Source organism: Pseudoflavonifractor sp. MSJ-37, from assembly GCF_018917965.1.
Lineage (GTDB): Bacteria > Bacillota > Clostridia > Oscillospirales > Oscillospiraceae > Pseudoflavonifractor_A.
Map to the genome: position 1 here is coordinate 1 of NZ_JAHLPP010000001.1, position 56248 is coordinate 56248.

General features: G+C 63.1%; 54 protein-coding genes, 1 rRNA gene, 1 pseudogene, 1 CRISPR repeat array, 3 riboswitches and 1 other annotated feature (1 of these 61 cut by a window edge). Of the genes and pseudogenes, 32 read left to right on the plus strand and 24 right to left on the minus strand.

The window, feature by feature from the left end:
- Window positions 1-26: 26 nt before the first annotated feature.
- A 5S ribosomal RNA gene (rrf, locus tag KQI12_RS00005) occupies window positions 27-142 on the plus strand.
- Between the two features lie 63 nt (window positions 143-205).
- The gene (gene sfsA, locus KQI12_RS00010; protein WP_216569705.1) at window positions 206-889 is read left to right on the plus strand and encodes a DNA/RNA nuclease SfsA; all 684 of its coding nucleotides are present in this window, start codon (window positions 206-208) and stop codon (window positions 887-889) included.
- Window positions 890-951: 62 nt separating this feature from the next.
- Here the strand turns inward: sfsA and KQI12_RS00015 are convergent, their stop codons facing one another.
- From KQI12_RS00015 to KQI12_RS00025, 3 genes are all read right to left on the minus strand, one after another.
- Window positions 952-1245, minus strand: coding sequence for a hypothetical protein (locus tag KQI12_RS00015; protein WP_216569707.1), 294 nt, complete (start codon window positions 1243-1245; stop codon window positions 952-954).
- 71 nt (window positions 1246-1316) lie between these two features.
- Entirely contained in the window at window positions 1317-1997 is a 681-nt protein-coding gene (locus KQI12_RS00020; RefSeq protein WP_216569709.1) for a response regulator, read from the minus strand.
- Entirely contained in the window at window positions 1969-3621 is a 1653-nt protein-coding gene (locus KQI12_RS00025; RefSeq protein WP_216569712.1) for a sensor histidine kinase, read from the minus strand. The genes KQI12_RS00020 and KQI12_RS00025 overlap by 29 nt, the downstream gene beginning before the upstream one ends.
- A gap of 225 nt (window positions 3622-3846) precedes the next feature.
- Between KQI12_RS00025 and KQI12_RS00030 the strand changes: the two genes are divergently transcribed.
- From KQI12_RS00030 to atpC, 9 genes are all read left to right on the plus strand, one after another.
- The gene (locus KQI12_RS00030; protein WP_216569714.1) at window positions 3847-4329 is read left to right on the plus strand and encodes a DUF2798 domain-containing protein; all 483 of its coding nucleotides are present in this window, start codon (window positions 3847-3849) and stop codon (window positions 4327-4329) included.
- Window positions 4330-4487: 158 nt separating this feature from the next.
- Entirely contained in the window at window positions 4488-5189 is a 702-nt protein-coding gene (locus KQI12_RS00035; RefSeq protein ID WP_216571295.1) for a F0F1 ATP synthase subunit A, read from the plus strand.
- Window positions 5190-5218: 29 nt separating this feature from the next.
- On the plus strand, window positions 5219-5437 hold the full coding sequence (gene atpE / locus KQI12_RS00040) for an ATP synthase F0 subunit C (RefSeq protein ID WP_216569717.1): 219 nt from the start codon (window positions 5219-5221) through the stop codon (window positions 5435-5437).
- A gap of 13 nt (window positions 5438-5450) precedes the next feature.
- Complete coding sequence (atpF, locus tag KQI12_RS00045; RefSeq protein WP_216569720.1) at window positions 5451-5939, plus strand: F0F1 ATP synthase subunit B; 489 nt, start codon at window positions 5451-5453, stop codon at window positions 5937-5939.
- Entirely contained in the window at window positions 5936-6460 is a 525-nt protein-coding gene (gene atpH, locus KQI12_RS00050; RefSeq protein ID WP_216569722.1) for an ATP synthase F1 subunit delta, read from the plus strand. The genes atpF and atpH overlap by 4 nt, the downstream gene beginning before the upstream one ends.
- Entirely contained in the window at window positions 6457-7980 is a 1524-nt protein-coding gene (gene atpA, locus KQI12_RS00055; protein WP_216569725.1) for a F0F1 ATP synthase subunit alpha, read from the plus strand. Before atpH ends, atpA begins: the two co-directional genes overlap by 4 nt.
- Window positions 7968-8849 (plus strand): ATP synthase F1 subunit gamma, encoded by an 882-nt coding sequence (gene atpG, locus KQI12_RS00060; protein ID WP_216569727.1) that lies wholly within the window; start codon window positions 7968-7970, stop codon window positions 8847-8849. The genes atpA and atpG overlap by 13 nt, the downstream gene beginning before the upstream one ends.
- A 35-nt stretch (window positions 8850-8884) precedes the next feature.
- Window positions 8885-10282 (plus strand): F0F1 ATP synthase subunit beta, encoded by a 1398-nt coding sequence (gene atpD / locus KQI12_RS00065; protein ID WP_216569729.1) that lies wholly within the window; start codon window positions 8885-8887, stop codon window positions 10280-10282.
- A gap of 1 nt (window position 10283) precedes the next feature.
- Complete coding sequence (gene atpC, locus KQI12_RS00070; protein ID WP_216569732.1) at window positions 10284-10688, plus strand: ATP synthase F1 subunit epsilon; 405 nt, start codon at window positions 10284-10286, stop codon at window positions 10686-10688.
- A 110-nt stretch (window positions 10689-10798) separates the two neighbouring features.
- On the opposite strand, the gene KQI12_RS00075 is transcribed toward atpC, so the two are convergent.
- Window positions 10799-12589: a PrpR N-terminal domain-containing protein gene (locus KQI12_RS00075; RefSeq protein ID WP_216569735.1), complete on the minus strand. Its 1791-nt coding sequence runs from the start codon at window positions 12587-12589 to the stop codon at window positions 10799-10801.
- Window positions 12590-13190: 601 nt separating this feature from the next.
- Between KQI12_RS00075 and KQI12_RS00080 the strand changes: the two genes are divergently transcribed.
- Both KQI12_RS00080 and KQI12_RS00085 read left to right on the plus strand, forming a co-directional pair.
- Window positions 13191-14558 (plus strand): GntP family permease, encoded by a 1368-nt coding sequence (locus tag KQI12_RS00080; protein WP_216569738.1) that lies wholly within the window; start codon window positions 13191-13193, stop codon window positions 14556-14558.
- A 121-nt stretch (window positions 14559-14679) separates the two neighbouring features.
- Window positions 14680-15990 (plus strand): lactate racemase domain-containing protein, encoded by a 1311-nt coding sequence (locus tag KQI12_RS00085; protein WP_216569741.1) that lies wholly within the window; start codon window positions 14680-14682, stop codon window positions 15988-15990.
- 220 nt (window positions 15991-16210) lie between these two features.
- On the opposite strand, the gene KQI12_RS00090 is transcribed toward KQI12_RS00085, so the two are convergent.
- Window positions 16211-16483 carry a translation initiation factor 2 gene (locus tag KQI12_RS00090; RefSeq protein WP_216569743.1) on the minus strand — a complete coding sequence of 91 codons (273 nt, stop codon included), beginning with the start codon at window positions 16481-16483 and terminating at the stop codon, window positions 16211-16213.
- A 171-nt stretch (window positions 16484-16654) separates the two neighbouring features.
- Between KQI12_RS00090 and sleB the strand changes: the two genes are divergently transcribed.
- A complete protein-coding gene (gene sleB / locus KQI12_RS00095; protein ID WP_216569744.1) occupies window positions 16655-17347 on the plus strand; it encodes a spore cortex-lytic enzyme in 693 nt (230 codons plus the stop codon).
- Window positions 17348-17353: 6 nt separating this feature from the next.
- Here sleB and KQI12_RS00100 read toward each other — a convergent pair whose 3' ends face one another.
- From KQI12_RS00100 to KQI12_RS00120, 5 genes are all read right to left on the minus strand, one after another.
- Complete coding sequence (locus KQI12_RS00100; protein WP_216569745.1) at window positions 17354-17998, minus strand: hypothetical protein; 645 nt, start codon at window positions 17996-17998, stop codon at window positions 17354-17356.
- Complete coding sequence (locus KQI12_RS00105; RefSeq protein WP_253290741.1) at window positions 17991-18617, minus strand: RNA polymerase sigma factor; 627 nt, start codon at window positions 18615-18617, stop codon at window positions 17991-17993. The genes KQI12_RS00100 and KQI12_RS00105 overlap by 8 nt, the downstream gene beginning before the upstream one ends.
- A gap of 59 nt (window positions 18618-18676) precedes the next feature.
- Entirely contained in the window at window positions 18677-19621 is a 945-nt protein-coding gene (locus KQI12_RS00110; RefSeq protein ID WP_216569746.1) for a stalk domain-containing protein, read from the minus strand.
- 166 nt (window positions 19622-19787) lie between these two features.
- Window positions 19788-20333 (minus strand): RNA 2',3'-cyclic phosphodiesterase, encoded by a 546-nt coding sequence (gene thpR / locus KQI12_RS00115; protein WP_216569747.1) that lies wholly within the window; start codon window positions 20331-20333, stop codon window positions 19788-19790.
- Between the two features lie 137 nt (window positions 20334-20470).
- Window positions 20471-21013, minus strand: a complete 543-nt coding sequence (locus KQI12_RS00120) for a stage V sporulation T C-terminal domain-containing protein (RefSeq protein WP_216571301.1) — start codon at window positions 21011-21013, stop codon at window positions 20471-20473.
- A 182-nt stretch (window positions 21014-21195) separates the two neighbouring features.
- On the opposite strand from KQI12_RS00120, the gene KQI12_RS00125 reads away from it, so the two are divergent.
- A complete protein-coding gene (locus KQI12_RS00125) occupies window positions 21196-22752 on the plus strand; it encodes a transposase (RefSeq protein ID WP_216569748.1) in 1557 nt (518 codons plus the stop codon).
- Between the two features lie 188 nt (window positions 22753-22940).
- A CRISPR array of direct repeats spans window positions 22941-23175; the repeat unit is 33 nt; unit sequence GACGCGATCTGCGTGGAGCGTACTGAGGCGAAG.
- Between the two features lie 66 nt (window positions 23176-23241).
- On the opposite strand, the gene KQI12_RS00130 is transcribed toward KQI12_RS00125, so the two are convergent.
- Entirely contained in the window at window positions 23242-24219 is a 978-nt protein-coding gene (locus KQI12_RS00130; protein ID WP_216569749.1) for a bifunctional oligoribonuclease/PAP phosphatase NrnA, read from the minus strand.
- A 508-nt stretch (window positions 24220-24727) separates the two neighbouring features.
- Window positions 24728-24973 (plus strand) — a binding site (T-box leader).
- Between the two features lie 128 nt (window positions 24974-25101).
- Here KQI12_RS00130 and KQI12_RS00135 point away from each other — a divergent pair.
- The 6 genes from KQI12_RS00135 to KQI12_RS12360 all read left to right on the plus strand — a co-directional run bounded on the left by KQI12_RS00135 (window position 25102) and on the right by KQI12_RS12360 (window position 29854).
- Window positions 25102-26127, plus strand: a complete 1026-nt coding sequence (locus KQI12_RS00135; protein WP_216569750.1) for an ABC transporter substrate-binding protein — start codon at window positions 25102-25104, stop codon at window positions 26125-26127.
- Window positions 26128-26206: 79 nt separating this feature from the next.
- Window positions 26207-27112 carry an ABC transporter permease gene (locus tag KQI12_RS00140; protein WP_216569751.1) on the plus strand — a complete coding sequence of 302 codons (906 nt, stop codon included), beginning with the start codon at window positions 26207-26209 and terminating at the stop codon, window positions 27110-27112.
- A 1-nt stretch (window position 27113) separates the two neighbouring features.
- A complete protein-coding gene (locus tag KQI12_RS00145; RefSeq protein ID WP_216569752.1) occupies window positions 27114-27920 on the plus strand; it encodes an ABC transporter ATP-binding protein in 807 nt (268 codons plus the stop codon).
- 120 nt (window positions 27921-28040) lie between these two features.
- Window positions 28041-29000: a glycosyltransferase family 2 protein gene (locus KQI12_RS00150; RefSeq protein WP_216569753.1), complete on the plus strand. Its 960-nt coding sequence runs from the start codon at window positions 28041-28043 to the stop codon at window positions 28998-29000.
- Complete coding sequence (locus KQI12_RS00155; RefSeq protein ID WP_216569754.1) at window positions 28981-29397, plus strand: GtrA family protein; 417 nt, start codon at window positions 28981-28983, stop codon at window positions 29395-29397. Before KQI12_RS00150 ends, KQI12_RS00155 begins: the two co-directional genes overlap by 20 nt.
- A 19-nt stretch (window positions 29398-29416) precedes the next feature.
- Window positions 29417-29854, plus strand: a complete 438-nt coding sequence (locus KQI12_RS12360; protein ID WP_253290742.1) for a hypothetical protein — start codon at window positions 29417-29419, stop codon at window positions 29852-29854.
- A gap of 114 nt (window positions 29855-29968) precedes the next feature.
- On the opposite strand, the gene KQI12_RS00165 is transcribed toward KQI12_RS12360, so the two are convergent.
- The 9 genes and pseudogenes from KQI12_RS00165 to KQI12_RS00200 form a co-directional block, all read right to left on the minus strand.
- Complete coding sequence (locus tag KQI12_RS00165; protein ID WP_216569755.1) at window positions 29969-31036, minus strand: sulfate/molybdate ABC transporter ATP-binding protein; 1068 nt, start codon at window positions 31034-31036, stop codon at window positions 29969-29971.
- Window positions 31036-31734 carry a molybdate ABC transporter permease subunit gene (gene modB, locus KQI12_RS00170; RefSeq protein ID WP_216569757.1) on the minus strand — a complete coding sequence of 233 codons (699 nt, stop codon included), beginning with the start codon at window positions 31732-31734 and terminating at the stop codon, window positions 31036-31038. The genes KQI12_RS00165 and modB overlap by 1 nt, the downstream gene beginning before the upstream one ends.
- 110 nt (window positions 31735-31844) lie before the next feature.
- Window positions 31845-32729: a molybdate ABC transporter substrate-binding protein gene (gene modA, locus KQI12_RS00175; RefSeq protein ID WP_216569759.1), complete on the minus strand. Its 885-nt coding sequence runs from the start codon at window positions 32727-32729 to the stop codon at window positions 31845-31847.
- Window positions 32724-32840: riboswitch (molybdenum cofactor riboswitch) on the minus strand. (Overlaps the previous gene by 6 nt.)
- Before the next feature lie 117 nt (window positions 32841-32957).
- Window positions 32958-33875 carry an MOSC domain-containing protein gene (locus KQI12_RS00180; RefSeq protein ID WP_216569761.1) on the minus strand — a complete coding sequence of 306 codons (918 nt, stop codon included), beginning with the start codon at window positions 33873-33875 and terminating at the stop codon, window positions 32958-32960.
- A gap of 36 nt (window positions 33876-33911) precedes the next feature.
- Window positions 33912-34889, minus strand: a complete 978-nt coding sequence (moaA, locus tag KQI12_RS00185; protein ID WP_216569762.1) for a GTP 3',8-cyclase MoaA — start codon at window positions 34887-34889, stop codon at window positions 33912-33914.
- Window positions 34886-35368, minus strand: coding sequence for a molybdopterin-guanine dinucleotide biosynthesis protein B (gene mobB, locus KQI12_RS12365; RefSeq protein WP_371817970.1), 483 nt, complete (start codon window positions 35366-35368; stop codon window positions 34886-34888). The genes moaA and mobB overlap by 4 nt, the downstream gene beginning before the upstream one ends.
- 21 nt (window positions 35369-35389) lie before the next feature.
- A pseudogene (gene moaC, locus KQI12_RS12370) lies at window positions 35390-35869 on the minus strand (cyclic pyranopterin monophosphate synthase MoaC); the annotation flags it as partial.
- A 36-nt stretch (window positions 35870-35905) separates the two neighbouring features.
- Window positions 35906-37114: a gephyrin-like molybdotransferase Glp gene (gene glp, locus KQI12_RS00195; RefSeq protein ID WP_216569764.1), complete on the minus strand. Its 1209-nt coding sequence runs from the start codon at window positions 37112-37114 to the stop codon at window positions 35906-35908.
- 2 nt (window positions 37115-37116) lie between these two features.
- The gene (locus KQI12_RS00200; RefSeq protein ID WP_216569765.1) at window positions 37117-38142 is read right to left on the minus strand and encodes a molybdopterin-binding protein; all 1026 of its coding nucleotides are present in this window, start codon (window positions 38140-38142) and stop codon (window positions 37117-37119) included.
- A 101-nt stretch (window positions 38143-38243) separates the two neighbouring features.
- Window positions 38244-38362, minus strand: a riboswitch (molybdenum cofactor riboswitch).
- A 222-nt stretch (window positions 38363-38584) separates the two neighbouring features.
- Here KQI12_RS00200 and gluQRS point away from each other — a divergent pair.
- The 6 genes from gluQRS (at window position 38585) to KQI12_RS00230 (ending at window position 45184) form a co-directional block, all read left to right on the plus strand.
- Window positions 38585-39535: a tRNA glutamyl-Q(34) synthetase GluQRS gene (gluQRS, locus tag KQI12_RS00205; RefSeq protein ID WP_216569767.1), complete on the plus strand. Its 951-nt coding sequence runs from the start codon at window positions 38585-38587 to the stop codon at window positions 39533-39535.
- A 135-nt stretch (window positions 39536-39670) separates the two neighbouring features.
- Window positions 39671-39788, plus strand: a riboswitch (glycine riboswitch).
- A gap of 161 nt (window positions 39789-39949) precedes the next feature.
- Window positions 39950-40321 carry a GrdX family protein gene (locus KQI12_RS00210; protein WP_371817971.1) on the plus strand — a complete coding sequence of 124 codons (372 nt, stop codon included), beginning with the start codon at window positions 39950-39952 and terminating at the stop codon, window positions 40319-40321.
- Between the two features lie 35 nt (window positions 40322-40356).
- Window positions 40357-41637, plus strand: coding sequence for a glycine/sarcosine/betaine reductase component B subunit (locus tag KQI12_RS00215; protein ID WP_216569770.1), 1281 nt, complete (start codon window positions 40357-40359; stop codon window positions 41635-41637).
- Between the two features lie 18 nt (window positions 41638-41655).
- On the plus strand, window positions 41656-42960 hold the full coding sequence (gene grdB / locus KQI12_RS00220) for a glycine reductase complex selenoprotein B (protein WP_216569772.1): 1305 nt from the start codon (window positions 41656-41658) through the stop codon (window positions 42958-42960).
- Between the two features lie 234 nt (window positions 42961-43194).
- The gene (locus tag KQI12_RS00225) at window positions 43195-43872 is read left to right on the plus strand and encodes a response regulator transcription factor (protein WP_216569773.1); all 678 of its coding nucleotides are present in this window, start codon (window positions 43195-43197) and stop codon (window positions 43870-43872) included.
- A 10-nt stretch (window positions 43873-43882) separates the two neighbouring features.
- Window positions 43883-45184, plus strand: a complete 1302-nt coding sequence (locus KQI12_RS00230) for a cell wall metabolism sensor histidine kinase WalK (protein ID WP_216569775.1) — start codon at window positions 43883-43885, stop codon at window positions 45182-45184.
- A gap of 80 nt (window positions 45185-45264) precedes the next feature.
- Here KQI12_RS00230 and KQI12_RS00235 read toward each other — a convergent pair whose 3' ends face one another.
- The 4 genes from KQI12_RS00235 to KQI12_RS00250 all read right to left on the minus strand — a co-directional run bounded on the left by KQI12_RS00235 (window position 45265) and on the right by KQI12_RS00250 (window position 49946).
- On the minus strand, window positions 45265-46191 hold the full coding sequence (locus KQI12_RS00235) for a LysR family transcriptional regulator (protein WP_216569777.1): 927 nt from the start codon (window positions 46189-46191) through the stop codon (window positions 45265-45267).
- Window positions 46188-47165 carry a LysR family transcriptional regulator gene (locus tag KQI12_RS00240; protein WP_216569778.1) on the minus strand — a complete coding sequence of 326 codons (978 nt, stop codon included), beginning with the start codon at window positions 47163-47165 and terminating at the stop codon, window positions 46188-46190. The genes KQI12_RS00235 and KQI12_RS00240 overlap by 4 nt, the downstream gene beginning before the upstream one ends.
- A gap of 131 nt (window positions 47166-47296) precedes the next feature.
- On the minus strand, window positions 47297-48364 hold the full coding sequence (locus KQI12_RS00245; RefSeq protein ID WP_216569779.1) for an NAD/NADP-dependent octopine/nopaline dehydrogenase family protein: 1068 nt from the start codon (window positions 48362-48364) through the stop codon (window positions 47297-47299).
- 142 nt (window positions 48365-48506) lie between these two features.
- Complete coding sequence (locus KQI12_RS00250; protein ID WP_253290743.1) at window positions 48507-49946, minus strand: SLC13 family permease; 1440 nt, start codon at window positions 49944-49946, stop codon at window positions 48507-48509.
- 337 nt (window positions 49947-50283) lie between these two features.
- Between KQI12_RS00250 and KQI12_RS00255 the strand changes: the two genes are divergently transcribed.
- The 5 genes from KQI12_RS00255 to KQI12_RS00275 form a co-directional block, all read left to right on the plus strand.
- Complete coding sequence (locus KQI12_RS00255) at window positions 50284-51003, plus strand: aspartate/glutamate racemase family protein (RefSeq protein WP_216569781.1); 720 nt, start codon at window positions 50284-50286, stop codon at window positions 51001-51003.
- Between the two features lie 20 nt (window positions 51004-51023).
- Entirely contained in the window at window positions 51024-51746 is a 723-nt protein-coding gene (locus tag KQI12_RS00260) for an arylmalonate decarboxylase (protein ID WP_253290744.1), read from the plus strand.
- A gap of 304 nt (window positions 51747-52050) precedes the next feature.
- Entirely contained in the window at window positions 52051-53409 is a 1359-nt protein-coding gene (locus KQI12_RS00265) for an MmgE/PrpD family protein (protein ID WP_253290745.1), read from the plus strand.
- 54 nt (window positions 53410-53463) lie between these two features.
- Window positions 53464-54924 carry an MmgE/PrpD family protein gene (locus KQI12_RS00270; protein WP_253290746.1) on the plus strand — a complete coding sequence of 487 codons (1461 nt, stop codon included), beginning with the start codon at window positions 53464-53466 and terminating at the stop codon, window positions 54922-54924.
- A 149-nt stretch (window positions 54925-55073) separates the two neighbouring features.
- Window positions 55074-56248 carry the 5' portion of an NAD(P)/FAD-dependent oxidoreductase gene (locus KQI12_RS00275; RefSeq protein ID WP_216569785.1) on the plus strand. The gene runs 103 nt beyond the window's last position, so only the first 1175 of its 1278 coding nucleotides appear in the window; the start codon lies at window positions 55074-55076; the stop codon falls past the right edge of the window.

A 56248-nucleotide genomic window follows, 5' to 3' on the forward strand; every position in this document is an offset into this window, starting at 1 on the left:
AGCGAGAAAAGAGTAGAATAGAGACAGTCGGTGTTGATTGCGGTGAGGGTCCACCTGTACCCATCCCGAACACAGAAGTTAAGCTCACCTGCGCCGAAAATACTTGCCTGGAGACGGGCTGGGAAGATAGGTAATGCCGACACAAAGGACGGACAGTTTCGACTGTCCGTTTTTTTCTGTCCAAATCAAAAGGATGGTGGAGCAGATGCGGTATCAGCATATCCGGAGAGGCATCTTTCAAGACCGCCCTAACCGATTCATCGCCCATGTGGAGTTGGATGGGGCCGTGGAGACCGTCCATGTGAAGAACACCGGACGCTGCCGGGAACTGCTTGTGCCGGGTTGCCCGGTCTACTTGGAGCGGTCAGACAAACCGGAGCGCAAGACGAAGTTCGACCTGATAGCGGTGGAGAAGGAAGGCCTTCTCATCAATATGGACGCTCAGGCGCCCAATCGGGTGTTCCAGGAGTGGGCGGAGTCCGGACGCTGGAGGACAGATTTGACGTGTCTGCGGCCGGAGAGCCGGTTTGGCCGGTCACGGTTCGACTTTTATTGGGAAGCTGCTGGCGGAGCGAAGGGCTTTGTAGAGGTGAAAGGCGTCACGCTGGAGGCGGATGGCCTCGTCCTTTTCCCGGACGCGCCTACGGAGCGCGGCCTCAAGCACGTGGAAGAACTCATCGCATGCCACGCCGAGGGCTATGAGGCGGCGCTCTGTCTCGTGGTCCAGATGGAACGGGCCTGTGCGTTTCGTCCTAATGACCGGACCCAACCCGCTTTTGGCGAGGCTCTCCGACGGGCGCGAGAGGCTGGGGTGGACATCTTTGCCCGGACCTGTCATGTGGCTCCGGACCGTATCACGATGGCAGATCCGATCCCAGTCGAGCTTTGAACGATGAGAGAACGCCCCGCAGTCTTTGAAAAAGGGCTGCGGGGCGTTTTTTGGTGAAGATATCACTCTGCTCCGGCCACTGGCTGGAAGCCTTCTGGAGCAGATGCTGGGGTCTCATCGGGAATAGGGCCGCTGGCTAGTCCTGTCTCGGATGGGAACAGGATCAGAGACAGGGCGTAGAGGATGGCCGCCCCGACGGCGATGGCCTGAAGCTTGTTCTGCTCCAGCCAGGGGCGATATCGCTCATAGGGGAGTTTGAGGGTGGTGCAGAGGGGTTCGGCCCCGGCATAAAGGGCCAGGGCGGCGGTCACGCAGATGGCCAGGCGGCTGATATCGCTCTGCTTTCGTGGCTCCATGAGAGCATCCACCTCCCGATATACGGCCTGTTTTCCACAGGATATGCCGGGAGAGTGGAAAACAGAAGCGTTTAGGAGAGACCGGGCAGATGGTAGAGCCGGCAGGGGCGGCCGCCGGTGTCATAATTCACGGCAGAGATGGCCTCGCCCTGCTCCACCAAATAATTCATATAGCGACGGACGGTCACCACAGAGAGGGCGGTGGCTTGTGAGAGGGCTTCGCTGGACAGACCGGCGGCGGGGGCGTTCCGGAGACAGTCCCGGAGGAGATCCAAGGTGCTCTGCTGGAAGCCTTTGGGTGGGGCGCTCCGCTCTTGAGCGGGATGGCTCCGGGAGAGGAGCTTGTCCAAAGCCTCCTGACTTACGGCACGGCCTGCCATGGTCTCACGATGGCGGCAGAAGCGGTCCAGTGCCTGTTGGAAGCGCTGCTGAGTGAAGGGCTTGAAGAGATAGTCCACCACGCCAAGATGGAGCATGGCGTCTACCGTCTCCACATCATTGGCGGCAGTGACCATGATGGCGTCAGTATGGACGTCCCGGGCGCGCAGCTCGTGGAGAAGCTCCGCACCGGTGATACCGGGCATATAGACGTCCAGGATCAGCAGGTCTGCCGGATGGACCGAGATCCACTCCAGCGCGGCGCGGCCGTCTCGGAAGGACTGGGCCACCTGGAACCGGGCGTCCCGTTCGGTGAAGGTCTTGTTCAAAAGGGAGACCATGGGGTCATCCTCTACGATCACGACTTGATACAAAGGGGATCCACTCCTTTTCGGTTTTGGCGTCATCCTCTCGGTGGAAGGTGAGGAAGAACGAGGTGCCGACCCCGGACTCGGACTCCACCCGGATCTCGCCCCGGTAGGCATCCACGATTTCCCGCACCAGAGCGAGACCGGTGCCACGGCCCGAGCCCTTGCTGGAGATCCCACGCTGGAAGAGCTTGCCGCGCAGGTCCACCGGGATGCCTGGGCCAGTGTCCTCTACACAGAGGAGGAGGGCATCATCGCTCTCCCGGATGCTGACGGCGATCTCCTTGTTCTCCCGGGCGGAGCGGTCAAGGCTCTCGATGGCGTTCTCAATCAGGTTGCCCAGCAGGGTCACATAGGCGTCTGGGGAGAGCCAGGGGCTGTCCTCCCGCAGGGCGCTCTCCCGGTCCAGCGTCAGGCGGATGCCCAGCTCGTTGGCCCGGCTGGTCTTGCCTACCAGGAGAGCCGCCACAGAGGGTTCTCGGATCTGGACCATGATGCGGCGTACGGCCTGCTGCTGGGTGCGGGAGATGTCCATGATGTACTCTTGGGCCTTCTCGGGCTCGCCGATTTGGAGCAGGCCCAGGATCACATGGAGCTTGTTCATGAATTCGTGGGTATAAGCACGCATAGCCTCTACCATGTGGCGCACACCGGTCAGGTCGTCGGCCAGCTGAGTGACCTCCGTGCGGTTGCGGAAGATGCCCACAGCCCCGGCCAGTTTGCCGTTCTCGTACAGAGGGAGCCGGTCCGCAAGGACCCGCACGTCCTTCAGTGAACTCATGCTCACATTGTACTCGGCCCGGCCGGTGCGGAGGATCCGGTCCAGGGTGGAACGGGGATAGACCGTGTGGAGCGGCTGACCTACGGCAGTCTTTTGGTCCAAAGAGAGCATCTGGGCCGCAGAGGCATTGAGAAAGATGATGTTCTTCTCCTTGTCGATGGCCATGACGCCTTCTTCCAACGCCTCCAGGATGTCCTCCCGCTGGAGGAATCGACGGGTGAGGACCTCAGGCTCATAGCCCATGAGGGACTCTTTGATGCTCTTGGAGAGCCGCAGGGCCAGCAGAGAGGCCAGCACCGCCGCGATGAGGCCCATGCCAACGAAGCGGATCACGGTGGAGAGCGTGAGGGCCGTCATGCTTCGGGTATAGATGCCGACCAGCACATAGCCGATGAGTTCCCCATCCGTGCCGTGGACAGGGGCATAGGCCGAGTGGTCGGAGCCCATGGGGCCGGTCTCATTGGAGGTATAGGGGCCGGCTCCGGCCAGGATATCCGCCTGAGCAGTCCCGGTATAGGCGGTACCGATGTCTTTGGCATCGGGGGCATAATAGATCGTGTCGTCCTTGCCGCAGATCAGGATGAGGTCGATGTCAGACACATGGGAGGTGGTCTGGTCCAGGAAATCCGTCAGATCTTCTGCTGGAGCGCCCTCCTCCAGAGTCTCCCGGACCAGCGGGACCTGGGAGAGGATCGAAGCGGAGTTCAGAAGGCTGTTGTCCATGGCATGGCGCTCGCTGCGCAGAGTCAGATACAACGTGCCGGTGAGCGCGATCACCAGAGAGGACAGCACGATGATCAGGCTCAGCCGCATGAGCTGGGCCCGGATGGAGGGACGGGATAGGGACATAGGACGGCCTCCTTTGAAAACAGCGGGACGGATCGGAAAGAAGGAACGATATCAGTATAAGACGTTTTCCCTGCCCTGTCAAAGCGGAGCGAAATATGGACCAGACAGGAGGCAGATCTTGGAGAGATCCACAATTACGAGCGGAGCGCATATCTGGTATCATGATCCCTTGTGCAGAGCCGGATCCGCCGGCTCGAAATACCAAAACATCGAGGAGGACCCCCAATGCCCCAGAACAAACGAGAGAGCCTCATCTACACCGTACTCATGTGCTTCACCATGGTGCTGTGGATGAGTATGTATAACGTGGCCATCCAGCACGGCGGCCTGAGCCTGGAGACGATCCGTGCCGGCTGGCTGGGCTTCCCTGTCGCCTATGTATTCGCCATGTGCTGTGACTGGTTCCTGGTGTCCGGTCTGGCGAAGGGCTTCGCCTTCCGCTTCCTGGTGAGACCGGAGGACGGCGTGCTGAAAAAGGTGATCTGCGTGTCCTGCTGTATGGTGGTGCCCATGGTGCTCATCATGTCCCTGTACGGGGCCTGCGAGGGCGCGTTCCACACCGGCGCCTGGGGGAACGTGCCCCTGATGTGGCTGGGCAATATCCCACGGAACTTCATCATGGCCCTGCCCTTCCAGCTTCTGATCGCGGGGCCGCTGGTCCGGAAGGTGTTCCGGACCGCCTTCCCGGAGGGGAAGGTCCTGGCCTGACAGAAGCGAAGGAAGGACAGCAGAACGCCGGCGGCGTCCCCGTTTCGGGACGCCGCCGGCCTTTTCATGCGGCACGCGCTTTCGATACTTTTTTTACTTTCCAAAGGGTTACGCTGGAGGAAGATCTGGAGTAAGATAGGGCCCGCACAAGAGAGGTGATGTATTTGGACGCATTCAAGGAAACGCTGGTCGGTGAGTTGGGCAACAGGGTGGCCTTCACGATCCCACTGTTCGGGGGCATCCCGGTGGCGGACTCGGTGGTGGTGACCTGGATCATCATGGCGGCGCTGATGCTGCTGACCCTGTTCCTGACGAGGGACCTGAGAGTCCGGGACCCCGGTAAGGTCCAGGCGGCGCTGGAGAGCGCGGTGGAGTTCCTGAACGGCTTCATGAAGGACAACCTGGGCAGTCACTGGAAGCCCTTCGCCCCCTGGCTGGGGACGGTGGCGCTGTACATCGCCTTGTCCAATATGATCGGCATCTTCGGCCTGACGCCGCCGACCAAGGACATCAGCGTGACGGCGGCTCTAGCACTGATGAGCATGCTGCTCATCTACGGGGCCCAGTTCCGGTACAACGGCCTGCTGGGCGGCATGAAGAGGTTCGCCGAACCCATGCCTCTGCTGATCCCCATCAACCTGATGGAGGTGGCAGTGCGGCCGCTGGCCCTGTGCATGCGGCTCTTCGGCAACATCCTGGGCGCCTTCATCATCATGGAGATGCTCAAATACGTGGCGCCGGTGATCCTACCGGCGGTGTTCAGCCTGTATTTCGACCTGTTCGACGGGCTGATCCAGACGACCGTGTTCGTGTTCCTCACCACTCTGTTCACCGGTGAGGGCATCAAGGAAGAAGATTGAAACAGACGAAAAAATAGGAGGAATCTATCATGTCTATCGGGATCATCGCAGCAGCTCTGGCTGTCTTCACCGGCGTCGGCGCCGGCATCGGCATCGGCCTCGCCACCGCCAAGGCCAGCGAGGCCATCGCCCGTCAGCCTGAGGCGGCCGGCAAGATCAACAGTGCGCTCCTGCTGGGCTGTGCTCTGGCAGAAGGTACCGCCATCTTCGGCTTCATCACCGCGCTGCTGATCATCTTCATGGGTTAAGGGGGCGTCCCCGATGCTGGAATTCCAGGGATCCACGATCATTTTCACCATCATCGATCTGGTGGTGCTCTACCTGTTCCTGCGCAAGTTCCTCTTCGGCCGGGTGAACGAGATCCTGGAGAAGCGGGCCTCGCTCATCAAGGAGCAGATGGACTCCGCCCAGGAGAACGACCGCCGGGCACAGGAGCTGAAAGAGGAATACGAAGGAAAGCTGACCCGGGCCCATCAGGATGCAGCCAAGATCGTGGCGGAGGCTCAGGACCGGGGCCAGCGCGCCTATGAGGCCAAGCTGGCCGAGGCCGAGGACGATGTCCGCCGGGTCCATGCGGAGGCGCGGGCTCAGATCGACGAGGAGCGGCAGGTCATGCTCCGGGGCGCCAAGAACGAGGTGGCCTCTCTGGCCCTGCTGGCCGCCGCCAAGGTGGCCCAGAAGTCCATGGATGCCGCCGATGACAAGGCACTGGTGGATTCCTTCCTGACGGAAGTAGGTGAGGGCGCATGAGCGAACTGGCCGCCCGTTACGCGAAGGCCCTGTACAGCGTAGGCCCTGATGAGGGCACGCTCCAGGAGACCGCCAGGGCCATGATGGAGGACGCGGAGCTCTGGGAGGCTCTGTGTTCTCCCGCCGTCCAGCCGGGGGAGAAGAAGCGGGTCCTGCTCCGCCTGCCTCTGCTGGACGGCCACATCATCCTCCAGCGGTTCTACGGCCTGCTGGCGGAGAAAGGGCGGATGGAGCTCCTGCCGGAGATCATCACCGCCTTCGAGGACCAGGACCTGGCCGCCCACGGCAAGGCCCGCTGTGTCATGATCTGCGCCCATGAACCGGAGCAGGCCGAGCTGGACAAGCTCAGGGAAGCGCTGTGCAAGCTCCATCAGAAGTCCGACATCCTCTTCGAGATCCGGGTGGACCCCGCTCTGGTGGGCGGCTTCACGCTGGAGATCGAGGGCATGACTTATGACAAGAGCGTCCGCGGCGCGCTCGCCGGTCTGAGCCGGCAGTTGGAAGAGAGGCGAATGGCATGACGAAGACAAGACCCGAGGAGATCGTCTCCATCCTGCGGGAGGAGATCGCGGGGTACGATACCAAGGTCCGCCGGGACGAGACCGGCACCGTCTTGGAGATCGGCGACGGCATCGCCACCGTCTACGGCCTGGAGAAGGCCGTCTACGGTGAGCTGGTAGAGCTGGACACCGGAGTGAAGGGCATGGTCATGGACCTGTCCCGGGACAGCGTGGGCGTGGTCCTGCTGGGCAGCGACGCGGGCGTCCGGGAGGGCACCGTGGTCAAGCGCACCGGCCATCCCGCCGATGTGCCCGTGGGCGACGGCCTGCTGGGCCGCGTGGTGGACGTGCTGGGCAGGCCCATCGACGGCCTGGGCCCCATCGAGACCCGCGAGACCCGCCCCATCGAGCATGAGGCCAGCGGCGTAGTCACCCGTGAGCCGGTGAACGTGCCCCTCCAGACCGGCATCCTGGCCATCGACGCCATGGTGCCCATCGGCCGGGGCCAGCGTGAGCTGATCATCGGCGACCGGCAGACCGGCAAGACCGCCATCGCGGTGGACACCATCTTGAACCAGAAGGGGCAGGATGTGGTCTGCATCTATGTGGCTATCGGCCAGAAGGCCTCTACTGTGGCCCGGGTGCAGGACACCCTCAAGAAGCACGGCGCCATGGACTACTCCATCATCGTCTCCGCCACCGCCAGCGACTCCGCCCCCTTGCAGTACATCGCGCCCTATGCCGGCGCGGCCATGGGCGAGTACTTCATGAGCCAGGGCAGGGACGTGCTGATCGTCTATGACGACCTGTCCAAGCACGCGGTAGCCTACCGGACCCTGTCCCTGCTGCTGAAGCGGTCTCCCGGCCGTGAGGCCTATCCCGGCGACGTGTTCTATCTGCACTCCCGTCTGCTGGAGCGGGCCTGCCGCCTGACGAAGGAATACGGCGGCGGCTCTATGACCGCTCTGCCCATCATCGAGACCCAGGCCGGTGACGTATCGGCCTACATCCCCACCAACGTGATCTCCATCACCGACGGCCAGATCTATCTGGAGAGCGACCTGTTCTTCTCCGGCCAGCGGCCCGCCGTCAACGTGGGCCTGTCCGTTTCCCGTGTGGGCGGCGCGGCCCAGACCCGCGCTATCAAAAAGACGGCTGGCACCCTGCGCATCGACCTGGCCCGCTTCCGGGAGCTGGAGGTGTTCACCCAGTTCGCCTCCGATCTGGATGCCGCCACCCAGCATTCTCTGGACCACGGACGGCGGCTGCTGGAGCTGCTCAAGCAGCCCCTGTACCACCCCATGCCCGTGAGCCGTCAGGCCGTCATCCTCTATGCGGCCACCAACGGTCTGCTGGACGATGTGCCTCTGGACAAGGCCCGGGACTTCGCTCTGGCCTTCGCCAAGGAGATGGAGGACGAGCACCACGATGTGATGGATGAGATCCAGTCCACCGGCAACCTGAGCGCTCCCGCCGTGGAGACCATCCGCTCCGTGCTGGAGGACGCTAAGAAGCGGGTGAGCGCCACATGGCAAGCATAAAAGAGATCCGCACCCACATCAAGAGCGTGGAGCAGACCCTGAAGATCACCAACGCCATGTATCTGATCTCCTCCTCCAACCTGCGCAAAGCCCGCAGACAGCTCAATGAGGTGGAGCCTTATTTCAAGAAGATCGAGGCCACGATCTCCGATATCCTGCACCACTCCCCGGAGATCCAGCACCGCTTCTTCGACAAACGGCCGGACATCCGGCCGGAGGACCGGAGGATGGGCTTCCTGGTCATCACCGGCGACAAGGGCCTGGCCGGAGCCTATAACCACAACATCCTGAAGCTGGCCGAGGAGCGGATGGCCCGATACCCCAATACCTCCCTCTTCGTGGTGGGTCAGGTGGGCCGGAGCTATTTCACCGAACGGGGCATCCCCATCGACGGCGAGTTCCTCTACACCGCTCAGGACCCCACGGTGCCGCGGGCCCGGGATATGTCGGAGACCATGATACAGCTCTATCTGGAGGGCGATCTGGACGAGATCTATGTGATCTTCACCAACATGGTCAGCTCCTTCAAGCTGGAGCCCACCGTCCACAAGCTCCTGCCGCTGGACCCGGACGAGTTTCCGGTCTACGAGCGGGACCGGGACTGCTACCACCGGGACGTGGTCTACATCCCCTCCACGGAGGCAGTCATGGACCGGCTGGTCCCCGGCTATTTGAAGGGCCTGCTCTTCAGCGCCATGGTGGAATCCTACTGTTCGGAGCAGAATGCTCGGATGACCGCCATGAAGTCCTCCACCGACAACGCCAGGGCCATGCTCCAGGAGCTGGACCTGTCCTATGACCGGGCCCGCCAGTCCGCCATCACGCAGGAGATCACCGAGGTGGTGGGCGGCGCGCAGGCAGCCCAATGAACCTATGTCAGGAACGCCCGAAAGGGGATAACGATATGAGTGAGAACAAAGGCACGATCGTACAGGTCATGGGACCTGTCGTAGACGTGAGCTTCTCCGGAGGTCTGCCGGAGATCAAAGAGGCCCTGGAGGTGGAGCTGGACGGCAAGCGCCAGGTCATGGAGGTCGCCCAGCACGTGGGCGGCGACACCGTGCGGTGCATCATGCTCTCCACCAGCGAGGGCCTGGGCCGCGGCATGAGCGTCACGGCCACCGGAGCGCCCATCTCCGTCCCCGTGGGGGAGGAGACTCTGGGCCGGATGTTCAACGTCCTGGGCGACGCCATCGACGGCAAGGGCCAGGTGGAGACCAAAGAGAAATGGTCGATCCACCGCCAGCCCCCGGCCTTCGAGGACCAGCGCCCCGTGGTGGACCTCTTCGAGACCGGCATCAAGGTCATCGACCTGCTGGCCCCTTATGCCAAGGGCGGCAAGATCGGACTGTTCGGCGGCGCCGGTGTGGGCAAGACCGTGCTGATCCAGGAGCTGATCCACAACATCGCCACCGAGCACGGCGGCTACTCCATCTTCACCGGCGTGGGCGAGCGCACCCGTGAGGGCAACGACCTGTGGCGGGAGATGGGCGAGTCCGGCGTCATCGACAAGACCGCCCTGGTCTTCGGCCAGATGAACGAGCCGCCGGGAGCCCGTATGCGTGTGGCCCTCACGGGCCTGACCATGGCCGAGTACTTCCGCGATAAAGAGAAGCAGAACGTCCTGCTCTTCATCGACAACATCTTCCGCTATGTCCAGGCCGGCAGCGAGGTCTCCGCCCTCATGGGCCGGATGCCCTCTGCCGTGGGTTATCAGCCCACCCTGGCGAATGAGATGGGCGCCCTTCAGGAGCGCATCACCTCCACCAAGAACGGCGCCATCACCTCCGTCCAGGCCGTCTATGTCCCCGCCGACGACCTGACCGACCCCGCCCCCGCCACCACCTTCGCCCATCTGGACGCCACGACGGTCCTGTCCCGCAAGATCGTGGAGCAGGGCATCTATCCCGCTGTGGATCCTCTGGAGTCCACCTCCCGGATCCTGGAGCCCGACGTGGTGGGCGAACGGCACTACAAGATCGCCCGGGGCGTGCAGGAGCTGCTCCAGCGCTACCGGGAGCTCCAGGACATCATCGCGATTCTGGGCATGGAGGAGCTGTCCGAGGGGGACAAGCGCATCGTGGAGCGTGCCCGCCGGATCCAGCAGTTCTTCTCCCAGCCCTTCTCCGTGGCCGAGCAGTTCACCGGCCTGGAGGGCCGCTATGTGAAGCTGGACGACACCCTCCGGTCCTTCGAGACCATCCTGGGCGGTGAGCTGGACAGGTATCCCGAGGCCGCCTTCAGCAATGTGGGCAACGTGGACGAGGTCGTGGAGAAAGCCCGCAAGATGGGGGCGGTGTGAGATGGCGGATACCCGCACCTTCACTCTGGAGATCATCACCCCGGAGCGGCAGTTCTACATCGGCCCCGCGGAGGCGCTGGTGATCCCCGCCGTGGACGGCGAGATGGGGATCTACGCCGACCATGAGCCGGCCGTCACCGCCATCGAGCCGGGCGAGCTGCGCTACAAGGTGGACGGCAAGTGGGAGCCCGCCGCCGTGGGCTCCGGCTTCGCCGAGGTCAAGCCCGACTATGTGATCCTGCTGGTGGGCTTTGCCGAGCACCCGGAGGAGATCGACCGCAAGCGGGCCGAGGCCGCCAGGCAGCGGGCCGAGGAACGCCTCCGCCAGAAGGAGAGCATCCAGGAGTACTACCACTCCAAGGCCGCTCTGGCCCGGGCCATGGCCCGCCTCAAGACCCGCCGCTGAACGACATCGTCACCCTGCTTTGGAGAAAAGAGCCCGATAGATGGAAACGCCCTCACGGTCCAGCCACAGACCGTGAGGGCGTTTTTGACGCTGTTTTTGAATACGTATCGTTATTTCTCCCTGAGAAATCTCCAGAGCGTAGTGCGGCTGATGCCCAGACGCTTGGCGGCGGCGGTCTGGTTGCCGCCCATCTCTTCGACGACCCGGCGGATGATCTCCCGGTCGATGTCGTGGAGCGGCTGGCTCAGGTCCAGCGGGGCCATGACCTTGGCGCCGGGCTGGCTGGAGATGCACTCGTAGCGCTCTCCCTTGAGGACCTGGCGCACATCGTCCTCGGTGATGGTCTGGCCGGTGGCCACCACAGTGAGCTCCTTCACGATGCGGCGGAACTGGTAATAGTTGTGGGGCCAGCGGTACTCCTGGAGGAGACGGATGGCCCCCTCGCTGGCGCCCAGCACCGGATGGGTGGCGTCGGTGCTCAGATGGCTCAGGGTGAGCCGGAGCAGGGTGGGGATCGTGTCCTTCATCTCCCGCAGGGGCGGCATGATGAGGGAGAGGCCGTTGAGCCGGTCCAGGAGCCAGCGGCCGTTGGCAGAGAGCTGGTGGTCCTCGGTATAGCCGCAGGAGAAGATCAGGCGGCGGCTCCGGCTGCCGTCGATCTCCTCCAGCAGGGCGACCAGCTGCTGGAGCCGGTCGGAGGAGAGGGTGTCCACGCTGGAGAAGTAGAGCACGTTTCCGGGATCCATCAGGGGGGAGTCGTGGTGCTCCAGCAGGAACTTCCAGCCCTTGTCGTTGACCAGAGCGCAGTTGATGCTGCCCAGGGCGCTGCCCCGCAGACGGCCCTGGGCATAGAGGCGGCTGACCAGCTGGTCCCGCTCCGTGCCGTACTCTCCGCCGATGACCAGGGGCTGGGTGCTGGCGGTGAGGCGGATGATGTGCTTTTGCAGGTCATCGTTCAGCGAGGTGTAGTTGAACGCGTCGTCGGCGGTGGCCTCCACGGCCTCCTGGCGGCTGATGGACCGGAGGCCGAGCTGGGCGGGAGCGATCGGGAAGCGGCGCATCTTCACATAGAACACCACCCGCTCCTGGTCCTCCAGACGGAGCCGGCGGCGGCGGATCAGATAGAGCGTGCCACGGATGTGGCGGGAGTACTGGCGCTCCTCCGGGTCGCTCTCATCCCCGGCGGCCAGTTCCTTCAGTTCGTCCAGCAGGGCCGGAGGCGGGGCCTCCAGAGTGGAGAAGATGAACTCCCGGTCGGCGGGGTCCAGGACAGCGATGCCCTCCTGGCCGTCCAGCACCTGCCGCAGGAAGCGGTTCTCCCGCCGGAGATACTGATGGCTGCAACACAGGGCCAGGGCGCTCTTGAGGGCGCGCTCGATGCTCTCCGGGCCGGAGGTGATGAGGATGGAGTTGAGCCCGATCCGCTTGGCGGTCAGGTTGGCCACCGTGTCGGACAGGACCGTGGTGTACTCCTGCTTCTGGAGCTGGCGGAGGAGGGGCTCCAGCTCGTCGATGGAGTGGGCCTGCACGATGTCGATGTTGAAGCCCAGCAGGTCGCAGAGGGTCTGGGCATCGGTGCCGATGTCGGCGTAGACCACCATGGCCACCTTGCCCTCCAGCCCGTTGGAGAGCCGCAGGGCCCGGAGGATGTCGTAGAGGGAGATGTCCACCTCGACCACCGGCAGATCGTACTGTCGCAGGAGGCGGGCCGTGCCGCCCCGGGAGAGGATCAGGTCATAGCCGGAGTGGAAGCGCTGGCGGGCGATCTCGGCGGCCTGCTCCATGTTGCCGATCGCCACGTCCATCTCGATCTGGGGATACTCCGCGGCCACATTGAGCATCAGAGTCTTCATCCCGTCATAGGGGACGATGCCGAGGATACGGATCTTATCCTCTGCCATAGCATCACTACCTTTACCATTTCTATTTGAAACATATTCTATCATAGTGTGTTGCAAAACGCAAGGGATCGGCAGCCGTTCCAGAAGAAAACATGGAACGTCACCAAAAGAACGCGGAGGCGGGACCATGGAGACAGATCGCACAGACGAGGCGTGGAGGAAACGGAAAATAGATACAGAAGGAGCGGATAGAAGGCCCTCAGATTTGCGGCAAAAAATGGATCAGAATTGAACGGAACTGCGAACGCGGAGCGGGAGCGACGCGGATGACCGTATCGAAATGGAAACGCGACGCACGAAATCGACAAAAAACAGAGAATATTTTTGGAATGCGTTTCAAAATAAGACAAAAGGACCCGACGCAAGTCATTGCATACGATCGAGCGTCCTGATAGAATGAGTAGCACCGGATCGCAGGTCCGCCGTCGTCCCGATCGTTTGGACGGGGGAGGTCGCCTGCGGTCGGGACTGTGGAACAGAACGGATGGGCAGTGGGAAGGCTGGACCGCCGTCGGCTGAAGCAGTCTTAAAATGGAACATCGGCGGGGGAGAGAGAACTCCGTCCATGTTCCACATCCTAATTCCGAGAGGAGAATGTAGTATGAGCAGTACTATGCTCGTGGTGAACTTGGCGATCTCCATCGCCCTGATCATCGGCCTGATCCTGATCCCGAAACTGAACCCCATGGTGAGCCTGGTCATCGCCAGCGCCTACATGGGCATCTCCTGCGGCCTGGGTGTCATCGACACTCTGTCCACCATCGCTTCCGGCTTCGGCAGCATGATGACCAGCATCGGTCTTCCCATCGGTCTGGGCGTCCTGCTGGGCCAGCTGATGAGCGACACCGGCATGGCCCAGAAGATCGCCACCACCCTGGTCCACGCCGTGCCCTCTAAGTACGTCATGTGGGCCCTGGCGGGCGCCGGCTTCCTGCTGGCCATCCCCGTGTTCTTCGACATCACCTTCATCATCCTGATCCCCATCGGCATCGCGGTCGCCAAGGAGATCAACCGTCCCATGAGCTATGTGGCCACCGCCCTGATCATCGGCGACGTCATCGCTCAGACCTACATCCCCCCCACGCCCAACCCTCTGGCCGCTCCTGACCTGCTGGGCTACTCTCTGGGCACTCAGATGGTCGTCGGCCTGGTGGTGGGCGCCATCGTGCTGATCCCCGCCATGCTGATCACCACCAAGGTCCTGGACAAGGGCTTCTTCAACGACAAGATGGACGTCAACCATGAGGTGGACGTGCTCAAGAACCTGTCCGAGCATGAGGCCAACCGCAAGGATCTGCCCCAGCCCTCCTTCGGCCTGTCCATGATCCCCCTGCTGCTGCCCGTGGTGCTGATCCTGATCAGCTCCGCCCTGCAGGCTTCCGGCACTCCCTCCGACTCTCTGGTGGTGTCCCTGCTGAGCAACAAGATCTTCACCCTGCTCATGGCCGTCCTGGTGGCCTATGTCATCGCGTGGAAGTTCATCGGCTTCAAGGCCGCTGAGGCTTCCGCCAACAACGCCCTGGGCAATGCCGGCGTGGCTCTGGCCATCACCGGCGCCGGCGGTTCCTTCGGCACCATCATCAGCACCACCAACATCGGCGATGCTCTGATCAGCACCCTGAACATCGGCACCGGCTCCGTCATCAGCGTGATCCTGTTTGCCTACTTCATCGGCTTCATCTTCCGTGTGGCCCAGGGCTCCGGCACCGTGGCCGGCATCACCTCCATGACCATCATGTCCACCATCGTGCCCAACATCGCGGTCCATCCCGTGTGGGTCGCCATGGCCTGCCTGGCGGGCGGCATCTCCATCGGCCACGTGAACGACTCCGGCTTCTGGGTCTGCACCAACCTGTCCGGCTTCACCGTCACCGGCGGTCTGAAGACCTACACCTGGCCTATCTTCGTCGTGTCCTTCCTCACTCTGATCGCCGCCCTGATCGGCGCGACCATCCTTCCCATGGCCTGATAACGTCTCTCTTTGACTCTGCTCCGCACGTCAGCCCTCGGGCGGGCGTGCGGAGCGTCTTATCCGGCTTGCTTGAGTTAAACTTTTCCATTTTCTCTTTATCAGAAAGGAAGTTGTTTCCATGGCTTTTGAGAGCGACAAGAACAGTGTGCCCATGCAGCTCTGTCAGACTGTGACCCTCCCCAAGATGGTCAAGGTCCACCAGAAGTTCGACACCACCCATATCGACCCCAAGGATCTGCCCGGCGTGGTCCACGCTCAGCTGGAGCGGGAGAACGTCCGCAAGAACATCAAGCCCGGCATGAGCATCGCCGTCACCTGCGGCAGCCGCGGCATCGCCAACATCGCCATCATCGTCCGCGCCATCGTGGACTTCGTGAAGGAGTGCGGCGCGGAGCCCTTCGTGTTCCCCGCCATGGGCAGCCACGGCGGCGCCACCCCCGAGGGCCAGCTGGAGGTCCTGGAGAGCTATGGCGTCACCGAAGAGACCATGGGATGCCCGCTCCGTGCCACCATGGAGACCGTGCAGCTGGGCACCACCGTGGAGGGCAGCCCTGTGTTCATCGACAAGTACGCCCATGAGGCCGACGGCGTGATCCTGTGCGGCCGCATCAAGGCGCACACCTCCTTCCGCGGCCCCTACGAGAGCGGCCTGCTGAAGATGTCCGTCATCGGCATGGGCAAGCAGCACGGCGCCGAGTCCGTCCATGAGTCCGGCTTCCAGAACATGGGCCGCGTCATGCCGCAGTTCGCCCGTGTGATCTTCGACCATACCAACATCGTGGCCGGCGTGGGCATCATCGAGAACGCCTACGACCAGACCTATAAGATCGCGGCTCTGGACGCCAAGGAGATTTGGGAGCAGGAGCCTGAGCTCCTGAAGGAGGCCAACAGCAAGATGGGCCGCCTGTGGATCGAGAAGGCCGACGTGCTGGTGGTGGACAAGCTGGGCAAGAACATCTCCGGCGACGGCATGGATCCCAACGTCTCCGGCACCTTCGGCAGCCCCGGCCGCCAGCGCAACGAGGTCCCCGGCCCCATCGACGCCCAGCGCTGTGTGGTGCTGGACCTGACCGATGAGAGCCACGGCAACTTCAACGGCATCGGCGTGGCCGATGTGACCACCAAGCGCCTGATCGACAAGGCCGTCCCTGACGTGACCTACCCCAACGCCATGACCTCCACTCTGGTGAACATGGTCAAGATGCCCATCTTCGGCCACAGCGACGAGCGGGCCATCCAGCTGGCCGTCCGTGTCTGCAACGGCATCGACAAGGATCACGCCAAGATCGTCCGCATCAAGAACACCATGGAGATCCGGGACATCTGGGTCTCTGAGGCCCTGATCGACGAGGTGAAGGCCAACCCCAACCTGGAGCTGATGGGCGAGCCTGAGCCCTGGGGCTTCGACGAGAACGGCAACCTCTGGTAAGAGGGACTTTGACAACGCTTTCCCTTCCCTTTATATATGCTCCCGAAAACCTTCCCAATTTTCGACTTTAGTGGAGTAGAAACAGAGCATCCCCAGCCGGTGACGGCTGGGGATGCTCTGTTTTTGGGGCAGCTTCGAGTCGGACATTGGCGAATGCCACGACTCCGATCAGTGATAAAAAGATGAAATAATACGAAATGGGATCGCTTGCCGCGGACGGTCACACGGCCCAGAGCGCCGCCGCCCAGCAGAGGGTGGCGATCAGCGCCCCCAAGGCCAGGCTCACCGGCATCGGGATCCGCCGGAGCCGGCGGAGGGGGACGTTGCGCTCCATGTAGCCGCGGGCGGCGCTCCGGGCCTCCTGGAGCACCTGTTCCGCCGAGACGCCCTGCGCGCTGAACGCCTCCTCCCGAACGATGAAGATCGCCTCTTCGAACAGCCGGGGGTCCGGTGTTCGTACTACGATCGCCCGCTTGGATACCCCTTTCACCATATCGCCACTTCCTTCCTGTTTGGATGCTGTCCCCAACAGTATGGACCGGATGTGGAAGGATCATACAGGACGGGCAGGATCTGCTGGAGACGGCCCCGCATAGTCCCGGCCCGTCCGCCGTACACTAGGAGCATTCAGGCCCGGACCCGCCGGGCAAGGAGGTTCGATCCCATGCGCAAGGAGAGGAAAACGGTCGTCCGGGGACTGTGTCTGATATTCCTGGTGAATATCCTGCTCATCGGCCTGCTCCAGATCGCGGCCCAGGCCGCCGCCTATCGGCAGGGCTCCAGCGGGGCCCCGGTGCGGACCATCCAGACCAAGCTGAAGAACTGGGGCTACTACGACGGCGCGGTGGACGGGGTGTACGGGAGCGGAACGGCCCGGGCGGTACGGTATTTCCAACAGCGCAACGGCCTCACCGCCGACGGCGTGGCCGGTCCCGCCACGCTGGACGCGCTTGGCATGATGGGCGGGGAAGAGGAGGACGACGGAAGCTCCGCCTCCGGCTTCCAAAGCACGGAGGTGGAACTCCTGGCGCGGGTGATCTCCGCCGAGGCCCGGGGCGAGCCATACAGCGGTCAGGTGGCGGTGGGGGCGGTGATCCTCAACCGGGTGGAGCATCCGTCCTTCCCCAATACGATCGCGGGGGTGGTATACCAGCCCGGAGCATTCACCTGTATGGTGGACGGCCAGTTCGACGAGCCGGTGGCCGATTCCTCGGTCCGGGCCGCCCGGGACGCCATCAACGGGGCGGATCCCAGCGGCGGCGCGATCTACTACTTCAATCCCGCCACCGCCACCAGCGCCTGGATCTGGAGCCGCCCCCTGATCAAGACGATCGGGAAGCACCGGTTCTGCTCCTGAGCCCGGTCACTGGGCGGACTGGATCAGGGCGGTCCAGACGGCCTGATCCGCCGGGACGCTGAGGGACAGGGAACAGGCATAGCCGTCTTTGGTCCAGAGGGCCAGGCTCCAGCCCGCCTCGTTTCCCTTCAGGAGCACGGAGGTCCCGCCGATGTCCACCGTCTGAGAGACGGCATAGATATTGTAGTCCCCGGAGATGTCCCCATCGCCGGGGGACCTGCGGAAGAGGGCCATCTGGCCCTCGCCCTGATACTGGAGCTCTGCCAGGTCGTCCCCGATGAGCAGGTAGGTCTCCTCCTCCACGGAGAAGGGGAGGCCGGACAGCTCGGTCAGGGGCACGCCGGACCGCTCGGACAGCTCCGTCAGGGAGGCGCACTCCACCGGACTGCCGGGATACAGGGCGATGGGCTCGCTGGGCGAGGGCTGGGGCTGGAGGGGCGGCAGTCCCAGCGTGGCGGCCCCGGCCAGCAGGACCGCGAAGCAGGCGGCGGCCGCCGCCCACTGCTTCCAGCGGGGGAAGCGGAGGAGCATTTTGCCGGGAGCCGCCGGAGCATCCAGCTCCGCCTCGGCCTCCCGGAGGCGCTGGAGGACCCGGGCCCGCATCGCGTCATCGACCTTGATATGTTCCATGATCTCCTTATACTCATCCATCGAAGCCATAGCCCTCCTGTAAGATCTCACGGAGCCGGATCCGGCCCCGCCGCAGGTCCGACCGGACCGTGGACTCGTTCCGCCCCAGGATCCGGCCGATCTCCGCCGTAGTATAGCCCTCCTGATAGAACAGGTGGACCGCCTCCCGGCAGGCCAGCGGCAGAGCCTTCACGGCCTCCCATACATAGGACAGATCCTCCCGGGGCTCCGCCGCCAGCGCCTCGCTGAGCTCATCGGTCTGGCGGAGCTTCTGCGCCTGGATCTTGTTCTTGCTGAGATTGGCCGCCACGGTCAGGAGCCAGGCCTTCTCATGGCGGGCGTTCTCCAGCGCCGGGGCCGTCCGGAGGAATTGGATCAGAGTGTCCTGGAGGATATCCTCCGCGTCGCTCTTGTTGTGGAGATAGGAGTAGGCCAGACGGAGGATGCTGTCGCCATAGTCGGTGAGCATCCGCTCCGCCTGCCTGGACAGGGCGGCATGGTCCGGGACGGCGGCAGAGGCCTCCGCCGGGGGCTCTGCGGAAAAGAAGCCGCGGATGGCCGCCAGCAGGCGGGCCAAGGGACCGCCCTGCCGCCGGACCGGCGGGAAGAGGACGGAGGGATCGTAGAGACAGACTTCCAATGGAACACACCTCGACTTTGACTTTAGGTCAGTGGATGGTCACAGTGCGGGAGCGTCCATCACCGGACCGCGGACACGAGCGCGGTCATCTGGGCTTCCGTGACGCCGGGACGGGCCATGACGGAGCAGAAATGACCGTCCTGGACCCAGGCGGCCAGAGAGACCGTGCCGTCGTTCCCCTTCAGCGTCACCGAGCGGCCGCCCACATCCACAGTCCTGGACTGGGCATAGTCGTTGTAGTCGCCGCTGATGTCCTGCTCGTCCGCGCCCTTGCGGATGCAGATCTGGTCCTCGCCGTTGAGGCAGACCACCTGGATCAGATCGCCGGGGATGGTGCTGTAAGACACGTCAGGATAGCCGGCGGGCAGGGAGCGGAGGCTCAGGTCGATCCCGGCGGCCTTCACGGCCTCCGCCAGCGTCGTATAGTCCTGGAAGGGATCGGGGATCTGGGCGTTGTCGCCGGGGTCCGTCCCGGCTCCGGTGGTGATGGAGAGGGTATCGCCCTTCAGGACCACAGCGGCGGGATCGTTGCCCAGCAGAGGCACGAAGAGGGACAGGGGCACATAGGTGACAGAGTGGTCCACATAGGGGGCGCTCTCCAGCGAGAAGGGAGCGCTCATGCCCACCATGCCCGCGATGCTGGTGGTCACCTGGAAGGAGTCCTCGCCGGGGACGATGGAGGTGTGCATGGAACCGCTGTCCAGCACGGCGGCGCCGTCCTTCCACTCCACCGTGAAGCCCAGCTTCTCGGCGATGGCCCGCAGGGGGAGCATGACGGTCTGCCCGCCGTCGGTGCCGGGGATGGTCTGAGCGGTGATGACGCCCAGGTCCTTCCCGTCCGCCAGGAGGCGGTACCGGGCGGAGCCCTTCTCCATCTGCTGGGCAATGAGCAGGGGCTCAGCGGCGGTATCGGCCGACCGGGCGGGAGAAGCGGCGAAGGCGGGGAGGGCGGCGGCGCCCATCATGGTGAGGGAGAGGGCGATGGCGGTCATAGACTTTTTCATAGCGGGTGCTTCCTTTCTGTATCGAACGCGTATGTTTGTTTGGGATGTGCCAGCGTTCCTCGCTGTCTGCTTATGATACAGATGGGAGGCGGGAGAAGTTGCAGGTCCGGAGAAAAAATTTTGAAAAAAAGCCGGAGGACCGTTCGACGGGTCCCCCGGCGGGCATTCACTTCTCGGTGGAGATCTGGAGCATATGGCGGTGGAGCGGGGTATAGAACAGATTCCCCCGGTCCCAGTCCGAGCGGAACAGGGTCAGATAGTTCACCTGGAAGCTCATGGGCGGGAGCAGGCGCTGGAGCTCCTCCACGTCCAGGTCGGGCGTGGGGACCACCTGCCGGGCCAGACTGGCGTGGGGCACATAGGGCTTGCCGCCGATATCGAAGCCGGCCTCCTGGAGTGAGGCATCCAGCCGGGACTGGATGTCCAGCAGGGCGGGCGTAGGCTCCATGCCCATCCACCAGAGGTCGCCCTCCTTCACATGGAACTGGCCGATCTTGGAGCTGGTCAGCGTGAAGGGCGCGGCATCGACCCGGTCCATGGCATCGATCACGTCCCGGAGACGGTCGGTCTCACCGATGAAGGAGAGGGTGAGGTGATAGGTCCCCCGGGGCGTGGGGATACAGTGTTCCGTATGGGTGCGCAGATAATAGGTAGCCATGTCCATCCGATCCTTCCAGATGGGAGGCAGGGTCACGGCGACGAACAGACGCATGAAAAAAACCCCCTTTGCTTTCCACACCAGTATAGCAAAAGAGGGGCCGCAACGCAAGGAGATCTGTAAAGGGGGAACGTCAAGTTCCCGTAAAGTCCGGAGGCAGGGGACAGGCATGGGCCTGTCCCCCCTGCGGTTCAGCTCTCCATGTGCCGGCCCAGGAAGCCCGCGATGGTGCGGACCAGCTTATCGTCGGTGTCGCTGGTGTCGGTCGGACCGTCACCGCTGGCGAAGAGGACGCAGCCCAGCACGTCCCCCTCGGAGAGGATCGGGGCGGCACAGGCGACGACGAAGCGACCGTCCCCCTCGATGACGGGGAGCGAGGGCTGGCCTGCCTGATAGCGGTAGACGCCCCGGCCCTCCATGATCTGCTCCACCTCGGTGGAGATCCGCTTGTCGGAGAGCTCCCGCCGGGCCCCTCCGGCCACGGCCAGACAGGTGTCCCGGTCGGTGATCACGGAGATCCGTCCGGTGGTCTTGCTGAGAGTCTCGCAGATCTGGGCGGCCAGGTCGCCCAGCCCGCCCATGAGAGAATACTTCTTGAAGATGACCCCGCCGTCGCTGTTCGTGTAGATCTCCAGCGGGTCTCCCTCCCGGATACGCATGGTCCGACGGATCTCCTTGGGGATGACGATGCGCCCGAGATCGTCGATCCGGCGGACTATCCCAGTTGCTTTCATAACTGTGGTCTCCTCTCGTTCCATGGTCATGCCTCTGATATAGGTCCATTATGTGGGATCGGAAGGAAGATCATGCATGAGAGGAGCATGGGACATTTTGAGAACCGTATCGCAAAAAAGAACAGAGCTGGTTGCGTTCGGAGAAAAATTCGAGTATGATAGATAAAAAGGAGGTGGTCCTTATGGCGAAACGGAGCACGACACCGACATGCTGCTTGACATTGCCGCTGAAGCTGGAAAAATGGCAGGAGGACCGCCTTGCCAAACGGTTTGAGATCGCGCGGCAGATCTACAACACATTGGTCCATGCGGAATGGAAGAAACTGCGTCAGGTGGAACGGTCTGCGAGATATCGGGAACTTCAAGCACAGATCCGTGCAGCGGATCCGAAGAACGATCAGGAAAAGAAAGCGCGCACTCGCCTATACAAAGAGCAAGCGAAGCTGTTGAAGGATGCGGGCTTTACAGACTATGCGTTCAAATCGGACATCAAGTATTATTATAAGCATTTCAATGAAAATATCGGTTCCAATGTCGCCATGCATGGGATCGCGCCTCAGGTCTGGGCGGCATTTGAGAAAAAACTGTTCAAAAAAGATGGGAAAAAGGTACATTATAAGCGATTCGGAGAGCTCCGGTCTCTGAGAGGCTATTCTGTAACTGGAAAGAGCGGCGGGGTAGAGATCAGGTTCCACGGCACGTATATCGAGTGGAAGGGATTGAAGCTCCCGCTGAAGCTGGACCCGAAGAATGACTATGAGGCAGAGATGCTGAGTCATCGGGTAAAATATGTTCGGCTCCTGCGCAAGCCAGGCAGATCGAAGGACCGCTGGTATGCACAGCTCTCGCTGGAGGGGATCCCGGCGGTAAAGCGGGACCAGACCACGGGAGAAGCGCTCCATCCGGTCGGCCACGGGCCAGTGGGGCTCGATATAGGTCCTCAGACCCTTGCCTATTCTGCCGCCGGAGGCGCTGATCTGATCGAGCTGGCGGATCAGGTCACAAATATCGAGCGGGAGAAACGACGGATGCAGCGGAGGCTCGAGCGGAGTCGAAGGGCTGCGAACCCGGATAATTATGACACAGATGGTACGATAAAAAGAGGCGTAAAGTTGACGCACAACAGATCAAAGCGATACCGAAGGATCCAGCGGGAATTGGCATATCTCCAGCACAGTCAGGCAGAGACGAGGAAGCGCCAGCATATTGCATTGGCGAACCATCTGCTCACATTGGGGGACTGCTTCTATGTAGAAGCTATGGAGTGGAGTTCTCTGGCCCACCGGGCAAAAAAGACCGAAGTATCGGAAAAGACTGGAAGGATCAAGCGCAAGAAACGGTTTGGAAGGTCGATCGGGAATAAAGCGCCGGCATCGCTGATCGGGATATTACGGCAAAAATGTATCTCCCTTGGCCTTCCGGGTGTGGTGGAGGTGCCGACCTCGCTCAGAGCAAGCCAGTATGACCATCTATCCGATACCTATACGAAAAAAGAACTGTCCCAGCGTTGGAATGATATGCCGGACGGGAGACAGATCCAGCGAGACCTCTACTCCGCGTTCCTGCTGGAGCATTGCATTCCTGAAACAGCAGCATATGATAAAGATGCCCTTCGACAAGATTATCCTCGATTCATTCGATATCATGACCAGACGATCCAGCGATTGGCCGCGATGCCAAAGACCATCGCCAGTATGGGGATCAGGCGAACCAGAAGTGAACAGATAAAACCGGTGTGATCCGCACCGAAAATGACCGGTCGATCGTCCGTCCGGGGCTGTCGGTAATGGCGGCATAGGCCGCCTTGGCAGCAGAAGAGTTCGGGAACATAGTCAGCGCAGGCAGTATTTTTGACTGCCTGAAAAGCTATCTACCGACTCACAGTACATTCCACAAAATGAGACGCTGCCCTTTGTGCATTTTTGCTGACGCGATCTGCGTGGAGCGTACTGAGGCGAAGATCCCACTCCTCCACCTGGCGCATCATGTCCAGAGACGCGATCTGCGTGGAGCGTACTGAGGCGAAGTGAGGCCGGCTGGGTGGAGTCCTGCGTCTACGACGGACGCGATCTGCGTGGAGCGTACTGAGGCGAAGACGTGGCTGTATCTGTGAGGGCCCACCTGCGGGAGACGCGATCTGCGTGGAGCACATTTTATATTTTCAAAAATATCATCGCCCGCCGGTCCGTATGGGGCCGGCGGGCGATGTCCTGTTCTGATCTAAGATCTCACCGCGCCTCCGGCGGGACCGCCTGATCCATACGCGCCTTGATGACGGCGAAGATGTCGAAGCCCTCGCCATATTGGCGGCGGAGCGCCTCCTTGAAGAGCCGTCCGCCGGCTTTCCCGGACCGGCCTCCGCCGGAGCCGACACCGGCGCAGACCGCCGCCGCCAGACGCTCCGCCTGGATGGACTCGTCACAGGTACGGATGGAGATCTGATAGCTGATGTCGCTCTCCGTATAGGCGATCGTGGCCCGGATCTGGTCCACCTGGATCACCAGATCTCCGAGGATGCCCAGCACCACCTGCTCACAGTGGACCGCGGGGATGATGGCGTAGCATCGTTCCGTGTCGAAGTAGTGGTTTTGCAGGGCGTCGCTGGTGATCATCAGTTCCTCCACCGTGAGGCAGGACTTTTTCAGCCGCTCCAGAAGGGGATAATTCCCGGTGAGGGAGGTGTACATGGCCAGATCGGGCTTGCAGTACAGGTCCGCGTAGGAGGCCGTGTCGGTGTACAGACCGTACAGCAGAGCCACGCAGAGGCGCTCGTCCCGCTCCACCGGCCAGCCTTCTTCCTTCAACAGCTCCCAGACGATGGTGGCACAGCTCTGGTAGTCGCTCCGGACCAGCACCAGATCGCCGTCGGGGATCCGCTGGAAGTGGTGGTCGATCACCGCCACGGCGGGGGCGTCGAAGCGGGCCACGTTCCCCTCGCCGTACTGACCGTCCACCACCAGCAGGAGATGGGCGGGGGGCAGGACCTCCACGTGCCGGATGGGGATCTGGCACTGGCGGACCATCAGGTCGAGGTTGAATTTGTTCAGCTTCACCGGCCCGCCGTATACGATCTGGACCTTGGCGCCATGGGCCGTGAGATACTGATACAGGCCGAGGGCAGAGGCCAGCGTGTCGGCGTCCGGATCGTTGTGGCATTGGATGCAGATGTCCTGATAGCGGGACAGGAGATGACGCAGGAATCCCATGAGATATCGGTCCCTTCTGAAATGGGTGGGGGAGTCAGTCGGCCGTGAGTTCGGCCCGGGCGGGGATAGAGGAGACGGCGCCCGAGCGTGAGACGCACAGAGCAGCCGCCCGCGAGGCCAGCGCAATGGCCGCCGGGACCGGCATCCCGCCGGCCAGTCCAGCAGACCGGACGTGAAGGGGGAGGGATCCAGAGCGGTGCGCAGGCCCATGGTCTCCGCCTCCCGCAGGGGATTCGCCGGGGCGGACGATGTGGGGGATGGTATCGATATGGTCCAAGTTGACGGCGCCAAAGACCAGGATGTGAGACATGACCGGGAGAGCCTCTTTACGAAAACCATTTTCAAGGATGAACATACCCGATTTATGCCGCGCTGTCAATGGCTTTTTGGCCGGATCAGGAACAAAATGAGCAGGATGATGAGGGCGGACAGCCTGTGGAAACATCCGCGAAAAAGGGGTTGACAAACGGGAGAGAGGGGCGTATACTACATCACAACAACCGAACACTTTAAACCAGTGATGAAGAGAAGTAGCCGACGCGGTCGATGCAAAGAGAGCTCCGGATGGTGGGATCGGAGCCAGAGACGGTCGAGTGAATGGCCTTCAGAGGGCGGCTTGAACGGGAGACCAAGTAGATGCCGACGGGACCCCACCCGTTACCCATCGGGCGCGTATGATGGTACGCGAAGCGAGCGGACGTCTTTGACGTCAATTTGGGTGGTATCGCAGAAGCATGACGCTTTTGTCCCAGGAAGGGGACAGGAGCGTTTTTTTGTACCCCTTGACCGGGAGCGCGGGCTTCTAAACTCTGGCCGTTGGCAGCGGCCCCTCCATCGCCCACCCAGACCGATCTTATTTTTTCTTTTATGGAGGAACCGATCATGAACAAGCTGTTTTCTACCCGTACCCTGAGCTTCACCGCCGCGGCCGCCATGGCCCTGAGCCTCACCGCCTGCGGCGGAAACCCCTCCGCCTCCGCGGCTCCCGCCGGGAGCGCCGCCCCGGAGGGCGGCGACGGCTATAAGATCGCCGTGGTGCGCCAGCTGGACCACGCGTCCATGAACGAGATCCGGGACGCCATCGACGGCGAGCTGGACGCCAAGGCCAAGGAGCTGGGCGTGGAGATCTCTTATACCGACTTCAACGGCAACAACGACCCCTCGACTCTGGCCCAGATCGGCGCCCAGATCATCGCCGACGGCTACGATGCCATCATCCCGATCGGCACCACCGCCGCCCAGCAGATGGCCGCCGCCGCGCAGGAGACCAAGACCCCGGTGATCTATGCCACCGTCAGCTATCCCGAGGAGGCCGGCCTGACCGGCATCGACTATGTGACCGGTACCAGCGACGCTCTGGACACGGAGTTCCTGCTGGACATGGTGCTGGCCCAGGACCCTGACATCAAGACCGTGGGCCTGCTGTACTCGACCTCTGAGGTGAACAGCGCCCCCGCTATCGAGACGGCCAAGGCCTATCTGGACAGCAAGGGCGTGGCCTATCTCGAAAAGACCGGCAACACCGCCGACGAGGTGGTCTCCGCGGTGAACTCCATGCGGGACCAGGTGGACGCCGTGTTCACGCCCACCGACAACGTGGTCATGAACGCGGAGTTGGCCATCGCCCCCACCCTGATCGAGGCCGGCATCCCCCACTACGCGGGCGCGGATTCCTTCGTCCGCAACGGCGCCTTCGCCACCTGCGGCGTGAACTATGGCGATTTGGGAGCCAAGACCGCCGATATGGCCGTGGATGTGCTCCAGACCGGCGAGTTCCCCGAGTTCCTGAGCGTGGCCGGAGACATCATCACCGTCAATACCGACACGGCCTCCGCGCTGGGCATCGATTACAGCGTGTTCAAGGACATGGCCTCCGAGCTGGTGGAGGTCACGACCTCTCAGGACTAAAAACGATCGACGAAAACGCGGCTGAGCCCCCGCCGGATCCCGGCGGGGGCCGTGAGCGTATTTGGAAGGAGTAGGACCTATGCTGATCATCATCCAGACCGCGCTGGAGGCAGGCTTCCTGTACGCCCCCATCGCCCTGGCACTTTTCCTGAGCTTCTCCATCCTGGACATCGCGGATATGACCACCGACGGCGCGTTCGTGCTGGGCGGCGCTGTGTCCGCCGTGTGCTGTGTGGCGGGGCACCCCGTCCTGGCCCTGCCGGCGGCCATGCTGGCCGCGGCCGCGGCAGGCTTCATCACCGCCTTCCTCCAGACCCGTCTGGGGGTGCCCTCCATCCTGGCCGGCATCGTGACCAACATCGGCCTGTACAGCATCAACCTGATGGTCATGGGCACCAGCAATCTGTCCCTGTTCCAGATGGAGACCATCTATACCATGGCCAGGGCCTCCGGCTTCGCCGGGAGCTGGTACAAGCTGGCGGTGACGGCTCTGGCGGTGGTGCTGGTGGCGGCTCTGCTGGTCCTCTTCCTGGGGACCCGGCTGGGCTTGTCCATCCGAGCCACCGGCGACAACGCCGACATGGTCCGGGCCTCCTCCATCGACCCGACCTTCACCATCACGGTGGGTCTCTGCGTGGCCAACGCCATGACCGGCCTGTCCGGCGCTATGGTGGCCCAGTACAACACCTATGCTGACGTGAACAGCGGCACCGGCATGGTGGTGCTGGCCCTGGCCGCCCTGGTGATCGGCGAGACGCTGATCGGAAAGGGCTCCATGCTCCGCCGGGCGGTCGGCGTGCTGGCGGGCAGTGTGATCTACCGCTTCATCTATGCCGCCGCCCTCCGGGCCAACGTGCCGGCGGACTATATGAAGCTGGTGTCCGCCGTGATCGTGGGCGTGGCGATCGCTGCCCCCACCGTCCGCAAGTGGGCGGCCTTCCAGATGCAGAAGCGCCGCGCGGCGGCCCGGAAAGGGGGAAGATGAGATGCTGGAGCTCAAGCATATCCACAAGACCTTCAACCCTGGCACCGTCAATGAGAAGAAGGCCCTCCGGGATCTGAGCCTGGTGCTGGAGGACGGGGACTTCGCCACCATCGTCGGATCCAACGGCGCGGGCAAGTCCACCATGTTCAACTGCATCGCCGGGGACTTCTATCCGGACGAGGGCGACGTGGTGCTGGATGGGACGGACCTGACCTATCTGCCCTCCCACCGCCGGAGCCGCCAGATCGGCCGTCTGTTCCAGGATCCCATGCGGGGCACGGCACCCCATATGACGATCGGGGAGAACCTGGCGCTGGCCTATCTTCGCACCGCCAAGCACCAGAGCGCCTTCCTCAGCCGGGTGAGCCGGAAGGACAAGGACTTTTTCCGGGACCAGCTCTCACGGCTGGACATGGGGCTGGAGGACCGGATGAGCCAGCCGGTGGGACTCCTCTCCGGCGGCCAGCGGCAGGCCCTGACTCTGCTCATGGCCACCATGGTGCCCCCGAAGCTCCTCCTGCTGGACGAGCACACCGCCGCCCTGGATCCGGGCACGGCGGAGAAGGTGCTGGCCCTGACGAAGGAGATCGTGGCAGAGGGGAAGATCACCTGCCTGATGATCACCCACAACATGAAGAACGCGCTGGAGCTGGGCAGCCGGACCCTCATGATGGATTCCGGCCGCATCGTGCTGGACGTGAAGGGCGAGGAACGGAAGGGCCTCACGGTAGAGGACCTGCTCCAGCGCTTCAAGGCCGGCGCCGGTAAGGAGCTGGATGATGACCGCATCCTATTGTCCGATGACTGAGATCGTATAAGAGATATGAAGCGGCGGGGTCCCGACCTGGGGCCCCGCCGCTTATTGCCTTTTCAGCCGGATCGGTATAGAATAGGACTCGACTACCGACCAAAGACGAGGTGTGTTATCATGGCGGATATCCTATATATCGTGGTGCCCTGTTACAATGAGGAGGAGGTCCTGCCGGAGACCTCTCGGCGGCTGAAGGAGAAGCTGACCGCCCTGATCGGTGCGGGGAGGATCGGTCCGGAGAGCCGGGTCCTCTTCGTCAACGACGGCTCGAAGGATAAGACCTGGACGATCATCCAGAGCCTCCACGAGGCGGATCCCATCTTCTCCGGCGTGGACCTGACCCGGAACCGGGGCCATCAGAACGCCCTGCTGGCGGGGCTCATGACCGCAAAGGACCGGGCGGACATGGTGATCTCCATGGATGCCGACCTCCAGGATGACATCGACGCGGTGGATGCCATGGTGGAGCGGTACGAGGCCGGCTGTGACATCGTGTACGGCGTCCGCTCCAGCCGGGAGAAGGACACCTTCTTCAAGCGCTTCACCGCCGAGGGCTTCTACCGGGTCATGAACTTTTTGGGGGCGGAGACGGTGTTCGACCACGCCGACTACCGGCTCATGTCCAGGCGGGCCCTGGAGGGACTGGCCCAGTTCAAGGAGGTCAATCTCTTCCTGCGGGGCATCGTGCCCATGATCGGCTACACCACCGGCACTGTGGAGTACGAGCGGGGAGAGCGCTTCGCGGGCGAGAGCAAGTATCCCCTGAAGAAGATGCTCTCCTTCGCCATGGAGGGCATCACCAGCCTGTCCACCAAACCGATCCGCTATATCACGGCCCTGGGCTTTTTCGTGTTCCTGGTGAGCATCGTCTTCCTGATCTACTCCATCGTCCGGTGGGCCAACGGAGCCACGGTGCTGGGATGGGCCAGCATGATCTGCTCCGTGTGGGCCATCGGCGGCCTGATCCTCCTGTCCCTGGGGGTCATCGGCGAGTATATCGGCAAGATCTATCTGGAGACCAAAGCGCGGCCACGTTTCCTGATCCGGGAGGTGCTGGATGACCATGAAGAGCGGTAAGCTGCTGGATGCGTCGGTGTGGAAGTTCCTGCTGGTGGGGGTAGGGAACACCCTCCTCTCCATGGTGCTCATGTTTGCGCTGGAGGGGCTGGGCTACTGGCCCTCTACGGCCATCGCCTATGGGGCGGGGGCGGTGCTGAGCTTCTTCCTGAACCGGCATTTCACCTTCCACAGCGAGGAGACGGCGGGCCGCTCGGCGGTGAAGTTCGCCGTCAACGTGGCGGTGTGCTATGGACTGGCCTATGGCATCGCCCAGCCCCTCATGGGGGCGCTGCCCCGACCCGGCTTCCTGCCGCCGGTCTGGTGGGGCCGTCTCACCAAGCTGGTGGGCATGGGGCTCTACACGGTGCTGAACTACTTCGGCCAGCGCTTCTTCGCCTTTCGGAAGGGCCGCTGAGGACAAGAAGGAGGTCATGATGAAACACACGCTCAGAGCGTTTCTGGCGCTGGGGACAGCGTTGTGCCTTGCGGTCCCGGCCGCGGCGGCTGATCGGGGACCGCTGGAAGACGCCGCCTATGCCGTGGGGCCAAACGGCCTCCTTCGACGGATCTATGTGGACGCGCCCGACGGGGCTGGAGTCCGGGCCCGCTTCGAGTGGTCCGCGGACGGCCGGACTTGGACAGAGGTGACGAACACGCCCTGGAGCATCGGCTCTGACCGGATAAGCATCCTTCCCTCCAGCGGAAAGGACTTTTTTGTATGCGATGGGAGCAGCGGAGATCTGTATGCCTCGGCGGACGGAGCCCATTGGACGACGCTGGCGCCGGAGAACGGGACTTGGCATACCATCGAGGGCGTGAGTGCTGCGCTTCTTGAGCGAGGGCTTTGGCTTGACGGTGGACTGGGACGGTGAGAGCAGTACGGTGCTCTTGACAGCCTGAGAGCATGGAAATGACGAACGCCCCGGTGGATCATCGACGATCCGCCGGGGCGTTTTTTCACGATATCATCTACGTAGAGGAGACGCTCATTTCGGATCCTGCAGGAGCAGGACATCCTTGGGCGCTACGGACAGGTAGAGGGTCTGGGGATCGCCCAGGGCGGCCCAGGTGTCCTTGGCCAGCTCCAGACGGAGCCGGGAGAAGCTCTGATCTCCGCCGGGGGTAGCCACCATGATCACCATGGAGAACACGTTGTCGATCACCCGCAGGACCTTGCAGGGGATGGCGTTGGGGCCCTCCGCCGTCCGGCTGGGACGGAGGAAGTGGGCCCGGACGCCGATGTGGGAGAGCCGCTCCGGCAGAGCTGTGCCGCAGTCCAGCGTGACGCCCCAGTCCAGAGCCTCCACCGAGGCGGGCCCGGCGGGCCTGGCCCGGGAGATGTTCTTGCATCCGGACAGGAGGCAGGCGGACAGGGTGGCGGGGGCCCGGAACAGGACGTCCACCGGCTCCATAGGCTGGGAGCGGCCGCCCTCCAGCACGCACACGTTGGAGCAGAAGTGGTAGACCTCGTCCCGGCTGTGGGTGACGAAGAGGGTGGGGCCGTGGAACTGGTCCAGCACGTCCATGAGCTCCAGCTCTACCTGCCACTTGAGGTAGCTGTCCAGGGCGGAGAGGGGTTCGTCCATCAGCAGGACGTCGGGCTCGCTGGCCAGGATCCGGGCCAGGGCCACCCGCTGTTGCTGGCCGCCGGAGAGCTGGGAGGGACGGCGGCGGCCCAGTCCGGTCAGGAAGAGCCGGTCCAGGATCTCAGAGAGCCGCTTCTGCCGCTCCGCCTTGGAGAGAGAGCGGTCCATGCCGGTGAGGATGTTCTGCTCCACCGTCATGTTGGGGAAGAGGGCGTAGTTCTGGAAAAGATAGCCCACCCGGCGCTTTTGGGGCGGCAGGTCGATCTTCTGCTCACGGTCGAAGAGAGTGCGGCCGTCCAGCACGATGCGGCCCCGGTCGGGAGTCACGATGCCGGCGATGCATTTGAGGGTCATGGACTTGCCGCAGCCGGAGGCGCCCAGCAGGCCCAGCGTGCCGCCGGAGGTCTCGAAGGCGACCTTCAGATGGAAGGGACCGAAGTCCTTCTCGATATCCACCAGAAGAGACATCAGAGCACCTCCTCAGGGGCGGGGACGGCCCGCTTCTTGGGGCGGCGGTCCTTCCGTTCCAGCATGTTCACGGTCAGGAGCACCACGGCGGAGATCACGATGTTCACCATGACCCAGCGGTAGGCGGAGACATCGTCGCCGGTGCGCCAGAGCTGGTAGACCGTGGTGGAGATCGTGGCGGTCCTGCCGGGGGTATAGCCCGCGATCATGGAGGTGGCGCCATACTCGCCCAGAGCCCGGGCGAAGGCCAGCACGGTGCCGGCGATGATGCCCTGCCTACAGTAGGGCAGGCGGACTCGCCAGAAGATCCAGGTGTTGGAGCGGCCCAGCGTCTGGGCGGCATAGGCCAGGTCGGGGTCGAAGGACTCGAAGGCCCCTCGGGCGGTGCGGTACATGAGGGGGAAGGCCACCACCGCCGAGGCGAAGATGGCGGAATACCACACCATGGTCAGCTTGATGCCGAAGGTGTCCAGGAACCAGATGCCAAGCACCCGCTTGGGCCCCATGAGCCGAAGGAGGAAGTAGCCCACCACGGTGGGGGGGAGGACCAGCGGGAGAGTGAGGATCACGTCCAGGATGCCCTTCACCAGCCGGGGGAGCTTGGCCACATAGTAGGCGGCGAAGAGCCCCAGGAAGAAGATCAGGACGGTGGACACGGCGGCGATGCGCAGAGAATTATAAAGTGGGTACCAGTCCAAGAGACGGCCCCCTTTCTGTCTAAGATCAGGTAAATGGGGAGATGAAAAGAGATCCGGACGGGCAGAATGCCCGCCCGGATCCGTCGGTCAGGATGTGGACCGGATCGCGGTCACTGAAGCACGGTGAAGCCCACGTCCTCCAGGACGGCGATGGCGTCAGCGTCGGTGTGCAGGTAGGTCAGGAAGTCCTCAGCGGCCTCCTTGCTGGCCTCCGCGCCGCTCTTCATGACGGCGGCGGGATAGATGACCTTCTTGCACATATCGCCAGTGGCCTCGTCCACCACGGTCAGCTCATAGGTGTTGGCGTCGGTGGCGTAGATGATGCCGCAGTCCACAGCGCCCTCCTTGACCTGAGTGGCGACCTCGGACACGTTGGAGGCGTAGGTGACCTTGCCGGCGTTCTCCAGCTCGGTGATGTCGATGTCCAAGCTCTTCAGGATGTCCAGGGAGTAGGAGCCCACGGGCACGTCATCGTTGCCCAGGCAGACCAGGTTCAGCTTGTCGGTAGCCAGATCGGAGAAGGACTGGATGTCCTTGGTATTATCGTCAGGCACGGCCAGGACCACCTTGTTCTGGACTAGGTCGATCCGGGTGTCGGAGTAGACCAGATCCTGCCCATCCTCGTTGGTGCCGGTGGTATCGGCGGCGTCCAGGGCGTTCATCTGCTTCTGGCCGGCGGAGATGAACAGGTCGCAGGCGGCGCCCTCCTGGATCTGGGTCTTGAGCGTGCCGGAGGAGTCGAAGTTATAGGTCAGGGTCACGTTGGGAGCCACGTCCTTGTAGAGATCGGCGATCTTGGTGAGGGAGGCCTCCATAGAGGCGGCGGCAAAGACGGTCAGTTCCACGGGATCCCCGGCGGGGGCCTCAGATGCGGCGGGAGCGGTGCTCTCGGCGGGCTTGGTGCTCTCAGCGGGAGCGTTGGCGGAATTGCCGCCGCAGGCGGCCAGAGAGGCGGTCATGGCCAGAGCCATGGTAAGAGACAGGACTTTCTTCATTGGGATCGAACTCCTTTACAAAATGGTAGGCACGTCTGTTTCCGGACGCACCCATTGGTCCGCCGCCATAGCGTTCGCCTTAGGCGGAGGGACTCGAAGTTGAGTGTCAGGCCGATCGGTGTCCCGTCCCGTTCGGCGGCCTGGAGACCGGGGGACGGCTGTTCCTCCTTTCCGATGGGGTATCCTTACAAAAAGCCGGCGAAGCGCCGGACGATCGAAGGCAAAGCCTTAGCGGGCACAGTTGTTGGCGGTGCCCTTCAAGATCGCCAGCCCATGGGAGAGGGCGGGCAGGATGTATTCCAGACATTCCCGGACGGCCTTGGGGCTGCCGGGGAGGTTGACGATGAGAGTGCCCTTGCGGATGCCAGCCGCGGCCCGGGACAGCATGGCCCGGGGGGTGATTTGCATGGACAGGGCCCGCATGGCCTCGGGGATGCCGGGCACGTCCCGTTCGGTCACGTCCTTGGTGGCCTCCGGGGTCCAGTCCCGGGGGGAGAAGCCGGTGCCACCGGTGGTGAGGACCAGATCGGCCACATCCTCATCAGCGATCCTGGCCAGCTCCGCGGCGATCTGGTCCCGCTCATCAGGGAGCAGGGCGGTATGGGAGACGGGGTAGCCCGCCTTCTCCACGATCTCACGGATGGTGGGGCCGCTCAGGTCGGCCCGCTTGCCGGCCGCGCCGGAATCGCTGACGGTGATCACGGCCACACGGAAGGGAAGCTCCATGCGGAACTCGTCCCCGGCCTTGATGTCGCCGCCGTGGAGGACCCGTGTGAACACGCCCTGCTTGGGCATGATGCACTCGCCCATCTTCTGGAAGATGGCACAGCCCTGATGGCACTCCTTGCCGATCTGGGTGAGCTGGAGCACCACATCGTTGCAGTAGAACTTGGTGCCGATGGGCAGGGTGGCGAAGTCGATGCCGTCCACGATGATGTTCTCACCGAAGGCGCCGTCCACCACTTCCGCGCCCCGGGCCCGGAAGTCCTCGATCTTCTGATGGGACAGGAGGGAGACCTGGCGGTGCCACTTCCCGGCATGGGCGTCGCCCTCGATGCCCCAATCTTCCACCAGATGGATGGAGGGGACGGCCTGCTTCTGGATGCCCTTTTTCTCGCTGGTACAAACTGCGATGACTTTACTCATGGTGTACACCTCTCCGAAATATTGGCGAAACGGGGGTCAGCCCCCGATCTGATTCATGTTGTGGGTCTCGTCGGCGCTCTGTCCGGCGGACTCGTTGAAATGGTGCTGAGCGGGCTTGCGGCGGATGGCGTCCTCGATGGCGGCCAGCACGGTCCCGTCTTCTGCGCCGCTCCGCAGGAGGGCCCGCAGATCCCGGCCGGTCTCATACTGGAGGCAGGTCTTGAGGAACCCAGTGGCGGTGAGCCGCACCCGGTTGCACCCGTCGCAGAACTGGTGGGTCATGGCGCTGATGAAGCCGATCCGGCCGCGGAAGCCAGGGACCGTGAAGTAGTGCCCCGGTCCCGCGCCGATCACGTCGCCGCAGGGGACCATGGGGCCAAAGGACCGCTCCAGGATGGCCCGGACCTCCGCCTCGGTGCGGCGGGGGAGCTGGCCGCCCAGACCGATCGGCATCAGCTCGATGAAGCGGACGGACAGGTCCGCGTCCCGGGCCAGCTCGGCCAGAGGGACCAGCTGGACATCATTGTCCCCCATGGGGACGCAGTTGAGCTTGACCCGCAGACCGGGGACGGCCAACGCGGCCCGCAGGCCGGCCAGAGTCTCGTCCAGACCGTCCCGCCGGGTGATAGCGGCGTACTGATCCCGGTCCAGAGTATCCAGGCTCACGTTGACGGCGGACAGGCCGCCCTCCAGCAGAGCGGGGAGCTGCTCCCGCAGGAGCAGGCCGTTGGTGGTCAGGGCGATGCTCTCGATGCCGGGGATGGCGTGGATCCCCGACACCAGCGCGGGCAGGCCCTTCCGGGCCAGCGGCTCGCCGCCGGTGAGGCGGACCTTCTTCACCCCGGTCTGAGCGAAGAGGCGGCACAGCCGGATGGTCTCCTCATAGGAGAGCATCTCATCGTGGGCCATCCACTCCACCCCCTCCGGGGGCATACAGTAGACACAGCGCAGATTGCACCGGTCGGTCACAGAGATGCGCAGGTAGTCGATGCTCCTGCCGAACGAGTCGATCATAGCCGTCCCTCTTTTTTCAGGTAGTCCAGGATTACCTGGGCGGCGGCAGCACCGTCGAAGGGGATGGAGGGCACGCCGGGGATCGTCAGGTCCCGGTCGGTGACCAGCGCCAGCAGAGTGGCCGGGTCGCACACGGGAGCGTCGGAGTTCCCGGCCCGGACCAGCTCCAGCTTGGGCCACTGGGAGCCCTTGAAGCCCTCCAGCAGGACCAGGTCCGCATCGGGGAAGCGGGCGATCAGCTCCCGCTCATCCACCGGGTCCCGGCGGACCACCTTATATTTTTCGGAGTCGAAGATGGCGGTGCCCCAGGCGCCGGCGGCCATGTGCTTCCCGGTATCGGTGCCCTCCGGGTCGGCCTGGAAGGAGTGGCCGTCGTGCTTGACGGTGGCCACCTTCAGTCCGGCCGCGGCCAGATGGGGGAGCATCCCGGTGATGAGGGTGGTCTTGCCGGAATCCTTCACGCCGCTGACCGCCACCACAGCGGGGAGCTGGCGGCCGGTGTTGGTGAAGGTGCCGGACTTGCCGCCTTCCTTATAGACCAGATGGATGTCGGAGATCTCCATGCGCTTGTCGATCGCCTTGCACATATCGTAGATCGTCAGGAGCGCCACGGAGACGCCGGTGAGGGCCTCCATCTCCACGCCGGTCTTGGCGTCCAGCTTGGCGGTACACTCCGCCAGCACGGCGCACTCCTCATGGAGGATGGTGAAGTCCACCGTACAGTGGGAGAGGGCCAGAGGATGGCACAGGGGGATCAGGTCCGAGGTGCGCTTGGTGGCCATGATCCCGGCCACCCGGGCCACGCCCAGCACGTCGCCCTTGGCGGCGGTGTGGCCGGTGATGGCGTCCAGCACCGGACGGGAAACGTGGATCTTGCCCTGTGCCACCGCCAGACGGCGAGTGGGCGACTTGGCGGACACGTCCACCATGACCGCGTTGCCTTCAGCGTCGAAATGGTTGAATTTGGGTTCCTTATCCATGAGAGGACCTCCAAATGAAAATCAGGATGGGGGATATCAGAGGAGCAGGACGGAGACGGTGTCGCCGTCCTCCAGAGGGCCGGACCCGGCGGGGATGTCCACCAGACAGTCACATCCCACCAGAGAGGCCAGCATCCCGGAGGAGTCCTTCCCCGTGAGGAGGACCTGGCCGTCCCGGAGGGCGCCTCGCAGGAAGCGGCGAACATGGCTGGCCTTGGGGAAGCCGCCGGAGACTTTGACGATCCGGCGGGGCATCTCGAAGCGGGCCTCACCGGTGAGGGCCCCCAGCAGGGGGCGGGCCAGAAGCTCGAAGGTAGCGGCGGCGGCGAAGGGGTTGCCGGACAGGGAGAGGATCGGCTTGCCGTGCCACAGGGAGAACATGACGGGAGTGCCGGGCTTCAGCTCTACCTTCCAGAAGATCCGGTCGGCCGCCATGAGGGGCAGGACCTGATGGAAGATGTCCTTGTCTCCGGCGGAGACGCCGCCGGTGGTGATCAGCAGGTCGCAGTTCCCGGACAGGATCCGGGCCATCTCGCCGGCCACGGTCTGAGGCTCGTCGGCGATCAGGGCGGCGGACACGTCCGTGAGGCCCAGCTCCCGGAGGCGGGCGGCCAGGAGCTCCTGATTCGAGCCGTAGATCTTCCCGGCGGGGAGGGGATGGACCTCCGGGGACACCACCTCATCGCCGGTGGAGAGGACATGGACCTTCGGGCGGCGGCGGACGCTCACCTGACCGATCCCGGCACTGGCCAGGACGCCGACGGCGGCGGCATCCACTACGGTCCCGGCGGCCAGGAGTTGGGTGCCGGCGCGGTAGTCCTCGCCGCGGTCGCAGTAGTTGTCGTGGGGACGCAGGGCCTGATAGATCTCCACCGTGTCGAAGCCGTTGTTGGTGCGCTCGTGCTGGAGCACGCAGTCACAGCCCTCGGGGAGCATGGCGCCGGTCATGATCCGGATGGCTTCTCCGGGCCGCACAGGCTGGGAGGGGACACCGCCGGCATAGACCACCTCCGTCACCTTCAGCGTGACGGGATGCGCTTTGGACGCCCCGGCCAGATCGGCGGAGCGGAGGGCGTAGCCATCCAGCGGAGAGCGGTCGAAGGGCGGCTGGTCCAGCGGTGCGGTCACATCCTGGGCCAGGGTCCGGCCCAGCGCGTCGGACCGGGAGACCATCTCCACGCCCAGCGGGGAGACGCTGCCGGCCAGGAGGGCGACGGCCTCCTCCAGTGAGATCCGGGTACGCATGGTCATTCCTCCTTGCCGAAGGGGCAGATGGGGTAGCGGCACTCGCCGCAGCCCAGGCACAGGCCGCCGTGGCCCAGCCGGGCCAGGTCCGCCTTGGTGACGGGCACATCGCACAGCACCCGGGGCAGGATCAGGTCGAAGATAGTGGCCTTGGCGTACATGACGCAGCCGGGGAGGCCCATCACCGGGGTGCCGTCCCCGAAATAGCCCAGCAGGAACATGGCGCCGGGGAGCACGGGGGCGCCGTAGGAGGTGACGGTAACGCCGGCGGCCTTGATGGCGCCGGGGGTCTGGTCGTCGGGATCCACGCTCATGCCGCCGGTGCAGAGGATCAGGTCTACGCCGGAGGAATGGGCGGCCTGGATGGCGGCCACGATCTTCTCACGGTCATCGGGGGCCTTCGTGTGGGAGACCACCTCTACGCCCAGCTTGCCCAGCTTGTCGATCAGCACGGGGGTGAACTTGTCCTCGATGCGGCCCAGGAACACCTCGGTGCCGGTGGTGATCACGGCGGCGGTCCTGCGCCGGAAGGGCAGGAGTTCCATCAGCGGCTCGTCCCCGGCGGCCTCCTCAGCGGCCTCCACCTTGTCCTCGGATACGATCAGGGGGATCACCCGCATCCCGGCCAGCTTGTCGCCGGGGTGGACCACGCTGTTGGTGTGGCGGGTGGCGATCATGATCTCCTCCAGCGAGTTGATGGCGAAGAGGCGGTCCACGTCCACCCGGAACAGGCCGTGGATGGCGGCCTTCAGTTCCACCTTGCCCTCCTTGGGCTCGGTGGCGGTCATGTTCTCATTGATGGAGATGTCCCGGAGACGGACGGCGGCCTCGTCCTCATGGAGCATCCCCTCGGTCTTTTCCCAGACATAGAGGTGGTCCTTGCCCATGGAGAGCAGGACGGGGATATCCTCCTCGGCGACGATGTGTCCCTTGCGGAAACGGGCGTCCTTGGTGACGCCTGGGATGATCTGGGTCAGGTCATGGCAGAGCACATGGCCGACGGCGTTCTTGGTCTCGATGAGCTTCATGTGGGCGGATCCTCCTTCTATTTGGGCACGGACAAAAAAACAGGAGCACTGTCTGTTGGACAGACAGCGCTCCCGGGCGTATTGGGCCGGCAGGGCCTTGCGGCCTCGCGGGGAACGCTCCTTTTCAACAGGGAAGGCGGGACGGTTTCCCATCCGGCCCAGCGGCGCGGTCCCATGGGCGGCAACCTTTAGGGAGCTTTGCTCGGAGCTGGTATCGCTTTTCGATGATGTTGAAGTCATTATACTACTTAGTCCAGCTGTTTGCAAGGACAAGAGATCGCTATGGGGTACCGAAAAAAACGATCGCAGTCTGATCTGGCCGCATGGACCCCGTTTATGGAATTGAAAGACCGGGATCCCTGTGTTAAGATGGGCGGCGGATATCCGGGCGCTCCCCGGATCATAGAAAGATGAGAGCGAAACGCGAAGGAGGCCGATATCGATGGGAGAGAAGAAGCTGAGGGGGCGGTTCGCCCCCAGTCCCAGCGGGCGGATGCATTTGGGGAACCTGTTCACGGCCCTGCTGGCCTGGCTGTCGGTGCGGGCGGCGGGGGGCGCCATGGTCCTGCGGATCGAGGACCTGGATCCGGAGCGCTGTACGAGGGAACGGGCAGAGACGCTGGCAGACGATCTGGAGTGGCTGGGGCTGGACTGGGACGAGGGCTTCCGCCGGGGCGGCCCCCACGGTCCTTATCTCCAGAGCCAGAGGTCCGAGTGGTATGCGGAGTGCTTCCGCCGACTGGAGGAGCAGGGGCTGGTCTACCCCTGCTTCTGTACCCGGGCGGAGCGGCTGGCGGCCTCCGCTCCCCACCGTGCGGACGGACAGGCTATCTACGGCGGCCGGTGCCGGGACTTGAGCGAAGCGGAACGGACCGAGCGGGCCAAGACCCGCCGCCCGGCCTGGCGGGTCCGGGTGCCGGAAGGGGATATGTCCTTTGAAGATGGACATATGGGACGGTATACGGAGGACCTCGCCCGGGACTGCGGGGATTTCATCATCCGCCGGTCCGACGGGGTGTACGCCTACCAGCTGGCGGTGACGGCGGACGACGGAGCCATGGCCATCGATCAGGTGGTGCGGGGCATGGATCTGCTGGACTCCACCCCGCGGCAGCTCTACCTCTATCACCTGCTGGACCTGCCCGCGCCCCGGTTTTGGCATGTGCCGCTCCTCTGCGCGGAGGATGGGCGGCGGCTCTCCAAGCGGGACGGGGACCTGGACATGGGCGCCCTCCGGGGCCGGTACCGGCCGGAGGAGCTCCTGGGCAAACTGGCCCATCTGGCCGGACAGACCCCGGGGGACGGACCGATCTCTCTGGCGGAGCTGAGGGCGGTATTCGACTGGGAAAAGGTGCCGAAGGACGATATCGTAGTGCATACTGGTAAGTTTTAAGACTGGACTTTTGGGTAAAATTACAAAAAATAATTATATAATCGCGCTTTTTTAATAAGTTCTGCACAGCGGACCGGTTGTATTTGAAAGCTCTATGTGTTACAATGCAGACATAGAGAAATCGAATATAGCTGGATGAGGACTGCGGGAGAGCCCCCTCGGACTGCGAGGGCGAGGGGCACCGAAGGTATAAGCGGACCGCCTTTGCCGAGCGGGATGCTAATTTCTCAGGTCGTAGGACCGCAGTCGGACAGGACTCTGAAAAGAACGCGGCACCGCCGCGTCACCGAAGGTGCAATCCGGCCCGTGCGGGCGGGAGAAACTCTCAGGTCATGAACAGGGAGCGGGGGCTGTGGGATATCCCATATGCTTCTGCCCCCTGTTTTTTGCAAAGGAGAGAGCATCTTGCTTCTGGTGACGAACAACGGAAAGGTCCGGGAGAAGTACGGTCCTCTGTGTACGGTCCAGTTCGTGGACGGCGGACACACGGACGTGCTCACCCAGGTAAGGGACCTGGTCCATCAGGGCCATAAGCTGCTGACCCACCCGCTGGCGGGCAGCGTGAAGCCCAATGAGACCCCCTTCCGCTCCGTGGCCATGACGGAGGAGACCGGGCCTCTGGACCTGGAGTCTCTGGAGCTGGTCGAGCGGGCGCTGGACGTCTGCCGGCAGTTCCCGCCCCGCTTCCACCGGGGCGAGGATGCCCCCGCAGAGATGCGGGAGGACTTTGCGGAGATCGACTTTCGGCTGATCGACGGGGCGCTGGCCCCGCGGTTCGGATCCTAGAACGATCGAATATCTTAAAAAGGAGAGTGAGACTTATGCGGCTGGAATTGGGCGAGATCCATATCAGCGACATCAAGCTCGGCGACTGCTCCAAGGTGGAGAACGGCGTCCTCTACGTCAACGTGGAGGAGCTGAAGGCTCTGCTGCTGGAGGATGAGGACCTGGCCTCGGTGGAGTTCGAGGTGGTCCATCCCGGTGAATCCGTTCGCATCATCCCCGTCAAGGACGTCATCGAGCCCCGTGTGAAGGTCGAGGGCCCCGGCGGCGTGTTCCCCGGCATGATCTCCAAGGTCACGACGGTGGGCAGCGGCAAGACCCATGTGCTGAAGGGCTGTGCTGTGGTCACCACCGGCAAGGTGGTGGGTTTCCAGGAGGGCATCATCGATATGTCCGGCCCTGGTGCCGAGTATACCCCCTTCTCCAAGCTCAACAACTTGGTCATGACCTGCGAGCCCAAGGAGGGCATCAAGCAGCACCAGCACGAGCACGCCATCCGCATGGCCGGCCTGAAGGCCGCCGCCTATCTGGGCGCGCTGGGCAAAGACGTGCAGCCGGACGAGACCAAGGTCTATGAGACCAGCGGCGTCATGAGCGGCAAGGAGAAGTATCCCGACCTGCCCCGCGTGGGCTATGTCCTGATGCTCCAGAGCCAGGGCCTGCTCCACGACACCTATGTGTACGGTGTGGATATGAAGAAGTCCATGCCCACCATCCTGAATCCTACCGAGGTCATGGACGGCGCGATCCTCAGCGGTAACTGCGTGTCTGCCTGTGATAAGAACACCACTTATCATCACCTGAACAACCCCGTCATCCACGATCTGCTGGAGCAGCACGGCAAGACCCTGAACTTCGTGGGCGTCATCATCACCAACGAGAACGTGTATCTGGCCGATAAGGAGCGCTCCTCCGACTGGTCCACCAAGCTGGCCTCCTTCCTGGAGCTGGACGGCGCGCTGGTCAGCCAGGAGGGCTTCGGCAACCCCGATACCGACCTGATCATGAACTGCAAGAAGCTGGAGGCCGCCGGCATCAAGACCGTCATCATCACCGATGAGTATGCCGGCCGCGACGGCGCCTCCCAGTCCCTGGCCGATGCCGATCCCTCCGCCGACGCGGTGGTCACCGGCGGCAACGCCAACATGGTCATCCACCTGCCCAAGATGGACAAGGTGATCGGCCACCCCGAGGCGGCCAACATCATCGCCGGCGGCTTCGACGGCGCTCTGGAGTCCGACGGCTCCATCACGGCCGAGCTGCAGGTCATCACCGGCGCGACCAACGAGATGGGCTTCAACAAGCTCAGCGCCAGATAAGGAGGGAAGTGGTCTGCTATGAGTATCAGAGTCGTACACTATATCAACCAGTTCTTCGCCCAGATCGGCGGCGAGGAGAAGGCTGACTACGCGCCCGAGTACCGGGAGGGCCCCGTGGGCCCCGGTCTGGCCCTGACTGCCGCGTTCAAGGGCGAGGCTGAGATCGTGGGCACCGTGATCTGCGGTGACTCCTACTTCAACGAGAATCTGGAGACCGCCAAAAAGACGGTCCTGGACATGATCGCCGCCGCCAAGCCCGACGTGGTCATCTGCGGCCCCGCCTTCAACGCCGGCCGCTACGGCGTGGCCTGCGGCACCGTGGCCGCCGCCGTCAAGGACGAGCTGGGCCTGCCCGTGGTCACCGGTATGTATGAGGAGAACCCCGGCGCGGATATGTTCAAGAACAAGGTCTATATCATCGCCACCAAGAACAGCGCCGCCGGTATGCGTCAGGCGGCCCCCAAGCTGGCCGCACTGGCCCTGAAGCTGGCCAAGGGCGAGAAGATCGGCGCCTCCGCTGAGGAGGGCTATCTGCCCAACGGTCTGCGCGTCAACTTCTTCGAGGCGGAGCGTGGCTCCACCCGCGCCGTGAAGATGCTACTGGCCAAGCTGGCCGGCAAGCCCTACACCACCGAGTTCCCCATGCCCTCCTTCGACCGTGTGGCTCCCGGTCCGGCGATCGCCGACCTGGCCCACACCACGATCGCGCTGGTCACCTCCGGCGGCATCGTGCCCAAGGGCAACCCCGACCATATCGAGTCCTCTTCTGCCTCCAAGTTCGGTCGGTATGATATCAGCTCCTTCGAGGACCTGACCTCCGCCGACCACGAGACCGCCCACGGCGGCTACGATCCGGTCTATGCCAATGAGGATCCGGACCGTGTCCTGCCTCTGGATGTGCTCCGCAAGATGGAGAAGGAAGGCAAGATCGGTGGCATCTATCCCTACTTCTTCACCACCGTGGGCAACGGCACTGCCGTCGCCAGTGCGAAAAAGTACGGCGCCGCCATCGGCAAAGAGCTCCGGGATGCCGGCATCAAGGCCGCCATCCTGACCTCTACGTGAGGCACCTGTACGCGTTGCGGTGCAACGATGGTCAAAGAGATCGAGCGCGCTGGTGTGACTGTGGTGCATATGTGTACCGTCACCCCCATCTCCATGACGGTGGGCGCGAACCGTATCATCCCCACGATCGCTATCCCCCATCCCCTGGGCAACCCCGCCCTCACCCATGAGGAGGAGTTCGAGCTCCGCTACAAGCTGGTGGAGAAGGCTCTGAAGGCGTTCCAGACCCCTGTGGAGGATCAGACGATCTTCGATTGATGTTCCAGGCTCAGCAGCACGAGCCATGAAACGTAAAAAACAGTAGAGACGCACGGCGCCCCGCCGGTCCATTCGGACTTGGCGGGGCGCCGTGCGTCGTTTATCATTCGTTCAGGGGATGTTCACAGTTTCGCAACCAAACTTTTTGGGAGCGTGCTATGCTTTTTTCAGACTATTTCCAGCTTTCGATGGTACCATAGGAAAAAGACTGGAAGAGATAAGGAGTGATGCACCATGCGGATCCTCATCGTGGAGGACGAACGACATTTGGCCGAGACGCTGGGCCAGATCATGGAGGAACAGCACTATCAGACTGACCTGGTGGACGACGGGGCGGATGGGCTGGACTATGCCCTCTCCGGGCAGTACGATCTGGTCCTGCTGGACGTGATGCTCCCCCGGCTGGACGGGTTCGAGGTGGCCCGACGGCTGAGAGCGGCCCATGTGTCCACCCCTATCCTGATGCTCACCGCCCGGGATGACGTGAACGACAAGATCGCCGGTCTGGACTGCGGCGCGGACGACTATATGACCAAGCCCTTCGACGCCGGCGAGCTGCTGGCCCGGGTGCGGGCCCTGACCCGGCGGCAGGGAGAGGTCCTGTCCCAGTGCCTGACCGTGTCCGACCTGGTGCTGAACTTGTCCACCCGGTGTCTCTCCTGCGCGGGGAAGTCGGTGCGGCTGGGCTTCAAGGAGTTCGACGTGCTCAAGCTCCTCATGTCCGCCCCAAAGGCGGTGGTGCCCAAGGAGGACATCATCTCCAAGGTCTGGGGCATCGAGTCCGAGGCGGAGGACAACAATGTGGAGGTCTATATCTCTTTCCTGCGGAAAAAGCTGAACTTCCTGAGCTCCCGGGTGTCCATCGGCACGGTGCGCAAGGTGGGCTATCATTTGGAGATCCCTCTGGGCTGAGGCGGCGGCCATGCTGAAAAAGCTGAGACGGAAATTCATCCTGACCAATATGCTTCTGGTGAGCATGGTCCTGCTGATGGTGTTCGGCGGACTGCTGGGCTCCACCTCCCAGCGCCTGCGGGGGCAGAGCCTGGACGCCCTCCGGCTGGCCCTGCGCTGGACGGAGGAGTCCCCCAAGTATCACATCGACTTCGAGCCGGACAGCACCGGCCGCGGACAGCACCGGGCCGACCAGCAGGTGACCATGGTGCCCGCCTTCTGTGTGGAGCTGGATGAGGAGGGGGGCATCGCGTCCTACTCACTGGGGGGCAACCTCCAGATCTCCGAGGAGGCGCTGGAGCAGGCGGTGGAGCAGGTCATGGACGCCGGACAGACCGATGGGACCATCTCCAGACCGGTGCGTCTGCGCTATCTGACCGAGACCGATGAGGATGGGACCCTCCGCATCGCCTTCGCCGACCGGAGCTGGGAGGCGGCCAGCATGAAGGACCTGGTCCTCTCGTCCCTGCTGGTGGGGGCGGCGGCGCTGGTATGCTTCTATCTGGTGAGCCTCCTGCTGTCCACAGTGGCCCTGCGGCCGGTAGAACGGGCCTGGGAACAGCAGAGGCAGTTTGTGGCCGATGCCTCCCACGAGCTCAAGACCCCTCTCACCGTGATCCTGGCCAACGCGGGCATCGTGCTGGCCCACCCGGAGGACACGGTGGCCCGGCAGGAGAAATGGCTGACCTTCATCCAGGAGGAAGCTGGGCGGATGAAGGGGCTGGTGGAGGACCTGCTCTTCCTGGCCAAAAACGACGCCGCCCGGGGCGCCAAGGTCTGCGCGGAGCTGTCCATGAGCGACCTGACCATGGGGTGCCTCCTGCCTTTCGAATCGGTAGCCTTTGAGTCCGGGGTGGCCTTGGAGGGGGATATCCCCCCGGACCTGACGATCCAGGGGGACGAGGGCCAGCTCCGGCGGCTGGTGATGATCCTGCTGGACAACGCGGTGAAGTACGCTGGGGAGTCCGGCCGGGTGGATCTGACCCTCCGCCGCCAGCAGGACAAGCTCCGCCTGACCGTCCACAACACCGGCGACCCGATCCCGCCGGAGCATCTGCCTCACCTCTTCGAGCGGTTCTACCGGTCGGACAGCGCCCGGAGCCGGGACAAGGGGGGCTTTGGCCTGGGTCTGGCGATCGCCCGGACCATCGTGGAGGATCACGGAGGCCGCCTGACCGTCACCAGCTCCGCAGAGGACGGTACCCGCTTCACGGCGATCCTGCCTGTGCGCCAGAAGAAGCGTCGGTGGGAGAAACGAAGAAAGCTGGGCTAGAGCCTATCAGAAAAGCGTCCCTTCGATCTTTGGAAAAAAGAGATCGAAGGGACGCTTTCGACATCTCAGGCATGGCGGGCTCAGTCCGCCCCCGGCTCGAAGAGGGAGTGGACGCACTGGATGAGGACCTTTTCCAACGGACGGAGGTTCTCTTCGCTCCGGTGGAGGAGATACATGGACATGGAATTCTCCATGCGGGTGTTGACCAGCCGGATGGCCTTGAAGTGGTCCTGAGGGAGGATCGGGCTGTGCTGGATGGTATAGGCGCTGAGGATAGAGACCATGTTCTGCTGTGCCACCGCCCGCTGGATCTGGGTCACGGAGGGAAAGGTAGTATAGCGGTTGTCCAGCCCCAGACTGGGGGCATAAGCGATGGAGTCCTCCTGACGGCTGAAATGGCCCAAGATGGCGAAGTCCAGACCGTCCAGGTCCCCGGTGGATACCTCGTCCAACGCGGCCAGCGGGTGGTCCTTCCGGACCAGCAGACAGAGGGTGTCTCGGCACAGGAACTCCACTTCTACCTGGTATTTGGAGGCGATGTTCCGGTAGTCCTCGACGGTGTTCCGAGTGAAGTAGGTGATACCGATGCTGCTCTCACCGGTGATGATCTGGTTCCCTACCTCAGAGCCCTCCATGACCCGGAACTCGATGTTCCCGTCGGGGGCCTGCTCCAGGAAGCTGCGGTTGAGCGGGAGGCTCAGGGCTGCGTTGGTGGTCGGGGAGAGGAGCACCGGGACCGGTTGAGAAGAGGAGGTATGGACGCCCAGCTGCTTGGCCTCCCGACAGAGGGCTAGGATCTCCCAGATGATGGCCAGAGCCTCTTCGCCCTCGGCGGTGGTGTGGACGCCATTGTGGAGCCGCTCGAACACCGGGAAGCCCAGCTCCTCCTCCAGGCCCTTGATGATGTTGCTCAGGGTGGCCTGGCTCAGATAGAGTTCCTGGGCGGCGGCGGAGATAGAGCCCAGCTTGTCCACCTCGATGAGATATTCCAGATGTTCGATCCTCATGATACCGTCGCCTCCAAAGCATCCAGATCCGGACAGCAGAACTCGGGATGGTCCGTCCGGACCTGCTGGAAATAGTCCAGGATGCAGGAGACCAGCACCCGCTCCTGATAGCCAAGCGCCCGGTCCTCCCGCTGGAGCAGGCAGAGGGTGAGCTGATTGGGCCGTGCGGTCCCCCGTACCGGCCGGATGGCGAACCGGCTCATATCAGCTTCATTGCCTTCGGCCAAAATGGTGAAGCGGGGGAGAAAGGCTACCATATCCTGCTCCAGTACCGCCTCTTTCATGATATCGATGTCGGAGAAGGCGGTCATTTTGGAGAACTTCTCCTGTACATTTCCCAGGACAGCGTCATTGGAAAGAGACTTGGCGCTGGCCAGCCGCTGATCGGCCAGTTGGTCTATGTCCACGATATCCTGTTGAGACAGCGGGTGGCCGGCGGGCATGATCAGACAGAGCTGGTCGGACAGCAGACGGCGGAGCCGGGACCCACGCTTGGCGGGATCGGTCAGGAAACGGGTGATGTACGGTTCGGTGAGATAGGCCAGTCCAAGATTCGAGGCGTTGTCCGCAAGGGAGGCCGCGACCTGACGGCTGAAGCACTCTTGGAAAAACAGGCTCCCCCGCAGGTCGAACATCTGGAAGCGCCGGGTCAGGGGGATCGGCAGGCACACCGCCAGAGAGGGGGCCAGCAGGAGACGGATGATCGGAGCGCCCTCGGCGGTGCGCTGTTTCAGGCTGACCAGCTCTTCATACCGCTGGTCGATCTCCTTAGCCAAAGCAAGGAACCGGCTGCCCAGAGGCGTGGGAGCTACGCCGCCGGGGGAACGCTGGAAGATGGGGTAGCCCAGTTCCTCCTCGGCGCTCTTGACGGTGGCGCTGAGGGTGGTCTGCCGGACATGGAGGGACCGCGCCGCCGCGGAGATGGAGCGGAGGCGCTCCACCTCCAGCAGATAACGGAACCGTTCCAGTTTCATATCCTCACTCCTCCGATAATGATAAATGAAGAGCATGGAGCGAAAACTCCATGCTCTTCATTATAAAGCTTATCGACTTTTCTCGCAATCATTTTCGTGGAGACGATCGAGGGGAGAAGGAGAGAAGAAGTTCAAATCTTCTGATAGATCTCCTCCAGGCTCATACCGGCGGGGAAGCCCAGGTTCTCCAGCGTACGGCCGGTGCCGATATAGTCCCGGTCGTTGATGGCGGAGGCCACGCCCAGGAAGGCCTCCAGCGTAGGCATCTCCAGCCTAAGACGCTTGGCCACGGACAGGGCGAAGGCGCCGCCGCAGCCGCAGTCCTCGTGGAGATAGCGGTGGTCCAGGGCATAGGGACCGTCCATGTACTCATAGAACACGCTGATCTCGGGGTGATCCTTCAGCGTGAGCACCTTGTCGATCATGCCGGTGGGGACACCGTGGACCTGCATGCCCATGGCCTCGATGACGGCCTTGCGCTCGTCGGCGATCTTGCGGATACAGTGGACCACAGAGGGAGTGAAGGCGTACTTGAACAGGGAGTACTTATCGCCCTTGTGCTCGATCTCGGCGGCGGAGAGGACGGTGCTGGCGATGTGATTGATCACGTTGCCGGCATTGATGACGCCCTCGAACACGTTCTGGTTGGCGGTGTACTCCACCACGCCCTCCAGGTCCTTCAGCACCCGGGCGGTGTCGGAGGCGGGCAGGGAGGCCACTTTGCCCTTCAGGTTCAGCGGCATGCCCACAGTGACCTCGGCGGGAGCGGTCAGGCGGCAGGGGCAGAAGTTGCCCTCCTTCTCGGTCAGAGTGACCTTGGCGGTGACGCCCAGCTCGTCGAAGACCTTGCGGAACACGAAAGCGCCCAGGTTGCCGGGGATGATGAGGATGTGCTGGCCGTCCTCCAGATAGGGGGCGATGCGGCGGGCGATCTCCTCATGCCGGTCAGCGGGGACGTGGACGAAGATGGCCTGCGCGCCCTTCACGGCCTCGGCGGGATCGGTGGTGACCACGGCGGGGGAGCCGATGCCGCGGATCTTGCCCCGGAGCTGGATGAAGCCCAGTTCCTTCACGGCGTCCAGTTCTTTCTGGAAGCGCTCGTCATCGTGGAAGGTGACGCGGAAGCCCCGCATGGACATGACGCCGGCCACAGCGTGGCCGGTAGAGCCGGCGCCGATCACAGTGATACGCTCGATCATAGAAGATGCATCTCCTTATCAATACTCAGACTCGAAGTGGAACAGTGGAAGAACAGATGGTCCCGAGCGCGTTCCAAGGCCGGTCCGGCCCCCTCCGCGCCTGCGGAGGGGGGATCCCGGTCCTGGGAAGGTCGGAACGAGATCAGTGGATGAAGAGGCTGGCCAGACCGAAGATCACGATGGTGGTGACCAGGAGCAGCAGGGCGATGAAGCACACCACTTTGGTGCGCAGGCCCGCGTCGGGGATCTCACTGCGGCCGTGGAAGATAGAGGCAGGAGCGGAGGCACCGGGCAGGATCAGGCCCATGTTGGCGATCCAGATCAGGGCCGCGCCGGCCAGCACCGGATCCATGCCGGAGGCGATGACGAAGGGGCTGATGACGGGGATCATAGCGCCGCCGAAGGCGATGTTGGAGCCCACGTTGGTGAGTATCATCATGACGATGATGGTGAAGATCAGGATGAAGAAGGGACTGCGGCCCTCGAACACGGGCTGGAAGATGCCGGTGAGCCAGGGCAGGATGCCGGTGGGCTCCTTGGTCATGGCGGTGGCCAAAGGGATGGTCACGGCGCACATGAGGATGACGGGCCAGCTGACCGCCGCGTCCGAGTGCTTGATGTCGTTGAAGACCAGCGCGGGCTTGCCGTCGCCCTCACCGCTGGGGATGACCATCAGCACGGCGGAGCAGAGGCAGTACAGGCCGCCCAGAGTCAGGGTGTTGTTCAGGTAGACGGCGAAGGGATTCTTCACGAAGGTGCCGGCGAAGATGGCCAGGACCATGGTGATGAGGTAGACGGTGATGATGCGCTTGGCGCGGGGGCGCAGATGCTTGCTCTCCTCCCCCAGCTTTTCTACGTCGAAGGCCTCCATCTTGCTGAAGTCCACATGGAAGACCTTGGCGCCCAGGATGACATAGGCGGTGATCACGATGGTGCCGATGATGCCAGTGATCAGGAACATGAGGCCCAGATTGATGCTGCCGCCGGTGACCTCGGCCCAGGTGTTGGCCAGGCCCAGCATCCAGCTCTTGTAGGGGATCATGCCGCCGCCCATCATCAGGGAGATCAGGATGCCGCCGAAGCCGTAGTAGCGGAAGGTGCTCTTCTTCTCATAGCCGCAGGAGTCGGCGATGTCGCCCCAGATGGCGTAGAGCAGCAGGCCCATGGAGATCTGGCTGATTACGATGGCGGACCACATGAAGATGAACATGAAACACCAGGTGTAGAAGAGGGGCTTGCCCTGGAACATCTTCTTGGAGAGAGACCAGCGGACGAACCACTTGCCGAAGCCGTAGATGATGATGGCGCCGGCAGTGAAATACTGGGTGATGACCTGGAACACGGTGGAGCCGCCCATCATGGAGGCGATGCCGGCGTTCATGCTCTCCGGATAGCCGCTCAGGCCGAAGGCGATGATGGCGAAGAGGGAGGGCCAGATGACCTCACAGGTGGAGTAGCCGTAGATGACGCCCAGGAAGATGCCAAGGAGCTTCATGCCGACCGGCGTCAGGGTAGCGAAGGGAGGCAGACAGCCGAAGCCGAACATGAGGACCAATGTGATGATGATGTGGACATACATCATCGGGGAATAGCCTTGTTTCGCAGTTGAAGATCGATTCGACATACGATCCATTCCTTTCCTGTCTCTGTTCTCTTTTCTGAATTGGAAGCATGGAAGGGGTCCGGACCCATCTGCTGTGCAAGCCGATCATACCATCATTCGAGGCCGAAGGGAAGAGGAAACCGTCGATCTGGCTATTGGGATATCTGGTAGCGGGTAGCAAAAAGTGCAGATTGCCAAAACAGAGCGGATGCGGTTGAATGGAACTATCGAGAGGACCGGACGTCCTGCTGTTGTGCAAGAGAGCTGGAAAAGCGGTCTGTCATTCAGAGCATCGACCAGAAAGGATGAACGCGATATGTATGGCTGGAGAGCGAAGATCGGCCTCATCACTCCCATGAGCGAGAACGCCGAGCATGCGTTCCACATCTACGCCCCCGAGGGCGTCTCCTTTGCCTCGACCAAGATCAATTTCCCCGGCCCCACGCCGGAGGGTCTCACCATCCTCACCGACCGGCTGGAGGAGACAGCGGCCATGTATAAGGACTACGACGCGGACCTGGTGGTCTTCGGGTGTACGTCCGGTAGCTGCATCAAGGGCTTCGGCTGGGACCAGGAGTGCATCCGCCAGATCGAGCGGGCCAGCGGCCACCCGGGCCTCACCACCAGCACCGCCGTGCTGGAGGCCCTCCGGGCGCTGGACAGCAAAAGGGTGGCCGTCCTCACTCCCTATCCCGAGGCCACCAACGAGGCCGAGCGGAAGTTCCTGGAGGACAACGGCTTCGAGGTCACCAACATCGTGGGCATGGATGTGAGCTATGTCCGCTGTGACGGCCGGAAGATGGAGGCCTGCGACGAGTACTTCCTCTACCGGAACGCCATGAAGATGGACCTGAAGGGGGCCGACACCTTCTTCCTGAGCTGCATGGGCCTGACCACGCTGGAGATCCTGGACGAGCTGGAGCGGGCCATGGGCATCCCCGTGGTCACCAGCCATCAGGCCACGCTGTGGAGCGCCCTGCGCCACTGCCGCGTGGGCGCCAAGCGGCAGGACCTGGGCAAGCTGTTCACTCTGTGAGCGGAGAAAGGATGGATCGTATGTATCGCGATGGAATGTACAGCCTGCGGGCCCGGATCGGCGTCATCGCCCCTCTGGACGATCAGGTGGAATATGCCTTCAACAAATACGCGCCGGAGGGCGTCTCCTTCGACAGCACCCGGCTCTCCTTCCCCGGCCCTACGCCGGAGGGGCTGATCTACCTCTCCGACCAGCTGGAGGACGCCGCCAAGATGTACCGCAAGAAGCACCACGACGTGATCCTGTTCGGATGCACCTCCGGGAGCTGCATCAAGGGCTTCGGCTTCGACAAGGAGTGCATCGAGCGGATCGAGCGGGCCAGCGGCCAGCAGGGCCTCACCACCAGCACCGCCGTGCTGGAGGCGTTCCACGCTCTGGGCCTGAAAAAGACGGTGGTCATGACCCCCTATCCGGAGGACACCAACCAGGCGGAGAAGAAATTCCTGGAGGACAACGGACTGGAGGTCACGTCCATCACCGGCGTGGGCTTCAACAGGGTGGGAGAGTTCAGCCATCCCAGCAAGTATTTCCTGTACCGGGAGGCCAAGAAGCTCCGGACGGAAGGGGCCGAGGTCTTTTTCCTGAGCTGTATGGGCCTGGCCACCATGGAGCTGGTGCAGGTCCTGGAGGAGGATCTGGGGATGCCCGTCATCACCAGCCATCAGGCCAGCCTGTGGGCCTGTCTGCGCCACAGCCGGGTCAATGACAAGCTGCCCGGCCTGGGCAGGCTGTTCACCATTTGACGTCCCGGAGGACAGAACATGAGTCAGCGTGTCGAACCAGTTCGACACGCTTCTAAGAAATGCAAGCATTTCTTCGAGAGGGGATGCAGGCCGCCGCACGCACTCGCTTTGCTCGCATGGTTGCGGCCTGAGAAGAGTTTTTTCTGAGGCACATGTCCTCAGAAAAAACGTCTTACATTTGATCCCGTCCCCAGCAGGTGACGGAACTCTGCGAGGCTCTTGCATCGCTCAATGGGAGAAATGACTTTTTTGACAGTCTGAAGTAGTAAGGAGGATCCATATGGGCTTCAATTCACACGGACCGTTGACGACTGACTGGACGAAGCAGCTCTGTCACTTCATCAAGACCCTTCGGTATGAGGATATCCCTCCCGCCGTGATCGAGCGGGCCAAGATGATGATCATGCAGACCGTGGGCGTCAGCCTGTGCAGTGCGGACCTGAAGCAGGTCAAGGACGCGATCGCGATCTCCAAGGAGATGTCCCCCGGCGGCGAGGGCGAGGCCACTCTGTGGGCCGACGGCGCCAAGGTCAGCTGGGAGGCCGCGGCCTTCACCGCCGGCGCCATGGGCGACACTCTGGACTGGGAGGACTGCTCCGTGACGGGCCATCCCTCCGCCGGCGTCATCCCCACTGCGGTCATCGCCAGTGAGGTGCTGAAGAAGAGCGGCAAGGACCTGCTCACCGCCGTGGTGGCCGGCTATGAGGTCTACCAGCGGGTGGCTCTGGCGGGCCGGAGCAACATCGTCAGCTACAACATCTTCGGCAACCTGACCGTCCTGATGAAGCTGCTGGATCTGTCGGAAGAGAAGATGGATCAGGCCTTCGGCATCGGCACGGCCTGCGCCATCATCCCCGCCAACGTCCATGAGATCACCATGTCCGACTCCCTGAACTATCTCTACGGCTTCCGGGCCGAGAGCACGATCACCATGATCAAGACCGCCCTCAACGGCATCGAGAACATGGAGGACGCCTTCGACGATCCCACCGCCTATCTGCTCCACTGCGGCTATCAGGAGCCCGAGTGGCTGACCTATGAGCTGGGCAGCAAGTGGCTCATGATGGAGATGCTCCTGGTCAAGCACTGGCCTGCCAATGTGTTCGTGCAGACCTACGCCGAGCTGGCCTCCCGCGTGGTGAAGAAAAACCGGTTCGATCCGGACCAGGTGGCCGAGATCATCATCCGGCCCTCCGTGGCCTTCCGCCATTGGTATTCCCAGACCGGCTATGAGTCCCTGACCCAGGCCCAGTTCTCCATCCCCTACTGCACGGCCTGCGCCATGTACCATCCCGATCCCGGCGCGGAGTGGTATCAGCCGGAGACCCTGAAGGACCCCAAGATCGTGGCCCTCATGAACAAGGTCAAGGCCGACGGCTTCGTCAAGCAGGAGGGCATGAAGTTCATCAAGGACCTGATCGAGGGCAAGCACCCCGAGAAGTTCATGATCGTCCGCATGAACGACGGCACGGAGTATGTGGAGAGCGCCTTCACCCATCCCGGCCATCCCAACTATATGCTCACCCGGGATGAGTTCAAGGACCGCTTCCGCCTGGAGGTCAAGCACATCCTCTCCCCGAAGAAGGTGGAGGGCGCTCTGGACTGCATCTGCCATCTGGATGAATATGAGGACGCCTCCGTGCTCCCCACGTTCTTCCATTGATCCGGACCGATCATCACTTCGTGAAGCAGGAGGTACAGTATGCGGTACAATCGCTTGTATAAAGACAATGATTTCCTGACGCCCACCAACTACACCCAGAAGCTGAGTGAGTATACCGTCGGACTGAAGTATGAGGACATCCCCCCTGAGGTGGTGGAGCGGGCCAAGATGATCATGCTCCAGACGATCGGCGTGACGCTGGCGGCCAAGGGCACCCCCATCTATGACAAGGCTGTGAAGATGGCCCGGGAGGCCAACGGCGGCGACGGCGGCGGAGTCACCATGTGGGGCAGCGGCCAGAAGCTGTCCGCCATCAACGCGGCTCTGGCCATGGGCACCGCCTCCGACGCGCTGGACTGGGAGGACTGCTCCTGGACGGGCCATCCCTCCGCCGGCATCATCCCCTGCGCCTGGATCGCCGCCGAGGAGAAGCATAAGAGCGGCAAGGACCTGATCTGCGCCATCGTGGCCGGCTATGAGGTCTATCAGCGGATCGCCATGGCGGTCCAGCCCTCGGACGAGCGCTGGAAGAAGAAGGGCTGGGGCCTGACCAGCTGGCAGATCTTCGGCTGCATCATCCCCGCCGCCAAGCTCTACGGCTTCGACGCCCGGAAGGTCGATCAGGCCATCGGCATGGGCTGTGAGTGCTCCACGCTCCCCGTGGCCTATCACGCCACCACCATGTCTGACTTCTATCACTATGAACACGGCTACCGGGCCCGGGACGGCTTCGCCATCGCCAAGGCGGTGGAAAAGGGCATCCACAACAATCGGGATGCGCTGGACTGCCCCCGGTGCTATACCGGCGTCATCTGCGGCGACGACGGCAAGAACGGCTCCGGCGAGACCAAGGTGCAGTCCGGAGAGGCCGACCTGACCTGGCTGGACCGGGATCTGGGCAGCCGCTATCTGATCATGCGGACCCTGATGAAGCACTGGCCCGCCAATATGTGGGTCCAGACCCCTGTGGAGATCATCCACGATTTGGTGGAGCGGGAGGGCTTCGGCCCTGAGGACGTGGAGGAGATCGTGGTGGATCCTCCGTTCCGCAACCGGATGGATGTCCCGGATGACGGCTTCACCTCCGTCACCCACGCCCAGTTCTCCACCCCCTATGTGATCGCCGCTTATTTGTACGATCCCCATCCCGGCGCCCAGTGGTACACGCCGGAGCGGATGAAGGACCCCAAGCTCATCGCCCTGGCCAAGCGGGTCAAGCCCGGCCCATCTCCCGAGGGCTCTCCCATGACCGGCTTCAAGCAGTTCCGGGAGGAGCGGGGCTTCCCCATGCGGAGCGTCACCGTGAAGCTCAAGGACGGCCGGATCTTCGAGGAGAAGATGGACTGCCATCCCGGACACCCCGACAACATGATGAGCCGGGAGCAGTTCGCCGACCGCTTCCGCATCCAGGCTGCCCCGGTGCTCCAGGGCGAGCGTCTGGAGAAGGCTCTGGAGACTCTGTGCCATATCGAGGACGTGGCGGACATCGCCAGCCTGTCCGACCTGCTCTGCTGACCTCATCGCCCATAGGAGCGAGTAGGAACGCCTGATGCTGGAACTTGCTGGGGGCCGGTCCATTTCAGCAGCGGACTGGCCTCCGGCATCCTCCTGTGTCGGGCATATCCCTGTCATCCTGCTGGAAAAAGGAAGTGTTGGAGGGATCTATGAAACGATTCGCGATCATCGGATCCGGCTGTGCCGCCTATCATGCGGCCAAGGCCATCCGGGAACGGGACAAAGAGGCCCAGATCCATATCTACTCGGATAACGATCTGGGGCCCTATAACCCCATGCTGACCACCTATTTCGTAAAGGGAGCCATCCCCTATGGAGCCCTGTTCCCCTTTGGCTCCCGGGAGGAGATCCAGAGCCGTCTGGACCTCTGCTGGCATCCGAACTGCCCGGCCGCGGGCCTGGACCCGGAGCAGAAGGCCATCCGTCTCGGCGACGGGACGGAGGAGGCCTTCGACGGGATCGTCATCGCCACCGGCGCCTCTGCCGTCATGCCGCCGATCCCCGGCCTGGATCTGCCCGGCGTGTTCAAGATGCGCACGGCCCAGGACGCGGTGGAGCTGAAAGAACGTCTGGAGTCCGGTACCATCAAGAGCGCTCTGGTCATCGGAGCCTCCTGGGTGGGCATCAAGGTGGTGGAGGACATGGTGGAGCACCAGGTCCCCTGTACGCTGGTGGACGGCGCCAAATGGATGTTCTTCGTGGCCGCCTTCGAGGAGACGGCCCGCCGGGCCCAGAAGGATCTGGAGGCGAAGGGCGTCCAGGTGGCCTGTGAGCAGATGCTGGACCATATCGAAGCCCTGCCCGGCGGCGGGCTGTGCGCGGTCATGCAGAACGGCCGCCGCTTCGAGGCGGACACCGTGGCCGTGTGCATCGGCGTGCGGATGAACGTGGGCTTCCTGCGGGACAGCGGCATCGCCATGAACAGAGGCGTACTGGTGGATGCTCATATGCGCACCAACTACGAGGGCATCTATGCCGCCGGCGACTGCTGTGAGGCCATCGACATCCAGAGCGGCGCGCCCCGGAACATCGGCGTCTGGGCCAACGCGGGCCGGCAGGGCGATGTGGCCGGAGCGAACCTGGCCGGCGTGCCCATGGAGTTCGACGCCAATATCCTGGCCAATCTGGCCCATTATCTGGACTATGACTTCATCAGCATCGGCGACGTGAGCGCCTGCAAAGAGACCGACCAGGTCTATGGATATGAGGATGAGCGCTATTACATCCGGGCAGTCCGAAGCCCCGAGGCCATCAAGTGCATCAACATGATCGGCTCCGCGGACAGCAACGGCATCGTGCGCAATATCTTCATCAAATCGATCAA

Excerpts from the sequence above, each read along its gene's own strand:
- sfsA (WP_216569705.1), top strand. The coding sequence starts at position 206 with ATGCGGTATCAGCATATCCGGAGAGGCATCTTTCAAGACCGCCCTAAC.
- KQI12_RS00015 (WP_216569707.1), bottom strand. The coding sequence starts at position 1,245 with ATGGAGCCACGAAAGCAGAGCGATATCAGCCGCCTGGCCATCTGCGTG.
- KQI12_RS00025 (WP_216569712.1), bottom strand. The coding sequence starts at position 3,621 with ATGTCCCTATCCCGTCCCTCCATCCGGGCCCAGCTCATGCGGCTGAGC.
- KQI12_RS00030 (WP_216569714.1), top strand. The coding sequence starts at position 3,847 with ATGCCCCAGAACAAACGAGAGAGCCTCATCTACACCGTACTCATGTGC.
- KQI12_RS00035 (WP_216571295.1), top strand. The coding sequence starts at position 4,488 with ATGTATTTGGACGCATTCAAGGAAACGCTGGTCGGTGAGTTGGGCAAC.
- atpE (WP_216569717.1), top strand. The coding sequence starts at position 5,219 with ATGTCTATCGGGATCATCGCAGCAGCTCTGGCTGTCTTCACCGGCGTC.
- atpF (WP_216569720.1), top strand. The coding sequence starts at position 5,451 with ATGCTGGAATTCCAGGGATCCACGATCATTTTCACCATCATCGATCTG.
- atpH (WP_216569722.1), top strand. The coding sequence starts at position 5,936 with ATGAGCGAACTGGCCGCCCGTTACGCGAAGGCCCTGTACAGCGTAGGC.
- atpA (WP_216569725.1), top strand. The coding sequence starts at position 6,457 with ATGACGAAGACAAGACCCGAGGAGATCGTCTCCATCCTGCGGGAGGAG.
- atpG (WP_216569727.1), top strand. The coding sequence starts at position 7,968 with ATGGCAAGCATAAAAGAGATCCGCACCCACATCAAGAGCGTGGAGCAG.
- atpD (WP_216569729.1), top strand. The coding sequence starts at position 8,885 with ATGAGTGAGAACAAAGGCACGATCGTACAGGTCATGGGACCTGTCGTA.
- atpC (WP_216569732.1), top strand. The coding sequence starts at position 10,284 with ATGGCGGATACCCGCACCTTCACTCTGGAGATCATCACCCCGGAGCGG.
- KQI12_RS00075 (WP_216569735.1), bottom strand. The coding sequence starts at position 12,589 with ATGGCAGAGGATAAGATCCGTATCCTCGGCATCGTCCCCTATGACGGG.
- KQI12_RS00080 (WP_216569738.1), top strand. The coding sequence starts at position 13,191 with ATGAGCAGTACTATGCTCGTGGTGAACTTGGCGATCTCCATCGCCCTG.
- KQI12_RS00085 (WP_216569741.1), top strand. The coding sequence starts at position 14,680 with ATGGCTTTTGAGAGCGACAAGAACAGTGTGCCCATGCAGCTCTGTCAG.
- KQI12_RS00090 (WP_216569743.1), bottom strand. The coding sequence starts at position 16,483 with ATGGTGAAAGGGGTATCCAAGCGGGCGATCGTAGTACGAACACCGGAC.
- sleB (WP_216569744.1), top strand. The coding sequence starts at position 16,655 with ATGCGCAAGGAGAGGAAAACGGTCGTCCGGGGACTGTGTCTGATATTC.
- KQI12_RS00100 (WP_216569745.1), bottom strand. The coding sequence starts at position 17,998 with ATGGATGAGTATAAGGAGATCATGGAACATATCAAGGTCGATGACGCG.
- KQI12_RS00110 (WP_216569746.1), bottom strand. The coding sequence starts at position 19,621 with ATGAAAAAGTCTATGACCGCCATCGCCCTCTCCCTCACCATGATGGGC.
- thpR (WP_216569747.1), bottom strand. The coding sequence starts at position 20,333 with ATGCGTCTGTTCGTCGCCGTGACCCTGCCTCCCATCTGGAAGGATCGG.
- KQI12_RS00120 (WP_216571301.1), bottom strand. The coding sequence starts at position 21,013 with ATGAAAGCAACTGGGATAGTCCGCCGGATCGACGATCTCGGGCGCATC.
- KQI12_RS00125 (WP_216569748.1), top strand. The coding sequence starts at position 21,196 with ATGGCGAAACGGAGCACGACACCGACATGCTGCTTGACATTGCCGCTG.
- KQI12_RS00130 (WP_216569749.1), bottom strand. The coding sequence starts at position 24,219 with ATGGGATTCCTGCGTCATCTCCTGTCCCGCTATCAGGACATCTGCATC.
- KQI12_RS00135 (WP_216569750.1), top strand. The coding sequence starts at position 25,102 with ATGAACAAGCTGTTTTCTACCCGTACCCTGAGCTTCACCGCCGCGGCC.
- KQI12_RS00140 (WP_216569751.1), top strand. The coding sequence starts at position 26,207 with ATGCTGATCATCATCCAGACCGCGCTGGAGGCAGGCTTCCTGTACGCC.
- KQI12_RS00145 (WP_216569752.1), top strand. The coding sequence starts at position 27,114 with ATGCTGGAGCTCAAGCATATCCACAAGACCTTCAACCCTGGCACCGTC.
- KQI12_RS00150 (WP_216569753.1), top strand. The coding sequence starts at position 28,041 with ATGGCGGATATCCTATATATCGTGGTGCCCTGTTACAATGAGGAGGAG.
- KQI12_RS00155 (WP_216569754.1), top strand. The coding sequence starts at position 28,981 with ATGACCATGAAGAGCGGTAAGCTGCTGGATGCGTCGGTGTGGAAGTTC.
- KQI12_RS12360 (WP_253290742.1), top strand. The coding sequence starts at position 29,417 with ATGAAACACACGCTCAGAGCGTTTCTGGCGCTGGGGACAGCGTTGTGC.
- KQI12_RS00165 (WP_216569755.1), bottom strand. The coding sequence starts at position 31,036 with ATGTCTCTTCTGGTGGATATCGAGAAGGACTTCGGTCCCTTCCATCTG.
- modA (WP_216569759.1), bottom strand. The coding sequence starts at position 32,729 with ATGAAGAAAGTCCTGTCTCTTACCATGGCTCTGGCCATGACCGCCTCT.
- KQI12_RS00180 (WP_216569761.1), bottom strand. The coding sequence starts at position 33,875 with ATGAGTAAAGTCATCGCAGTTTGTACCAGCGAGAAAAAGGGCATCCAG.
- moaA (WP_216569762.1), bottom strand. The coding sequence starts at position 34,889 with ATGATCGACTCGTTCGGCAGGAGCATCGACTACCTGCGCATCTCTGTG.
- glp (WP_216569764.1), bottom strand. The coding sequence starts at position 37,114 with ATGCGTACCCGGATCTCACTGGAGGAGGCCGTCGCCCTCCTGGCCGGC.
- KQI12_RS00200 (WP_216569765.1), bottom strand. The coding sequence starts at position 38,142 with ATGAAGCTCATCGAGACCAAGAACGCCGTCGGCCATGTGCTCTGCCAT.
- gluQRS (WP_216569767.1), top strand. The coding sequence starts at position 38,585 with ATGGGAGAGAAGAAGCTGAGGGGGCGGTTCGCCCCCAGTCCCAGCGGG.
- KQI12_RS00215 (WP_216569770.1), top strand. The coding sequence starts at position 40,357 with ATGCGGCTGGAATTGGGCGAGATCCATATCAGCGACATCAAGCTCGGC.
- KQI12_RS00225 (WP_216569773.1), top strand. The coding sequence starts at position 43,195 with ATGCGGATCCTCATCGTGGAGGACGAACGACATTTGGCCGAGACGCTG.
- KQI12_RS00230 (WP_216569775.1), top strand. The coding sequence starts at position 43,883 with ATGCTGAAAAAGCTGAGACGGAAATTCATCCTGACCAATATGCTTCTG.
- KQI12_RS00235 (WP_216569777.1), bottom strand. The coding sequence starts at position 46,191 with ATGAGGATCGAACATCTGGAATATCTCATCGAGGTGGACAAGCTGGGC.
- KQI12_RS00240 (WP_216569778.1), bottom strand. The coding sequence starts at position 47,165 with ATGAAACTGGAACGGTTCCGTTATCTGCTGGAGGTGGAGCGCCTCCGC.
- KQI12_RS00245 (WP_216569779.1), bottom strand. The coding sequence starts at position 48,364 with ATGATCGAGCGTATCACTGTGATCGGCGCCGGCTCTACCGGCCACGCT.
- KQI12_RS00250 (WP_253290743.1), bottom strand. The coding sequence starts at position 49,946 with ATGATGTATGTCCACATCATCATCACATTGGTCCTCATGTTCGGCTTC.
- KQI12_RS00255 (WP_216569781.1), top strand. The coding sequence starts at position 50,284 with ATGTATGGCTGGAGAGCGAAGATCGGCCTCATCACTCCCATGAGCGAG.
- KQI12_RS00260 (WP_253290744.1), top strand. The coding sequence starts at position 51,024 with ATGTATCGCGATGGAATGTACAGCCTGCGGGCCCGGATCGGCGTCATC.